Source organism: Duganella sp. AC237, from assembly GCF_979254035.1.
Window position 1 is genome coordinate 2741821 of record NZ_CEEDEW010000003.1, and the last position, 55543, is coordinate 2797363.

General features: G+C 63.9%; 56 protein-coding genes (2 of these 56 running past the window's edge). 35 read left to right on the forward strand and 21 right to left on the reverse strand.

Annotation, left to right across the window (positions count from 1 at the left end):
• The 3 genes from AC0IYS_RS12520 to AC0IYS_RS12530 all read left to right on the forward strand — a co-directional run.
• Window positions 1-1167: the 3' portion of an ATP-binding protein gene (locus AC0IYS_RS12520; protein WP_471705445.1), read on the forward strand. 996 nt of this gene lie to the left of the window's left edge; only the last 1167 of its 2163 coding nucleotides appear in the window; its start codon lies beyond the left edge, outside the window; it ends in the stop codon at window positions 1165-1167.
• Window positions 1168-1333: 166 nt separating this feature from the next.
• The gene (locus tag AC0IYS_RS12525) at window positions 1334-3517 is read left to right on the forward strand and encodes an EAL domain-containing response regulator (protein WP_471705446.1); all 2184 of its coding nucleotides are present in this window, start codon (window positions 1334-1336) and stop codon (window positions 3515-3517) included.
• 25 nt (window positions 3518-3542) lie between these two features.
• Complete coding sequence (locus AC0IYS_RS12530; protein ID WP_471705447.1) at window positions 3543-5324, forward strand: DUF885 domain-containing protein; 1782 nt, start codon at window positions 3543-3545, stop codon at window positions 5322-5324.
• 68 nt (window positions 5325-5392) lie between these two features.
• Here AC0IYS_RS12530 and AC0IYS_RS12535 read toward each other — a convergent pair whose 3' ends face one another.
• Entirely contained in the window at window positions 5393-5902 is a 510-nt protein-coding gene (locus AC0IYS_RS12535) for a CCDC90 family protein (protein ID WP_471705448.1), read from the reverse strand.
• 226 nt (window positions 5903-6128) lie between these two features.
• Here AC0IYS_RS12535 and AC0IYS_RS12540 point away from each other — a divergent pair, with 226 nt between their 5' ends.
• The 8 genes from AC0IYS_RS12540 to AC0IYS_RS12575 all read left to right on the forward strand — a co-directional run bounded on the left by AC0IYS_RS12540 (window position 6129) and on the right by AC0IYS_RS12575 (window position 12045).
• Complete coding sequence (locus AC0IYS_RS12540) at window positions 6129-7004, forward strand: urease accessory protein UreD (protein ID WP_471705449.1); 876 nt, start codon at window positions 6129-6131, stop codon at window positions 7002-7004.
• Window positions 7005-7020: 16 nt separating this feature from the next.
• On the forward strand, window positions 7021-7323 hold the full coding sequence (locus tag AC0IYS_RS12545; protein WP_090321423.1) for an urease subunit gamma: 303 nt from the start codon (window positions 7021-7023) through the stop codon (window positions 7321-7323).
• Between the two features lie 70 nt (window positions 7324-7393).
• Window positions 7394-7720: an urease subunit beta gene (locus AC0IYS_RS12550; protein ID WP_315212619.1), complete on the forward strand. Its 327-nt coding sequence runs from the start codon at window positions 7394-7396 to the stop codon at window positions 7718-7720.
• Between the two features lie 15 nt (window positions 7721-7735).
• Window positions 7736-9442: an urease subunit alpha gene (gene ureC / locus AC0IYS_RS12555; RefSeq protein ID WP_471705450.1), complete on the forward strand. Its 1707-nt coding sequence runs from the start codon at window positions 7736-7738 to the stop codon at window positions 9440-9442.
• A 6-nt stretch (window positions 9443-9448) separates the two neighbouring features.
• Window positions 9449-9970 (forward strand): urease accessory protein UreE, encoded by a 522-nt coding sequence (ureE, locus tag AC0IYS_RS12560; protein ID WP_471705451.1) that lies wholly within the window; start codon window positions 9449-9451, stop codon window positions 9968-9970.
• A gap of 21 nt (window positions 9971-9991) precedes the next feature.
• The gene (locus AC0IYS_RS12565; RefSeq protein ID WP_471705452.1) at window positions 9992-10672 is read left to right on the forward strand and encodes an urease accessory protein UreF; all 681 of its coding nucleotides are present in this window, start codon (window positions 9992-9994) and stop codon (window positions 10670-10672) included.
• 22 nt (window positions 10673-10694) lie between these two features.
• A complete protein-coding gene (ureG, locus tag AC0IYS_RS12570) occupies window positions 10695-11324 on the forward strand; it encodes an urease accessory protein UreG (RefSeq protein WP_471705453.1) in 630 nt (209 codons plus the stop codon).
• A gap of 166 nt (window positions 11325-11490) precedes the next feature.
• Window positions 11491-12045 (forward strand): HupE/UreJ family protein, encoded by a 555-nt coding sequence (locus tag AC0IYS_RS12575; protein ID WP_471705454.1) that lies wholly within the window; start codon window positions 11491-11493, stop codon window positions 12043-12045.
• 2 nt (window positions 12046-12047) lie between these two features.
• Here AC0IYS_RS12575 and AC0IYS_RS12580 read toward each other — a convergent pair whose 3' ends face one another.
• Window positions 12048-12665, reverse strand: a complete 618-nt coding sequence (locus AC0IYS_RS12580; RefSeq protein ID WP_471705455.1) for a 1-acyl-sn-glycerol-3-phosphate acyltransferase — start codon at window positions 12663-12665, stop codon at window positions 12048-12050.
• Between the two features lie 235 nt (window positions 12666-12900).
• Between AC0IYS_RS12580 and AC0IYS_RS12585 the strand changes: the two genes are divergently transcribed.
• Window positions 12901-13863: an MBL fold metallo-hydrolase gene (locus AC0IYS_RS12585; RefSeq protein ID WP_471705456.1), complete on the forward strand. Its 963-nt coding sequence runs from the start codon at window positions 12901-12903 to the stop codon at window positions 13861-13863.
• Between the two features lie 95 nt (window positions 13864-13958).
• Here the strand turns inward: AC0IYS_RS12585 and AC0IYS_RS12590 are convergent, their stop codons facing one another.
• Both AC0IYS_RS12590 and AC0IYS_RS12595 read right to left on the reverse strand, forming a co-directional pair.
• Window positions 13959-15014, reverse strand: coding sequence for an alkene reductase (locus AC0IYS_RS12590; RefSeq protein WP_471705457.1), 1056 nt, complete (start codon window positions 15012-15014; stop codon window positions 13959-13961).
• Window positions 15015-15024: 10 nt separating this feature from the next.
• Window positions 15025-15315, reverse strand: coding sequence for an ArsR/SmtB family transcription factor (locus AC0IYS_RS12595; protein ID WP_090321461.1), 291 nt, complete (start codon window positions 15313-15315; stop codon window positions 15025-15027).
• Between the two features lie 175 nt (window positions 15316-15490).
• Between AC0IYS_RS12595 and AC0IYS_RS12600 the strand changes: the two genes are divergently transcribed.
• The gene (locus AC0IYS_RS12600) at window positions 15491-16567 is read left to right on the forward strand and encodes a hypothetical protein (RefSeq protein ID WP_471705458.1); all 1077 of its coding nucleotides are present in this window, start codon (window positions 15491-15493) and stop codon (window positions 16565-16567) included.
• On the opposite strand, the gene AC0IYS_RS12605 is transcribed toward AC0IYS_RS12600, so the two are convergent.
• A complete protein-coding gene (locus tag AC0IYS_RS12605) occupies window positions 16568-16927 on the reverse strand; it encodes a DUF1304 domain-containing protein (RefSeq protein WP_471705459.1) in 360 nt (119 codons plus the stop codon).
• Window positions 16928-17112: 185 nt separating this feature from the next.
• Between AC0IYS_RS12605 and sugE the strand changes: the two genes are divergently transcribed.
• Complete coding sequence (sugE, locus tag AC0IYS_RS12610; protein WP_315212634.1) at window positions 17113-17430, forward strand: quaternary ammonium compound efflux SMR transporter SugE; 318 nt, start codon at window positions 17113-17115, stop codon at window positions 17428-17430.
• Between the two features lie 19 nt (window positions 17431-17449).
• On the opposite strand, the gene AC0IYS_RS12615 is transcribed toward sugE, so the two are convergent.
• From AC0IYS_RS12615 to AC0IYS_RS12625, 3 genes are all read right to left on the reverse strand, one after another.
• Window positions 17450-18409 carry a M14 family metallopeptidase gene (locus tag AC0IYS_RS12615; RefSeq protein WP_471705460.1) on the reverse strand — a complete coding sequence of 320 codons (960 nt, stop codon included), beginning with the start codon at window positions 18407-18409 and terminating at the stop codon, window positions 17450-17452.
• An 85-nt stretch (window positions 18410-18494) separates the two neighbouring features.
• Window positions 18495-18860 (reverse strand): DP-EP family protein, encoded by a 366-nt coding sequence (locus AC0IYS_RS12620; protein WP_471705461.1) that lies wholly within the window; start codon window positions 18858-18860, stop codon window positions 18495-18497.
• Window positions 18857-22129 carry an nSTAND1 domain-containing NTPase gene (locus AC0IYS_RS12625; protein ID WP_471705462.1) on the reverse strand — a complete coding sequence of 1091 codons (3273 nt, stop codon included), beginning with the start codon at window positions 22127-22129 and terminating at the stop codon, window positions 18857-18859. Before AC0IYS_RS12625 ends, AC0IYS_RS12620 begins: the two co-directional genes overlap by 4 nt.
• Window positions 22130-22353: 224 nt before the next feature.
• On the opposite strand from AC0IYS_RS12625, the gene AC0IYS_RS12630 reads away from it, so the two are divergent.
• The 4 genes from AC0IYS_RS12630 to AC0IYS_RS12645 are packed head-to-tail and all read left to right on the forward strand — an operon-like array spanning window position 22354 to window position 24844.
• Window positions 22354-22677: a hypothetical protein gene (locus AC0IYS_RS12630; RefSeq protein ID WP_471705463.1), complete on the forward strand. Its 324-nt coding sequence runs from the start codon at window positions 22354-22356 to the stop codon at window positions 22675-22677.
• A gap of 34 nt (window positions 22678-22711) precedes the next feature.
• Window positions 22712-23356, forward strand: a complete 645-nt coding sequence (locus AC0IYS_RS12635; RefSeq protein WP_471705464.1) for a DUF1906 domain-containing protein — start codon at window positions 22712-22714, stop codon at window positions 23354-23356.
• Window positions 23356-23646 (forward strand): hypothetical protein, encoded by a 291-nt coding sequence (locus AC0IYS_RS12640; protein WP_471705465.1) that lies wholly within the window; start codon window positions 23356-23358, stop codon window positions 23644-23646. Before AC0IYS_RS12635 ends, AC0IYS_RS12640 begins: the two co-directional genes overlap by 1 nt.
• Before the next feature lie 37 nt (window positions 23647-23683).
• Entirely contained in the window at window positions 23684-24844 is a 1161-nt protein-coding gene (locus tag AC0IYS_RS12645) for an acyltransferase family protein (RefSeq protein ID WP_471705466.1), read from the forward strand.
• Here the strand turns inward: AC0IYS_RS12645 and AC0IYS_RS12650 are convergent.
• From AC0IYS_RS12650 to AC0IYS_RS12660, 3 genes are all read right to left on the reverse strand, one after another.
• Window positions 24841-25305 carry a hypothetical protein gene (locus AC0IYS_RS12650; protein WP_463451386.1) on the reverse strand — a complete coding sequence of 155 codons (465 nt, stop codon included), beginning with the start codon at window positions 25303-25305 and terminating at the stop codon, window positions 24841-24843. The genes AC0IYS_RS12645 and AC0IYS_RS12650 overlap by 4 nt on opposite strands.
• A gap of 75 nt (window positions 25306-25380) precedes the next feature.
• Entirely contained in the window at window positions 25381-26274 is an 894-nt protein-coding gene (locus AC0IYS_RS12655; RefSeq protein WP_471705467.1) for a pirin family protein, read from the reverse strand.
• A gap of 46 nt (window positions 26275-26320) precedes the next feature.
• On the reverse strand, window positions 26321-26920 hold the full coding sequence (locus AC0IYS_RS12660; RefSeq protein WP_471705468.1) for an FMN-dependent NADH-azoreductase: 600 nt from the start codon (window positions 26918-26920) through the stop codon (window positions 26321-26323).
• 137 nt (window positions 26921-27057) lie between these two features.
• Between AC0IYS_RS12660 and AC0IYS_RS12665 the strand changes: the two genes are divergently transcribed.
• Window positions 27058-27960, forward strand: a complete 903-nt coding sequence (locus AC0IYS_RS12665; RefSeq protein ID WP_471705469.1) for a LysR family transcriptional regulator — start codon at window positions 27058-27060, stop codon at window positions 27958-27960.
• A gap of 9 nt (window positions 27961-27969) precedes the next feature.
• On the opposite strand, the gene asd is transcribed toward AC0IYS_RS12665, so the two are convergent.
• The gene (gene asd, locus AC0IYS_RS12670) at window positions 27970-28815 is read right to left on the reverse strand and encodes an archaetidylserine decarboxylase (protein WP_471705470.1); all 846 of its coding nucleotides are present in this window, start codon (window positions 28813-28815) and stop codon (window positions 27970-27972) included.
• 211 nt (window positions 28816-29026) lie between these two features.
• Between asd and AC0IYS_RS12675 the strand changes: the two genes are divergently transcribed.
• The 6 genes from AC0IYS_RS12675 (at window position 29027) to AC0IYS_RS12700 (ending at window position 34293) form a co-directional block, all read left to right on the forward strand.
• Window positions 29027-31312, forward strand: coding sequence for a TonB-dependent receptor plug domain-containing protein (locus AC0IYS_RS12675; protein ID WP_471705471.1), 2286 nt, complete (start codon window positions 29027-29029; stop codon window positions 31310-31312).
• Window positions 31313-31370: 58 nt separating this feature from the next.
• Window positions 31371-32285 (forward strand): LysR family transcriptional regulator, encoded by a 915-nt coding sequence (locus tag AC0IYS_RS12680; protein WP_471705472.1) that lies wholly within the window; start codon window positions 31371-31373, stop codon window positions 32283-32285.
• Between the two features lie 370 nt (window positions 32286-32655).
• The gene (locus AC0IYS_RS12685; protein WP_090321530.1) at window positions 32656-32946 is read left to right on the forward strand and encodes an H-NS histone family protein; all 291 of its coding nucleotides are present in this window, start codon (window positions 32656-32658) and stop codon (window positions 32944-32946) included.
• Between the two features lie 290 nt (window positions 32947-33236).
• Window positions 33237-33851: an LON peptidase substrate-binding domain-containing protein gene (locus AC0IYS_RS12690; RefSeq protein ID WP_471705473.1), complete on the forward strand. Its 615-nt coding sequence runs from the start codon at window positions 33237-33239 to the stop codon at window positions 33849-33851.
• A 104-nt stretch (window positions 33852-33955) separates the two neighbouring features.
• Window positions 33956-34129: an FMN-binding negative transcriptional regulator gene (locus AC0IYS_RS12695; RefSeq protein ID WP_471705474.1), complete on the forward strand. Its 174-nt coding sequence runs from the start codon at window positions 33956-33958 to the stop codon at window positions 34127-34129.
• Window positions 34126-34293: a hypothetical protein gene (locus tag AC0IYS_RS12700; protein WP_471705475.1), complete on the forward strand. Its 168-nt coding sequence runs from the start codon at window positions 34126-34128 to the stop codon at window positions 34291-34293. The genes AC0IYS_RS12695 and AC0IYS_RS12700 overlap by 4 nt, the downstream gene beginning before the upstream one ends.
• Window positions 34294-34303: 10 nt before the next feature.
• Here AC0IYS_RS12700 and AC0IYS_RS12705 read toward each other — a convergent pair whose 3' ends face one another.
• The 3 genes from AC0IYS_RS12705 to trpS are packed head-to-tail and all read right to left on the reverse strand — an operon-like array spanning window position 34304 to window position 36662.
• Window positions 34304-35263: a DMT family transporter gene (locus AC0IYS_RS12705; protein WP_471705476.1), complete on the reverse strand. Its 960-nt coding sequence runs from the start codon at window positions 35261-35263 to the stop codon at window positions 34304-34306.
• 20 nt (window positions 35264-35283) lie between these two features.
• Complete coding sequence (locus tag AC0IYS_RS12710; RefSeq protein WP_471705477.1) at window positions 35284-35565, reverse strand: DUF1294 domain-containing protein; 282 nt, start codon at window positions 35563-35565, stop codon at window positions 35284-35286.
• Window positions 35566-35603: 38 nt separating this feature from the next.
• The gene (gene trpS / locus AC0IYS_RS12715) at window positions 35604-36662 is read right to left on the reverse strand and encodes a tryptophan--tRNA ligase (protein ID WP_471705478.1); all 1059 of its coding nucleotides are present in this window, start codon (window positions 36660-36662) and stop codon (window positions 35604-35606) included.
• Window positions 36663-36916: 254 nt separating this feature from the next.
• Here trpS and AC0IYS_RS12720 point away from each other — a divergent pair, with 254 nt between their 5' ends.
• Window positions 36917-37189 carry a hypothetical protein gene (locus AC0IYS_RS12720; RefSeq protein WP_471705479.1) on the forward strand — a complete coding sequence of 91 codons (273 nt, stop codon included), beginning with the start codon at window positions 36917-36919 and terminating at the stop codon, window positions 37187-37189.
• Between the two features lie 77 nt (window positions 37190-37266).
• Window positions 37267-39201, forward strand: coding sequence for a CocE/NonD family hydrolase (locus AC0IYS_RS12725; protein WP_471705480.1), 1935 nt, complete (start codon window positions 37267-37269; stop codon window positions 39199-39201).
• 21 nt (window positions 39202-39222) lie between these two features.
• Here AC0IYS_RS12725 and AC0IYS_RS12730 read toward each other — a convergent pair whose 3' ends face one another.
• From AC0IYS_RS12730 to AC0IYS_RS12740, 3 genes are all read right to left on the reverse strand, one after another.
• A complete protein-coding gene (locus AC0IYS_RS12730) occupies window positions 39223-40035 on the reverse strand; it encodes a substrate-binding periplasmic protein (RefSeq protein ID WP_471705481.1) in 813 nt (270 codons plus the stop codon).
• On the reverse strand, window positions 40032-41297 hold the full coding sequence (locus AC0IYS_RS12735) for a TCR/Tet family MFS transporter (protein WP_471708853.1): 1266 nt from the start codon (window positions 41295-41297) through the stop codon (window positions 40032-40034). The genes AC0IYS_RS12730 and AC0IYS_RS12735 overlap by 4 nt, the downstream gene beginning before the upstream one ends.
• Window positions 41298-41368: 71 nt before the next feature.
• Complete coding sequence (locus tag AC0IYS_RS12740) at window positions 41369-42028, reverse strand: HD domain-containing protein (protein ID WP_471705482.1); 660 nt, start codon at window positions 42026-42028, stop codon at window positions 41369-41371.
• Between the two features lie 241 nt (window positions 42029-42269).
• Here AC0IYS_RS12740 and AC0IYS_RS12745 point away from each other — a divergent pair, with 241 nt between their 5' ends.
• Window positions 42270-42764, forward strand: coding sequence for a chemotaxis protein CheW (locus tag AC0IYS_RS12745; RefSeq protein WP_471705483.1), 495 nt, complete (start codon window positions 42270-42272; stop codon window positions 42762-42764).
• A gap of 73 nt (window positions 42765-42837) precedes the next feature.
• The gene (locus AC0IYS_RS12750; protein ID WP_471705484.1) at window positions 42838-44466 is read left to right on the forward strand and encodes a methyl-accepting chemotaxis protein; all 1629 of its coding nucleotides are present in this window, start codon (window positions 42838-42840) and stop codon (window positions 44464-44466) included.
• A gap of 41 nt (window positions 44467-44507) precedes the next feature.
• Here the strand turns inward: AC0IYS_RS12750 and AC0IYS_RS12755 are convergent, their stop codons facing one another.
• The 3 genes from AC0IYS_RS12755 to AC0IYS_RS12765 all read right to left on the reverse strand — a co-directional run bounded on the left by AC0IYS_RS12755 (window position 44508) and on the right by AC0IYS_RS12765 (window position 46471).
• Window positions 44508-45107, reverse strand: coding sequence for a reverse transcriptase-like protein (locus AC0IYS_RS12755; RefSeq protein ID WP_471705485.1), 600 nt, complete (start codon window positions 45105-45107; stop codon window positions 44508-44510).
• A gap of 92 nt (window positions 45108-45199) precedes the next feature.
• Window positions 45200-45988 carry a YXWGXW repeat-containing protein gene (locus AC0IYS_RS12760; protein WP_471705486.1) on the reverse strand — a complete coding sequence of 263 codons (789 nt, stop codon included), beginning with the start codon at window positions 45986-45988 and terminating at the stop codon, window positions 45200-45202.
• 255 nt (window positions 45989-46243) lie between these two features.
• Entirely contained in the window at window positions 46244-46471 is a 228-nt protein-coding gene (locus AC0IYS_RS12765) for a hypothetical protein (RefSeq protein WP_471705487.1), read from the reverse strand.
• Between the two features lie 201 nt (window positions 46472-46672).
• Here AC0IYS_RS12765 and AC0IYS_RS12770 point away from each other — a divergent pair, with 201 nt between their 5' ends.
• From AC0IYS_RS12770 to AC0IYS_RS12795, 6 genes are all read left to right on the forward strand, one after another.
• Window positions 46673-49993 (forward strand): penicillin-binding transpeptidase domain-containing protein, encoded by a 3321-nt coding sequence (locus AC0IYS_RS12770; protein WP_471705488.1) that lies wholly within the window; start codon window positions 46673-46675, stop codon window positions 49991-49993.
• A 99-nt stretch (window positions 49994-50092) separates the two neighbouring features.
• Window positions 50093-51436 (forward strand): hypothetical protein, encoded by a 1344-nt coding sequence (locus tag AC0IYS_RS12775; protein ID WP_471705489.1) that lies wholly within the window; start codon window positions 50093-50095, stop codon window positions 51434-51436.
• Between the two features lie 11 nt (window positions 51437-51447).
• On the forward strand, window positions 51448-52035 hold the full coding sequence (locus AC0IYS_RS12780; protein WP_471705490.1) for a hypothetical protein: 588 nt from the start codon (window positions 51448-51450) through the stop codon (window positions 52033-52035).
• Between the two features lie 6 nt (window positions 52036-52041).
• Window positions 52042-53178 carry a hypothetical protein gene (locus tag AC0IYS_RS12785; protein ID WP_471705491.1) on the forward strand — a complete coding sequence of 379 codons (1137 nt, stop codon included), beginning with the start codon at window positions 52042-52044 and terminating at the stop codon, window positions 53176-53178.
• A complete protein-coding gene (locus AC0IYS_RS12790) occupies window positions 53175-54233 on the forward strand; it encodes a hypothetical protein (protein WP_471705492.1) in 1059 nt (352 codons plus the stop codon). Before AC0IYS_RS12785 ends, AC0IYS_RS12790 begins: the two co-directional genes overlap by 4 nt.
• 99 nt (window positions 54234-54332) lie before the next feature.
• Window positions 54333-55543 carry the 5' portion of a hypothetical protein gene (locus AC0IYS_RS12795; RefSeq protein ID WP_471705493.1) on the forward strand. The gene runs 1060 nt beyond the window's last position, so the window shows 1211 of its 2271 coding nt (coding positions 1-1211); its start codon is at window positions 54333-54335; the stop codon falls past the right edge of the window.

The window sequence follows — 55543 nt, forward strand, 5'->3', positions numbered from 1 at the left end:
GGCCATCCGGCGCGGGTGGTGGGCGTCAACTACGACATCACCGGGCACAAAGTGGCGGAGCAGGAGCTGCGCCGGCACCGCATCCACCTGGAGGAGCTGGTTGCCGAGCGCACCAACGCGCTGTCGGTGGCGGTGCGCCAGGCGCAGGCGGCCAACCAGGCCAAGAGCATCTTCCTGGCCAATATGAGCCACGAGCTGCGCACGCCGCTCAATTCCGTGATCGGCTTTTCGCGCCTGATGGCCGATTCGAAGAACATGCTGCCGGAGGAAAAGCGCAACCTGGCGATCATCCACCGCTCCGGCGAGCACCTGCTTACCCTGATCAACGACATCCTGGAGCTGTCCAAGATCGAGGCCGGGCGCGCGGTGCTGCAGACAGAGATCATGAGCATCGACGAGATTCTGCAGGAAGTGATGGACATGGTCAGCATGCGCGCCGGCCAGACCGGCGTCGAGCTGGAACTCGACAGCGCCGGCGTGCCGGCCGGGGCGCGGGTGGACGGCACCAAGCTGCGCCAGGTGCTGCTCAATCTGATGTCGAACGCGGTCAAGTTCACCGGCCAGGGCAAGGTCACCTTGCGGGTGCGCGGCGCCATGCGCAAGGTCGACGGCGCCTGCGAGTGCGAGCTGGCGTTCGCGGTGATCGACGACGGCCCGGGCATCTCGCCGATCGACCAGACCCGCATCTTCGAGCCCTTCGTCCAGGCCGACGGCCCGGGCGCGAAGGAGGGCACCGGCCTGGGACTGGCCATCTCGCGCGAGTTCGTCCAGCTGATGGGCGGCGTGCTGTCGGTGCAGTCGGTGCGCGGCGACGGCGCCACCTTCCAGTTCACGATCAAGGTGCCGGTGGCCGAGGCGCAGGCCGACGAGGACACGCCGGCCTTGGATGCGCCGCAGCGAGGGCGCCGCGTGGTGGTCGCCGACGACGGCGCCGACGCCAACGCGCCGCTGTCGGGCGCCGATCTGGCGCGGCTCGAGCCTGCGCTGCGCCGCCAGCTCAAGGTGGCGCTGCAGGAGCTCAACCTGGCGCGCGTGGCGCTGCTGCTGCGGCCCTTGCCGGCGCAACTGGCCGGCGTGGTCGAGCGCATCGAGCACATGGTGCGGCTGCACCAGTACCCGCAGCTATGCGCTTTGCTCGATGAGGCGGGTAGCGAACTGGAGGCATAGGCCGGACAGGTATATCATAGTAGTTAGTGTATATATTAGTAATATTGATAGTACATGTATTAGTGGGGAGTATTAAGGCAAGTATTCGGGCGATGTCGTGACATGACGATATCGCCGGTATCCTTTTGGCGGACAGCGGCGGCGGAACAAGGCGAGAGAGTTTTACATGCACCGGGATTTATCGGAACAACACACCAAGGGCGAAGTGCTGATCGTGGAGGACACGCCGGCCTCGCTCAAGCTACTCAGCGACCTGCTGACGGAGGCCGGTTATTACGTGCGCCAGGCCCCCAACGGCGAGCTGGCGCTGTGGACCGCCCAATCGCGCCCTCCGGAGCTGATCCTGCTCGACATCCGCATGCCCGGCATCGACGGCTTCGAGGTGTGCCGCCGCCTGAAGGAGTCGCCGCAGCTGTGCAACGTGCCGGTGATCTTCCTGTCGGCGCAGCACGACACCGACGACAAGGTGCGCGGCTTCGCGCTCGGCGCGGTCGATTTCATCGCCAAGCCGTTCCAGGCCGAGGAAATCCTGGCCCGCACCGACGCCCATGTGCGCCTGAGCCGCGCGCAGCACGCGCTGGCGGTCGAACGCTCGCTGCTCGAGCAGCGCGTGGCCGAGCGCACCGAGGAACTGGCCAAGGAGGTCGAGCAGCGCCGCGCCAACGAGGAGTTCCTGCGGCTGGCCAGCCAGGTGTTCGAGGCCACCCAGGACGCCATCGTCGTCACCGACCGCGAGGCGCGCATCGTCGCCACCAATCCCGCCTTCACGCAAATCTCCGGCTACGAGGCGCAGGAGGTGATCGGCAAGAACGTCGTCATGCTGCACGCCGGCGGGCAGGACGCCGCCGCGTTCGACCAGATGCTGCAGTCGGTCATGAACACCGGCCTGTGGTCGGGCGAGATCATGGCGCGCCGCAAGAACGGCGACGTGTATCCGGGCTTGCTGAGCGCCTCCGTGGTGCGCGACGACGCCGGCCAGGTGGTCAACCACGTGGCCGTGTTCATGGATATCACCGAGCGCAAGGCCGAGCAGCACCTGATCGACTTCCTGTCCAACCACGACGCGCTCACCGGCCTGCCCAACCGCCTGCTGGCGCGCCAGCGCTTCGAGCAGACTTTGGGCACGGCGCGCCGCGAGGGCGGCTGCGTGGCCGTCATGTGCCTGGACATGGACCGCTTCAAGAGCATTAACGACTCCTACGGCCACGACGTGGGCGACAAGGCGCTGCAGGTGATCTCGCGCTTCCTGACCGATTGCGTGCGCGATGGCGACACCGTGACCCGCCAGGGCGGCGACGAGTTCCAGATCATCGTCGCCGACGACGCCCAGTTGAGCGCGACGATGCCGATGGCGCAAAAGATCCTGGCCGGCCTGCGCAAGGAGCTGGTGATCGACGGCCAGCAGATCACCGTCACCTCCAGCATCGGCATCGCCGTCAGCCTGACCGACGGCGACAGCTTCGATGAATTGCTGCGTAACGCCGACACGGCGCTGTTCCGCGCCAAGGAGATCGGCCGCGACAACTACGCCTTCTTCACCGAGCGCATGGACGCCGAGATCCGCGACAAGCTGGCGATCCAGAGCCAACTGCGCGGCGCCATCGCCCGCAACGAGTTCGAGGTCCACTACCAGCCGCAAATGTGCCTCAAAAGCGGCGTGATGGCCGGCGCCGAGGCGCTGCTGCGCTGGAACAACGCGGTACTGGGCCGGGTGCCGCCGAACCGCTTCATCCCGCTGGCCGAGGAGTATGGCCTGGTCAATTCGATCGGCGAGTGGGTGCTCGAAAGCGTGTGCGCGCAAATCAAGGTGTGGCAGGACCAGGGGCTGGGCGACATCAAGGTGGCGGTCAACCTGGCCGCCGGGCAGTTCGCCAACGACGCCACCGTGCCGTACGTGGAAAGCACCTTGCGCAAATACGGCATCGCGCCGGCCTGCCTGGGCCTGGAGATCACCGAAGGCACGGTGATGGGCGATCCGAACAAGGCGGTGGCGGCGCTGCGCAAGCTCAAGGACATCGGCGTGAGCATCTCGCTCGACGACTTCGGCACCGGCTATTCCAGCCTCAGTTACCTCAAACGATTCCCGATCGACGTGCTCAAGATCGACAAATCGTTCGTCGACGACGTCACCACCAGCGCCAACGACGCGGCGATTGCGCTGTCGGTGATCTCGCTGGCGCACAACCTGAACATGCGCGTGATCGCCGAGGGTGTGGAGACGCGCGAGCAGGTGCGTTTCCTGACCGAGCGTGGATGCGACGAGATGCAGGGCTATTTTTTCAGTCCGCCGCTCAATGGCGAGGCTTTTACCGCGCTGCTGCGCGAACGACGCAATTTGCTGGACATGTAATCAACCCTTCCCCCACTGGAGCTCTATGGAAAAGAAGTTCGGCGCCGTCATCGCTGGCGCATGCATGGTCTTATCTCTCAACGCGGCCGCAGCCACCACCGCCCAGGCGCCCGCCGCCAAAGCCGGTCACGCCGACGCCCAGTTCAAAAACATCTACACGCAAGAGTGGACCTGGCGCCTGGGTCAGAAGATGGAGGAGGGCGAAGACGACGAAAAGGGCGGCACGACGACACTGCCCCGCATCGATCCGGCCACCCAGCAAAAGCGCCTGGCCTACTGGCAGGACGTGATGAAAAAGCTCGACGGCATCAAGCAGGACAAGCTGTCGGCCGAGGAATTGATCAACTACCAGGTCTACAAGGCGCAGATCGCGGCCCTGATCGACGCCCAGAAATTCCGCGAGTATGAAAAGCCGCTCAACGCCGATACGGCCTTCTGGTCCAACATGGCGGGCGCCGCGCGCAACACGCTGACCAAGGAAAAGGAATACCAGGACTACATCAAGCAGCTGTCGGACGTGCCGCGCTACTTCAACGACCAGATTGTGAACATGCGGGCCGGGATGGCGCGCGGCTTCACGCCGCCGAAGGTCACGCTGATCGGCCGCGACGGCTCCATCACCTCGGTGACCGAAGCCAAGACGCCGCAGGACACGGTGTTCTACCTGCCGTTCAAGGCCATGCCGGCGACCATCCCGGCGGCGCGGCAGGAAGAAATGCGGGCGGAGGGCGTGAAGGCCATCGAAACTTACGTGCTGCCGTCGTACCGCAATCTGCTCAAATTCATGCGCGACGAGTATGTGCCGAAGTCGCGCGAGGACCTGGCGGCGGAGAATCTGCCGGACGGTAAGGCCTATTACCAGTCGAAGATCGTCGAATTCACCACCACCACGATGAGCGCCGACGAGATCCACCAGATCGGCGTGAGCGAAATGGCCAAGATCCGCGCCGAGATGCTCGACGTGATCAAGCAGACCGGCTTCGAGGGCGACCTGCCCGCCTTCCTGCAGTTCCTTCGCACCGATTCGCGCTTCTACGCCAAGACGCCGGAGGAGCTGCTGATGCGCTCCGCATGGGTGGCGAAGAAGTTCGACGCCAAGGTGGGCCAGTACTTCGGCTACCTGCCGCGCCGCCGCTTCGCCGTGATTCCGGTGCCGGACGACCAGGCGCCGTTCTACACGTCGGGGCGCGGTGGGCCTGGCGTTTATCTGGTCAATACCTACAACCTGCCGTCGCGCGCCTTGTACAGCATGCCGGCGCTGACCTTGCACGAATCGGCGCCGGGCCACGCCTTCCAGATGCCGGTGGCGATGGAGCAGAAGGGCCGTCCGGCCTTCCGCAACGCTTATATTTCGGCGTATGGCGAGGGCTGGGCGCTGTATAGCGAGCGGTTGGGCGTTGAGATGGGGATGTACGAAACGCCGTATGAGGTGTTCGGCATGCTCAGTTACCAGGCTTGGAGGGCTTCGCGACTGGTGGTCGATACGGGTATCCACAGCAAGGGCTGGACGCGGAAGCAGGCGCAGGATTATTTGAAGGCTAATACGGCGCTGTCGGAGCACGAGATCGAGACGGAGGTGGACCGGTATATTTCGTGGCCTGGCCAGGCGCTGTCCTACTATCTGGGCGAGATGAGCATCATCAACGCGCGCAAGAAGGCCGAGGCGGCGCTGGGATCGAAGTTCGATATCCGGGCTTTCCACGACACGGTGCTGCAACTGGGTTCGGTGCCGCTGCCGGTGCTGGAAGCGCGGATCGATTTGTTCATCAAGGAAGGTGGCAAGAGTCCTTATCCCAATCTGGATTAGGCATTGTCGACGGCTCTTAGATGGCGGATTACGCTGCGCTAATCCGCCCTACGTGTTTTAGATTTTGGCTAGTTGGCAAACAGCTTGAGTAGGGAGGGCAGCAACTGCGCGATGAAGATCGCGCTGACCACCCACTGGATAATCGAAGTCTTCGCTTCAGCAATATCAGCCTTGGTCGCGGCACGCAATTCTGCAATATCGGCTTTGCTCGCACTCCTTAACTCTGCGATATCAGCTTTGGTGGCGTAGCCTAACTCTGCGATATCAGCCTTGGTGGCGTAGCCTAACTCTGCAATATCAGCCTTGGTCGCGCTCCTTAACTCTGCAAAATCGGCTTTGGTCGCGTGCCTCAACTCTGCAATATCGGCCTTGGTGACGTGCCTCAACTCTGCCAGGTCCGCTTTGGTTGCGCCGTTGGCTACAATCACCGCGACATCAAGTTTGATGGTAGTGAGGTCTGCTTCGATATTTTCGACGCGCTTTTCCATATCCCCGTCATAGGGCGGCTCGCCACCGCCCGCAACTTCGCTGGCTTTCGGTTCATTTCGACGTTTGTCGGGTAAGGGCTGGCTGTTCATTTTCCCGCCTCCGGCTAGATGAGTGTTAGATCCATCTCATCGCAAAAAATTCCCCCCGGTGTTCGAACGTCGATACCAAGCGATTATTCTACCGCTCACCATGCGCACCAACTCGGTGCGATTGAACCAAGTTGGTGCGTTAAGTCCACCTGCCACGGTGTGCTAGTTGGGTTCTGCTGGCACATACCTTGCATACGACAGACATTATTTAGAAAACCCCTAAGTCATGCCTGATTGCACCGCACCTTCCGACCTCGCCGCCTGCGTCGCCCACGCCGCCTGGCAGGCACGTCTCACGCTCGGATTCGCGGACGACGGCGGCACCACGCGGCTGTTCAATAACATCCACTATGGGCCTCTGCGCGTGCAGAAGGCGCTGTACCCCGAAGACGCCAAGGTGTGCCACGCGATCGTGGTTCATCCACCGGGCGGCGTGGTCGGCGGCGACCAGCTCGCGATCGATATCGGCGTCGGCGACCGCGCCCACGCCTTCATCACCACGCCCGGCGCCGCCAAGTGGTACAAGGCCAATGGCAAGGTCTCCCGCCAGACCGTCCACCTGCACCTGAACGAGGGCGCCGCGCTCGAATGGCTGCCACAGGAAACCATCTTTTTTGATACCGCTAACGTGGTGCTGGAACAGCACGTGGAGCTGGCCGCCGGCGCCACCTTCATCGGCTGCGAAATCCTGTGCATGGGCCGTCGCGGTTCCGGCGAGGTATTCAACACCGGTACCGTCACGCAGCGCAGCAGCATCCGCCGCGACGGCAAATTGATCTGGTGGGAGCAGGGCGCGATGGTCGGCGGTCGTCTCGGCAGTCCGCTGGCGCTGAATGGTCACACCGTCTGCGCGACCTTGATCGCCGCCGGAAAACCGCTGCCGGCCGCCGTGCTGGCCGAGCTGCTGTCCAACATCCGCGCCGACATCGCCGCCGACGGCGACCACGCCTTCGGCATCACCCATACCAAGGGCGTGCTGGTGGCGCGTCATCTGGGCGACGACAGCGAAACCGCGCGCCGCCTCATGCTCACCGTGTGGCGCCGGGTGCGCCCGCATCTGCTGGAACGCGAGGCCGTCACGCCGCGCATCTGGCAAACCTGATACTGGAACCCCGAACATGGATCTGACACCAAGAGAAAAAGACAAGCTGCTGATTTTCACCGCCGGCATCGTGGCCGAGCGCCGTCTCGCGCGCGGCCTGAAACTGAATTATCCGGAGGCGATCGCGTTGATCACCTGCGCCATCATGGAGGGCGCGCGCGACGGCAAGTCGGTGGCCCAGCTGATGGCCGACGGCACCCGGATACTGACGCGCGACCAGGTCATGGAAGGGATACCGGAGATGATCCCGGACATCCAGGTGGAAGCCACTTTCCCCGACGGCAGCAAGCTGGTCACCGTGCACAACCCGATACCCTGAACCGCATCATGAATACCCATTTACGTTCCAACCCGAACCACCCCACGACACCTTTTTCAAGGAGATCACTATGATACCCGGTGAATATCTGCTCACGGAGGGCGAGATCGGCCTCAATGAGGGCCGCGAAACCGAGAGCGTGGTGGTGACCAACCAGGGCGACCGGCCGGTGCAGGTCGGCTCGCATTTCCACTTCTTCGAGGTGAACACGGAGCTCAAGTTCGAACGCTGGAAGGCTTACGGACGGCGCCTGAACATCGCCGCCGGCACCGCCGTGCGCTTCGAGCCGGGGCAACAGCGCACCGTCGAACTGGTGAAGCTGGGTGGGGACCAGAAGGTCTACGGCTTCAATGGAAAAGTGATGGGCAAGCTGGATACCAATCCACCGAAAAGCTAATAATAAAAGGCTAACATGGCTACAATCTCGCGCCGCGCCTACTCGGAAATGTTCGGTCCCACCAAAGGGGACCGCGTCCGTCTGGCAGACACCGAACTGTTTATCGAAATCGAGCACGATTACGCCATCTACGGCGAAGAAGTCAAATTTGGCGGCGGCAAAGTGATCCGCGACGGCATGGGTCAGTCGCAGCGCGTGCGTTCCGATCCGTTGGTGATGGACACGGTCATCACCAACGCGATCATCATCGACCACTGGGGCATCGTCAAAGCCGATATCGGCATCAAGGACGGCATGATCGCCGCCATCGGCAAGGCCGGCAACCCGGACATCCAGCCCGGCGTGACGATGATCATCGCCGGCGCCACCGAGATCATCGCCGGCGAAGGCAAAATCGTCACCGCCGGCGGCGTCGACACCCACATCCACTTTATCTGCCCGCAGCAGATCGAGGAAGCCTTGATGAGCGGTGTGACGACGATGATCGGCGGCGGCACCGGGCCGTCGGCCGGCACCTCCGCCACCACCTGCACTCCGGGGCCGTGGCACCTGCATTCGATGCTGGGGGCGGCCGACGCCTTTCCAATGAATCTGGGCTTTCTCGGCAAGGGCAACGTCAGCCTGCCGGAGCCGCTGGAGGAGCAGGTGCGGGCCGGCGCCATCGGCCTCAAACTGCATGAGGACTGGGGCAGCACGCCAGCCGCCATCGACAACTGCCTGAGCGTGGCCGACAAGATGGATATCCAGGTGGCGATCCACAGCGACACGCTCAACGAGGGCGGTTATCTGGCGGATACGATCGCCGCGTTCAAGGACCGCACCATCCACACCTTCCACACGGAAGGAGCGGGCGGCGGCCACGCGCCGGACATCATTGCCGCCGTCGGCGAGGGCAATGTGCTGCCGTCGTCGACCAATCCAACCCGCCCGTTCACGGTCAACACGCTCGACGAACACCTGGACATGCTGATGGTCTGCCACCACCTGGACGCGGCGATCGCCGAGGACGTGGCCTTCGCCGAGTCGCGCATCCGCCGCGAAACCATCGCCGCCGAGGACATCCTGCACGACATCGGCGCCATCTCGATGATGTCGTCGGACTCGCAGGCCATGGGCCGCGTCGGTGAAGTCATCATGCGCACCTGGCAGACGGCGCACAAGATGAAGGTGCAGCGCGGACCGCTGGCGCCGGATTCCTCGCGCAACGACAACTTCCGCGTCAAGCGCTACGTCGCCAAGTACACCATCAATCCGGCCATCACGCACGGCATCGCGCACGCAGTGGGCTCGGTGGAAGTCGGCAAGATCGCCGACCTGGTGCTGTGGAAGCCGGCCTTCTTCGGCGTCAAGCCGTCGACGATACTCAAGGGCGGCATGATCGCCGCCGCGCAGATGGGCGACCCGAACGCGTCGATTCCGACGCCACAACCGGTGCACTACCGGATGATGTTCGGCGCCTTCGGTGGCGGGTTGAAAAAGTCGTTCACCTTCGTCTCGCAGGCGGCGTTCGACGACGGCATAGGCGACAAGCTTAAACTGAATAAAACCCTCATCGTCGCCAAGGACATGCGCGCGCTGCGCAAACACCACATGATCCATAACGGCGCCACGCCGAAGATGGAAGTCGATCCCGAAACCTACGAAGTGCGCGCCGACGGCGAGCTGCTGGTCTGCGAAGCGGCCTCCGAGCTGCCGATGGCGCAGCGTTACTTCCTGTTCTAGACACTTATGCTGACCCTCCATACCAAACTTTCAGCGGCCGACCACGCGGCCGCCAACATCGCCGCGCAGCTGGTGCTGCCCTACGAATTGCGCGAGAAATGCCGCCTGCGCGCCACGCTGGACACCGGCGAGGATGTCGCCGTCTTCACCGTGCGCGGCACGGTGCTGCGCGACGGCGACCTGCTGACCGGCGAGGACAAGCGCGTCGTCAAGGTGGTGGCCGCGCCGGAGCCGACCTACAAGGTCACCTGCGCCGACGCCCACACCTTGCTGCGCTGCGCCTTCCATCTCGGTAACCGCCACACCCAGGCGCAAGTTGGCGACGGCTTCCTGCGCATCCGCGCCGACGCGGTGCTCAAGGAGATGCTGGCCGGCCTGGGCGCCAAGGTCGAGGAGGAGCAGGCCGCCTTCGAGCCGGAATCGGGCGCCTATGGCGGCGGTCACGCGCATCACGACGACGGCGGCCATCATCCGCTGGCGCCGATCCCGCTGCGCCAGAAAATTCACCGCCCCAGCGATCCGAAGTGAGCCGACGGTGAGTCCATTCTGATGCAGGCGTCCGCGTTACTCAATCTGCTGCAATTCGCCAGTCCGGCCCTACCGATCGGCGCGTACAGCTATTCGCAAGGGCTGGAGGCGGCGCTTGAAAACGGCATGGTCACCAACGCCGAGCAGGCGCGCGCCTGGATACTGCGTCACCTGCACGAGGTGGTGGCGCAGTGGGAAGCGCCGGTCGGCTGGCGGCTGATGCAAGCCTGGTCGCGCCGCGACTGGGCGGCGGTCGCCGAGTGGAGCGAGCGTTTTATCGCTTCGCGCGACAGCGCCGAATTCCGCGCCGAGACCATCCAGATGGGGTATTCGCTGACCAAGCTGGTCGCCGAACTGGGTATCGTCGACGCCGAGATGCTGGCGCACCTGCAAGGCGAGCCGGAAGTGGCGTTGCCGACCGCCTTCGCCTGCGCCGTGGCGGCGCTGGAGATCCCCCACGACGCCGCGCTGCTGGCGATGCTGTTCGCGTGGGCCGAGAATCAGGTGCTGGTGTGCGTCAAATCCGTGCCGCTGGGGCAGGTGGCCGGCCAGCGCATGTTGCTCTCGCTGCGAGACGATATCGAGGCGGCGGCGCGTTACGCGCAAACCGTTTCCGACGACGATATGTGCAATTGGGCGCCGGGATTGTCGCTGCTGTCGATGCGGCACGAGGTGCAGTACAGCCGTCTTTATAGATCATAACCAGATAAACAATATAAAACATATGAATACTTCCAATCCTTTACGCGTCGGCATCGGTGGCCCTGTCGGCTCGGGCAAAACCGCCTTGTGCGAAATGCTTTGCAAAGGCATGCGCGACCAGTTCGACATGGCCGTCATCACCAATGACATCTACACCAAGGAGGACATGGAGATCCTGCTGCGCGCCGATGCGTTGCCGGCCGAGCGGCTGATGGGCGTGGAGACCGGCGGCTGTCCGCACACGGCCATCCGCGAGGATGCCTCGATCAATCTGGAGGCGATCGCCCGCATGCAGGCGGATTTTCCGAACCTGGACCTGATACTGGTCGAATCGGGCGGCGACAACCTGGCCGCCACCTTCAGCCCGGAGCTGTCGGATTTGACGATTTACGTGATCGACGTTGCCGGCGGCGAGAAAATTCCACGCAAGGGTGGTCCCGGCATCACCCGCTCCGATCTGCTGATCATCAACAAGACCGATCTGGCCCCGCACGTGGGCGCGGATCTGGATGTGATGGCGCGGGACGCCAAGCAGCAGCGCGGCGCGCGTCCATTCATTTTCACCAATCTGCGCAGCGGCGACGGCGTTGGCGCCGTCATCGATTTCATCCGGGAGCAGGGATTGTTGGGACAAACTCCGCACGCCGCGTAACCAGGCAACGGGAAAACAGCATAACCACAAAGACACGTAGGGCGGATTAGGCGGAACGCCGTAATCCGCCATCTTTGAGCCGCCGACGGCGCATGCATTGGCGGATTACGCTGCGCTAATCCGCCCTACGTGTATCTTCGAAACGCATACTTAAACAGGAGATCGCATGTCTAATAAATCGGTACTCGCCATTGCGCTGGCGCTGGCCAGCACCGCCGCCGCCGCCCACCCTCAAGCTGGCGGCGCGCATATCCACGGTTTCTTCGAAGGCTTCGCCCACCCCTTCACCGGGATCGATCACTTGCTGGCGATGCTTGCCGTCGGCATCTGGAGCGCGCGCCAGTCAAACGCCAAATGGCTGCCGGCGACCTTCATCGGCATGGTACTGGCGGGCGTGCTGACCGGCGTGGCCGGCGTCACGATACCCGGCCTGGAAACCGGCATCGCGTTGACGGTGGCTACGATGGGTGTGTTGATCGCGGTGGCGGCGCGCCTGCCGTCGGCGGTTGGCGTCACGATGGTGGGCGTGTTCGCGGTCTTGCATGGCAACGCGCACGGCCACGAGCTGCCCGCCGCAACCAGCGCCTTTGGCATGTTGGTGGCGACCACGATATTGGTTTATGGCGGGCGGACGCTGGGCCGCATCAGCCCCGCGCTGGCGGTGAAGGTCAGCGGCGCGGTGATCGCCGCCGCCGGCGTGATGCTGGCGGCATCAGTGTAAAGCTACTCGCGCGGCTCGGCGCGGCGCTCGGACAGCACGATCGGCGCCGCGTTTTGCGGATACAGCCCCTTGTGGCCTTCGAAGCCCTTGCGGATGGCGGCCATGTCGGTTTCCTGGTCGCCGGTCAGGACAACATGGTCGACCATGCCCAGTGTCTTGCTCGCGTAATCGAAATACACCAGCACCAGCGGCACCTTGGCCTCCAGCGCCAGGTGATAAAAACCGCTTTTCCAGTTAGGGCGATAGGCGCGCGTGCCCTCGGGCGTGATGCCCATCCAGTAAAAGTCCGCCGCATTCATGCGCGCCGCCTGCGTTTTGATGGTGCCGCTCGGCGTGCCGCGTTCGACCGGCTCGCCGCCGATCGCGCGCAGCCATTTGCCGAACGGTGGCTTGAACAGCGAGTCCTTGGCCAGAAAGCGCAGCGGCAGATTCAGTGCCCATTTGCACAGCAGCCCGATCGGAAAGTCCCAGTTCGACGTGTGCGGATAGATCACCATGATGCCGCGCGGCCCGGGCAGGGGGCGGAACAGCACGCGCCAGCCAACCAGCTTAAGCAAGCGCAACGACAGCCGCTGCGAGAAGGTCGGCAGCGCCGCCGGTTTCAATTCAAAATCGCTCATCCATTCCACCTGTCTTCGTTTTATCTTTTTGTCACTCTTGACAGGCTGGTATGGACCTGGTCAAAAACCGCGCACGCATTCTATATTGGCGACCTCGACGGGGCAAGCGCTTCGGGGATGGCCGCGCGCGGCGTTGGGGTGGGCGGGCGATGCAGATTAGCCACGGGCGCGACGCAAAATTAGTGTATTTGAGGTATTGTAGCGATCCTGATAATTCTCAAAAAAAAGGGCTCCCATGATCTCGACAACATTGACCCAACGTGCCGCCGTCGTCGTGGCCATCGCCGGCGCTTTCGCGGCCGCAACGGCCCAGGCCGCCGCGCCGATGGCCAAGTTCCAGGCACCGGGCTTCTACCGCACCACCCTGGGCGATTTCGAAGTGACCGTGCTGAACGACGGCACCCTGGACCTGCCGGTCAACAAACTGCTCAAGCAGCCGCCGGCCAAGACCGACGCGGCGCTGGCCAAGGTGTTCGAGAAGAGCCCGATTCAAACGTCGGTCAACGGCTTCCTGATCAACACCGGCAGCAAGTTGGTCCTGATCGACACGGGCGCCGCCAGCCTGTTCGGTCCGACGCTGGGGCAGTTGCTGGGCAATCTGAAAGCGTCCGGCTACAAGCCGGAGCAGGTTGACGAGATCTACATCACGCACATGCACAGCGACCACGTCGGCGGTCTGGCCAGCAACGAGCAGCGCGTGTTCCCGAACGCCATCGTGCGCGCGGGCAAGCTCGACGCCGATTACTATCTCAGCCAGGCTAATCTGGACAAGGCGCCGCCGGAAGGCAAGGACGGCTTCCAGGGACCGATGTTGTCAATCAATCCCTACGTCAAGGCCGGCAAGTTCCAGCCGATTGTCGCCAACACGGAGCTGGTACCGGGGATTAAATCCTACTTCAATGGCGGGCACACGGTCGGCCACATCACGTATGTGGTCGAGAGCAAGGGGCAGAAGCTGGTGCTGTTGGGCGACTTGCTGCACGTGCAGGGCGTGCAGTTTGACGATCCGGGCGTCGGCATCCAGTTCGACACCGACAGCACGATCGCCATCGCCGAGCGCAAGGAAGCGTTCGCGGCCGCAGCCAAGGGGGGCTATTTGATCGGCGCCGCGCACCTGTCGTTCCCCGGGCTGGGACACGTGCGCGCGCACGGCAAAGGCTACCAGTACGTGCCGGTCAATTACACCCAGCCACGCTGATCCAATTCACGGGGTCAAGTCTGACATTCGTACACGGACTGGACCTCTGCGCTGTTGAGCTCCTGTCGGAATGTCAGACTTGACCCCCGGCGGGGTTACGCCAAGGCTGGATAGTCGGTGTAACCGACGCCGTCCTGGCCGTAGAACGTCTCCGGCTTCCACTCGTTCAGCGGCGCTTCGGTTTGCAGGCGGCGCGGCAAATCCGGATTCGAGATGAAGGCCTTGCCGAAGGCGACCGCGTCGGCGGTGCCGGCGTCCAGCAACTTCTGCGCGCTTTGCTTGTCCATGCTTTCGTTGGCGATGTAGACGCCGCCGAATTCCTTCTTCAGCAACGGTCCCAGGCTGTCCTCGCCTACCGCTTCGCGCGCGCAGATGAAGGCGATCTTGCGCTTGCCCAGCTCGCGCGCGACGTAGCCAAACGTGGCGGCCGGATCGGAGTCGCCCATGTCGTGCGCGTCGCGGCGCGGCGCCAGGTGCATGCCGACGCGGTCCGCACCCCACACCTCGATGCACGCATCGGTCACTTCCAGCATCAGGCGGGCGCGGTTTTCGATCGAGCCGCCGTAGTTGTCCGTGCGCTGGTTGGTTTTGTCCTGCAGGAACTGGTCGAGCAGGTAGCCGTTGGCGCCGTGGATTTCCACGCCGTCGAAGCCGGCCTTTTTGGCGTTTTCCGCGCCTTTCTTGTAGGCGGCGACGATGCCGGCCAACTCTTCCGTCTCCAGCGCGCGCGGCACCGGGTAGGCGCGCATTGGACGCAGCAGGCTGACGTGGCCTTCGGCCGCGATCGCGCTTGGCGCCACCGGCGCGTCGCCGTTCAGCAGCTCCGGATCGGAGATGCGGCCCACGTGCCACAGTTGCGCGAAGATTACGCCGCCGGCCTTGTGCACGGCCGCCGTCACTTCCTTCCAGCCCTCGACCTGCTCGTCCGACCACAGGCCGGGCGTGTCGGCGTAGCCCACGCCCTGCGGCGTGACCGAGGTGGCCTCGCTCAGGATCAGCCCGGCGCTGGCGCGCTGCTCGTAGTACTTGGCCATCAGCGCGTTCGGCACGCGGGCGCCGCCGATGGCGCGGGCGCGCGTCAGCGGCGCCATGATGATGCGGTTTTTCAGCGTGAGGTCGCCAATGGTGATCGGGTCGAAGAGGTTAGCCATGTCGAATTTCCTATAGTGTCATTTGGTCGATGAAGGCCTGGATGGTGGCTTCGTCGCGTTTAAAGTAGTTCCATTGCCCGACCCGGTGGGACGTGATCAGGCCGGCCTTGAGCAGAATGGACAAGTGGGCCGACACGGTCGATTGCGACAGCGCGGCGCGATGGTCGATCTGGCCCGCGCACACGCCGAACTTGTGCGGGTGCGCCTGATCCGGAAAATATTGCTCCGGGTCCTTCAGCCACGCCAGGATCTGGCGCCGCATCGGGTTGGCGAGGGCTTTGTGTATCGCGTCTATGTCCATCTGAGGTTCACCTGGGTCAAAAAATGAAATCGGCTTATGACGATATATGTATCGTATTTTCCCGATTTCAATATCGGCATCTTACGATATGTAAGAAATTCGTGCTCGCGGCTGGCTTGCGACCGAAAAATCCATTATGTTACTGGAACATTGATCGAATTTTAACGGGGGCTGTATGTCGAGTCATTATCTGGATGTGGCCATCGGCTTGTCGTACACCTTCCTCGCCGTGAGCCTGCTGTGCAGCGCGACGCGCGAGGCGATCGCCTCGCTGTTCCAGACGCGCGCCAAGGTGCTCCTCGACGGCGTGCTGACGATGCTGCACGAGCCCGCCGGCAAACCGCGTCTGCGCGGCATCATCCCATCGATCAAGCGGCTGCTGCGCATCGACACCGGCTTCGGGCTCGACAAGCTGGGCCCCGGTTCGCTGACCGCCGCCGTCATGGAGCATCCGCTGATCCAGGGCATGGCGCAGCAAGGGCGCATGCCGTCGTACATTCCGTCGACCATCTTCGCACGCGCTTTTGTATCGACCTTGACGTCCAAATACGGCAAGACGCAGACGGCGGCGATGCTGCTGGCGCAGGTCGGCAACGAGGGCTTGACCCGCACCTTGCTGGCGATCATGGGGGAGGGCCCGGACGATGTGGCGGCGCTGGAAAACGCCGTGCGCATCTGGTACGAAACGGTGATGGAGCGCATCACCGGCTGGTACAAGCGGCGCTCGCAGCTGGTGCTGTTTTGCGTCGGCCTGTTCTACGCCGCCTCGATGAACATCGACGCCATCGAATTGAGCAAGCGCCTCTGGGGTGACGACCAGGTGGCGGCCGAGCTGGCGCAGCAGGGCGCCGACGGCGTCGCCAGCGGCCGCGTGAAGCCGCCCGCGCCGCCCGTTGCGCCGGCCGCCGACGCGCCTACCGTTACGCCGATGGAGCGGGCCGCCATCGCCAAAAAGGAATGGCAGATGGTGGAAAAGCTGCCGATCGGCTGGCCGTCGGCGCGCTTTGACGCCGCCGCCGGCAAGGGCGTGGCCGCCTTCCTGGGCGCGCTGGCATTCGCGCTGATGGGCTGGATCGTCACCGCCTTCGCCTCGTCGCTGGGCGCGCCGTTCTGGTTCGACGGCATCGGTTGGTTGCTGGCGCTGCGCGGCAGCGGCGCGCGGCCGCAGACCGAGACACCGCCGGTGGTGGTGCAGACCATCGCGTTGCCGAGCATGGCGGTCGCCGTCGTCAAGCCGCCGCTGGGGAGCTGATCAGGCCGCGAAATGCAGCGCCAGTGCGATCACCGCCGGCAGCGTCTGGATCAGCAGGATGCTGCGCTTGACCGTCAGGCCGCCCCATACGCCGGCCACCGCCACGCAGCACAGCCCGAACACTGTGAAGGCCGATGCAATCGCCGGATTCGGATTGACGAAGCCGACCACCAGCGCGGCGACCAGAAAGCCGTTGTAGCAACCCTGGTTGGACATGGCCGGCCGCACGATGTCGGCTTTTTCCTTGCTCAGGCCGAATACCTTGCGTCCGCGCGTGTCGAACAGCGCCGTCTCCAGCAGGACGATATAGATGTGTATCAGTGCCACGACGGCGGTGACGATCTGGGCCAGCAAAAGCATGGTCGCTCCTTTTTTTAGTTAAGAGATGATTATCACCGAGGCAAGGCTTCTATGGACATCATTTTGTTGCAACTGGTATAGTTTCGGCTCACAGCTCCGGCGGGGACGACCCCGCCACCGAAGGAGCGCGGCGTCCGCATCGGCGCTTTCAGGCGGGGACGACCCTGTCGCGAACTGGAGTTGCAATGACCTGGATCATCCTCATCATCGCCGGCCTGCTGGAAGTCACCTGGGCGGTCGGACTCAAATACACGCACGGCTTCACCAAGCTGATGCCGACCTTGTGGACCTTGACCGCGATGCTGGGCAGCATAGGCATGCTGGGCCTGGCGCTGCGCACGCTGCCGCTGGGCACGGCCTACGCGATCTGGACCGGCATCGGCACCGTCGGCACCGTCATCTACGGCATCGTCGCGCTCAACGAGCCGGCCAGCGCGGTGCGGCTGGCGTGCATCGCCATGATCGTCGGCGGCATCATCGGGCTCAAGCTCACCACCACCTGAGATTTGCCGCGCGTCGGCGTCAGAAGCTTGGGTTGGCGCGGGTGAGGTAGTACCACTCGCTGTTGGCGCCGGCCGCGCTGTCGGGGAAGAGGATGCGGCCGTCGAACTCGGCCAGCACCGGCGTGCCGTCCGCGCGCGTGCCGATCTGCTCGTCCTTGCGGACTGGATCGAAGCTCGACCACGCGCGGCTGAAGGTATCGTCCGCGCTGACCTTGTCGTAGACGGCGACCATGCTCAGCGCTTCCATCGCCTCGTCGGCGATCGGCTGCGGCGAGGGCGCGTCGATCAGTCCGAGGAAGGCCAGGGTGTTCATGATGGCGCGGTAGGCCACTTCGGGCGCTTGCGGATCGGTGTGTTCGCCGCATTCGAGCGTCAGTGCGTAGCCGCCGGTGGTGCGCATGTATTCGGTGGTGCCCATGCCGTAGCGCAGAACGGTTTCCAGTTGGCTGTCGCCGCGCAGGCGGCGCTGCACGCCGGCGCCGTAGGTGCGCAGCCAGCCGTCGACGAAGCGGCGCACGCCGAGGCGGCGCGCCATCGCGCGTTCCTGTTGCTCGTGCTGGAAGGGTTCGAGCGGGCCGTCGTTGTTGCGCGGGCCGACCATGACGAAGGGTTCGCCGGAGGCCTTGAACGAGTGCAGGTCGAGCAGCACGTCGTGGCGGGCGAGGAGTGGACACAGCCAGTTGGCGACGCGGTCCTCGAAATCCTGCGGGTTATCGTTGGGGAAGAGATTGCGGTTCAGGTTGCGGTCGCCGAAGCGTTCGCGTTTGGCGTAGGCTAGTGGGTTGGCGATCGGGACGAAGGTGACGGAGCCGTTGCGGATGACGAGGGCGCCGCTGTCGAGTTCCTGCATCACGCGCTGGATGGCCCGGGTGCCGCAGGTTTCGTTGCCGTGGACGGCGCCGGTGACGATCAGGCGCGTGCCCGGGTGCTGGCCGCCGTATTCGGCGGATTTGAATTGCAAGGCATCAGCTCGTTGCATGGCTTGGGCCGCAAAAAATTAAAAAAATAGTCTTCCTTTATTCGCCGTAAAGCTTTACTTCCGGTAGCTTTACGGCGACTCCTAATTAAACCTGAGGCTCGTTTTTGACCTGCGGGTCGTGCATAAATTCTACGCCAGCGGCATTTTTAAAAGTGAGCTTAAAACTGATATCGACCTTTGACGTATTGGCATCGATAAAGGTCAACTGTTTGCCGCTGAGACTAACACTAGGTGCGCTCAGTTGGTCGTTTCCTAATGTCTGGATAATCATCCCCGTAAAGATGATTCCCTCGTGCTCGTCATCATAGATCTGATAATTTATAACAGTATCTTTTTGGGTTACACATGGCATTTCAGGAGCGGTATGTACTTTGTAAGTGCCAGGCTCGTCGCCTGCTTTGACTTTTACCATCACATTTATAAACTGGGTGGATGCATGAATTTTGCTCATGAGTTCGCTTTCTTGGGTGGGTGGGTAGACAAATATTGCAGATATGACACGTCGCGGTATGGCATTGCCTCCAGCTGTTTTTTTGCACCTTCTACCTGATCGTTTTGGTTCAGGCAGGCGTGCACTGCGACCCATGGGGCTAGCAGATGGAAATCGGAACTATCTTTCACTAGCGGACTTAGCAGCGAGCGTGCGGCATCGCAGTGCCGAAGTGCATCTCCATTGGTCCGCATGTGATCGAGATCGGCATTGAGCAATAGTGTATCGATTAGCGCGCGAAGTATCACTTGGTCGGATGGAACGGCCGAATTCAAATGCTGTAATTTTTTAAGTGCTGGTTGCAGCGTAAAGGACGCGGCTTCCGTCTGTTGCTGTTGATGTTGTACGATAGCCTTGCGGTATTGCACCATTGCGACCAGCGTTTGCAGATTCAAGTGTTTGGGCTCAAGTAGGCTCAGCTGGAAAAAATGTCCTTGCAGTTGTTCGAGCCTCGCAAGTTCCTGTGCCGGTCCTTGTGGCTTGGTGTCGGTGTCATACATGCGCAACTCGGCAATGTACAAATTGCGCTGCCACTTACGATTGCTGCTATCCTTCTCGACTATTTTCGTAAACAACGCGTGTGCCTGCCGGGCGTCGTTGTGCGCCGCTGCTAGCTGACCTCGCGCTTTTTTTAGGTCGGATTGGTGGGACCACGTCGATGCAAGTTCATTGAGCCATGTTATGTCATCGGGATAGGCTTCGTGTAGTTGCTGTAACAACGCTAAGCTGCGCGCGTACAGTGATTCAGCCCGCTCCAACTTACCTTGTTGCATTTGCGCGCTTGCCAGCCAAGACAGGCTGTCAGCCAGATCGGCAGTGAGTTGTTTGTCCTTGGGCTTTTGCGCATGAGCGCGGGTTTTCAAGTCCACAGAGAGTGCAAACTCGTTTGCAGCGTTGGCGATGTCGCCGCGCCGCAGGGCTACAGTGCCGAGTGAGTTGTGGGCATAAGATTGTTCGATCCAGTTTTCACTATCTAGCGGTGCTGCTGCCGCTAATTGATTACTGTGGTCGCGGTATTCGCCGAAGTAGCGTTCCGCCTGTTGCCAATCCTTTTGATCAATGTGAATCTGGCCCAGCCAGAAGGCATTCTCACCAGCGCTTTTGCGCAAACCCAGGTCGGTTGGATGGAGTTCCAATTGCCGTTGCAGCATCGCCCGACCAGCCAGCAGGGCCGTGCTGGCGCCTGCCGGGTCGGCGCGCGAAATGCGTACCTCGGAGATCAGTTGCAGCGATTTAGCGCGCTGGGCGACGACGGTGGCGTCATCATTGCTGCGGGCGGTATCCGACAAGTAGGACAGCGCACGCTTGCTAATGCTGTCAAGCAGGTCTAATTTTCCGATTGGACGCAGCTTGTCGACGAATTCGCCAAGCATATAACCCATCAGACTTTCTGCTTCGGCCCGATGCGCTTCGGCCTGGGTTTGTGCAGAGCGAGCGACTAGTCCCAATCCTCCGGCGAGCAAAGCAAGACCTGTCACAACAGCCATGATCGCTAGTCGTAGTCGCTCACCACGTCGCTCTCGTTGCAATGAGTCTGCTATAAATGCCTGTTCTTCCGGGCTGAAACTGAAACCGCTGGTTGTCAGAAGTTGTCGCGCCTGGATGGTCTGAGTTCCAGCCGGGAGCAACATATCGGGCTTGCGACCGCTTTCTTGCCAGCGGTTGGCCTGGGCGCTAATGCGGCTGCGCGTTTGCAGGGCTTGGCGGTGTTCGTCGATCCACGCGACGACACGTGGCCAGCGGCGCAGCAGGGCCTCGTGTGCGATACCGAAGGCTGGTGCTCCGCCGTGCAGATCACTGACAAAGAGGTGGGCGTCGACTAGCGCTTGTACCAGTTTGGTTTCGTCGTCGCCGCTTAATGCCGACCAAGGCACGCGGCGAGAGGTAACGGTTGACTCATCCTCGGTCACGAGAACCAATCGCGACAAGAGCTGGGACAGGGCAGCGATCTCTGATGCCTCCAATGTAGAGATCACTTGCTCGGCGCGCGCGCCGATGGCACCTTCCAGGCCGCCCATGTCGTGATAAGCCTTGTGGCTCAATTCCCCATCGGGACTGCGCTGGCGGTACAGCTCTTGCAGGCAGTATTGCAACAAAGGCAATGTATCAGGTCCGGCCTTGGCCGCGCTTATTAGCAATTCGTCCAGACTTTCCCCATGCCCATCGACCGTGTAGCGCAACTGCGCCACCTGTGCGGGATGGCGGATGATCTGCGCGATGTCCGCGCTGCCTGGCGGCGTCAGGTCGAAGTGGCCTCCACGCAATTTCATGCTCATCAGCGCGGGATAGGCCGTCAGATGTGGGTAGAAATCGTTGCGGCAGGCTAGCACCAACAGCACGCAGCCGGAGCGCGCCAGCTGGTCCAGCACGTTGATGAAGACGGCGCGTTCCTGCTCACTAATATGCGGCAGGCGGAAGATCGCCTCGAAACGGTCGATGAACACCGCCAGCCGGATCGTTGCTGACCTTTTTTGCAACTGTTCGATCAAACCCGGCAAATCCTGCGCCATATATTGCGCGAGAGTGGCGGCGCTGGTGTTTTCAAACAGCAGTCGGTCGTCGATTTCGGCGTCGAGCAGCACGCTGGCGAGCGTTTCCAGCAGCCCCGACTGCCCCATGTCGGCGCAATCGAGCTGCACATGGTCGCTGATCGCGAGTCCAGATTCCGCCGGCGCGGCCCCCGCCTTGAGCGCCGGAATCAATCCAGCTTGGACCAGGGAAGTCTTGCCGGCGCCCGACGGTCCGAGTACCAGCACCATCGAGCAAGCGGCCTGAACCTGAGCCACTACCACCTGCACCAATTGATCGACGCTGAGCTTGCGGCCGAAGAAAATGGCCGCGTGTTGTTCCTCGAAAGCTTCCAGACCCCGGAACGGAGAGGCGTGCGTCCAGCTGCCGTTGCTGACGTCGTCGTCGTAGCTGAGCTCGGCCAGCAGGCGGTAACCACGCTTACGAATAGTTTCAATGTAGCGCGGCTCGGCGGCCGAGTCGTCGAGCGCGCGGCGCAGCTGGGTAATGATTTTGTGGACCGCGTTGTCGCTCGCGGGGGTGTCGCCCCAGCAGGCGTCCAGCAGCGCGTCGGCCGAGACGACGTCGTGCGGGTGCTTGCAGAAATGTAACAAAACATCCATGGCGCGTGGTTCCAGCTGCCGGCTAAGCACGCCAAAACTCAGCGTGTTGGTGGCCGGATCGACGCGCCACTGACCAAAACGGAAGCTTTTACGGTTCACACTAACCTTCTTCGCCCAAAAATAAAAACTTTTAAATCAACGAGTTAGCAGTCCGAAGGTTTCCAGAAGGCCATTTATATAGCTAGTCAGTACAGTTGCTTAAAATCTGTACCTTTAGTGAATATTAACATTAGGCTGGGGAAACTATTAAACATTCTGCTCTCACTGTTGTGTCTTCGCGCAGTCGGTACGCCGGCGCCGCGTCCGTTCCCCATCCGAACGAGGTGCGCGCCGAGCTGCGCCGCATCGCGGTCAGTCGCACCTTTGCCGCGTCGCAGCGCTGCTGCGCGCTTCTGGACCATCTGGTCCGTGATCTTGGTAACCAAAAGTATCAAGGCGGCGATGGGGCGATGCCGGCCGGTGGGCGCTCAACGTCCGGGTCCGGTCTTGGAATGGATCTGGCCGCCGCGGTCCAGTTGGCGCGTTTGCGCAACCGGCTGAGCGATTATTACGAGGTCGAAGGGCAGCAAAATCCGTTGCGTATCCGGGTGCCGGACGACGGTTACCAAGTACGCATCGACATCGCCGAACCGGCTCAAAGTCTATGAATTCAGACATCATCTTGCACCCCAGGGAGGTCCCATGGTTGTTTTAACCGGCGTCAAAGCCCCGTTCGAGCTGACCCAGCATGCGATACCAATTAAGCAACAAGGAATCGATTTTGCGATACGCTATTACAGTCACCACGCCGGCAAGAACTTGTCGCTGGCCGAGGCCAGGGCGCTGACCGACGCCGGCATCCAAATCGGTGTGGTCTGGGAAACGATCGGCGCGCATTTGCATTCGTTCAGCCGCGCGCAGGGTTTGGCGGACGGCGCCGCCGCGTATCTGATGGCGCAATCGGCCATTACGCAGCCGTCGGGCTCGGCCATCTACTTCGAGGTCGACTGTCATCCCACGGCCGAGGATATCGCCGGTCCGATCACCCGCTACTTCGAAGGCGTCAATCAAGCGTTCAACGCCGCGCGGCCGGGCGAGCCGCATTATCAGATCGGCATTTATGGGTCCGCCGCCAGTTGCGAAGCCATCGTCGCCAGCGGCTTGGCGTCGTTGAGCTGGCTCTCGCCATCGGAGGGGACTGCGGCAGATGGCGGTGCCGGCTACGCTGGCTATAACCTCAGGCAACTTTCTTCGAGCGTCTTGCCCGTCGACGACGGCAAGAAAATCCATGTCGATCTGGCCCGTAGCAACGACGGCTTGCCAACCGGTTTATTCAGGGTGCTGTAGTGCCGACCATTCACTTTACCGAATTACCCACGCTGAAGACCGTCAAGCCGTCCAAGACGGTTTTCCTGAATAATACCGGCCAGGACGTGGTGCTCAAGTTCGTCACCGCGCCCGATTTGGTGCTGCCGGCTTACACCATCAGCACCCGCATCAGCGCGGCGATCGACTGCATTTGCCTGGGCGCGACCAATTATTATTCGACGCACAGCCAGAATTACGCGATCGCGGAGGACTGCACCGCCGTGCTGACCTTGAATGATCAGACGCTGGTCATGGTGATCTCGCCGTGACTTTGGGAAAACGGCGCGGCGCTGTAAGATGCGGGGCATGAATCTTCAGCTTACTGCCCGCGACAACGGCCGCAACGCCGGCCTCGATACCTTGCGCGCGCTTGCGATCGTTCTGGTGTTCATGAATCACTACATGATCTTCGTCAGCTTCCGGCCGACCTTCGGCTGGATGAGCGAGATCGGCTGGGCCGGCGTCGACCTGTTCTTCGCGCTGAGCGGCTATTTGATCGGCAACCAGATCCTGTCGGGGATACGGCGCCAGCAGGCCGGGCCCGAGCGGTTCTCGTTGCCGCGTTTTTACGCGCGCCGCTTCCTGCGCACGCTGCCGAATTTTTACTTCGTGCTGGCGCTGTATGCCTTGTGGCCATACTGGCGCGGGGAGAGCGTGCTGCCGCCGCTGTGGAAGTTCATCACCTTCACGCAAAATATCCAGCTGACGCCGGGGACGGCCTTTTCGCACGCATGGTCGCTGTGCGTCGAGGAGCAGTTCTACGTGCTGTTGCCGGCGGTGGCGTTGTTGATAGCGGCTTGCCGCAAGTCCTTGCTGTGGGCTTGGGTGGCGGTGATCGGCACCCTGCTGGCCGGCATGGTGGTGCGCGGTTATTTATGGAACGAGGAAGCCGGCCTCGGCGGCCTCTATTACTACACCAATATCTATTACGCCTCTTGGTGCCGCTTCGATGAGCTGGTGTTCGGCGTGGCGTTGGCACTGGTGAAGAACTACCACGGCGGCGCCTGGAAGGTCATCACGTCGCGCGGCAACTGGGCGCTGGCCGCAGGGGCAGGCGTGCTGGCGCTGACCTGGTCGATCTTGCTGGAAGATCACTACGGCCACGTGATGACGGTGATTGGTTATCCGATGCTGGGGGTGGGCTTCACCTTGTTGCTGATCGCGGCGCTCAGTCCCGGATCGCTGCTGCAGCGCTGTCGCGTGCCGGGCGCGGCCAGCATCGCGCTATGGTCCTACGCGATCTACCTGACGCACAAGCAATTGTGCGTGCTGCTGCGCGTGCCCTTGCGCGGCTATGGCTGGGGGCCGGACACGTGGCAGGCGATCGCCATCATGAGCCTGGCCAGTGTCCTGGTCGGCTGGCTGCTGTTCCTGCTGGTGGAGACACCGTTCATGAAATTACGCGACCGCTTCGTCCCGGGCAATTTCGCCAGGCCGAAGGCGGCCACGGAATCGGTGGCCGCCTAGTTCATCTCGATCACGTCGAACGGCGATTGGGTCGAGCCGAGGAAAGCCATGACGCTGCGGGCGCGCTCGCCCATGTCGTCCTGACGCGTGCCGGCGATGGCCGCGCGCAGACCGGGAATGATTTCGGTGATGTGCGGGCTGTCGTAAGCGTTGACCAGCAGCGCGGCCAGTTCGCTGGCGCGGCCGCGGTTGTTGCGCATGCGCTCTTCCAGCATCGCCAGCAGGGTGCGCTGCATGCGCGGCGTGGGATTGGTGATGTAGCCGAACACCAGCGGCGTGTTGCTGATGGCGTCGCACAGACGGCTCTCGATCTGGTCGGGTTTGACGTCGGAGGCGATGTCGAAATAGGCGCCGTTCCAGCGCGTGCGTTCGTACGGGTGGCCGGGCGGGAAGGAATCGGCCGTCTCGAAGCCGAGGACGTGGCTGAGATAGCGTAACCATTTAAGAATAGTGGGCATCATGGCAGCATTTTAACCCAGCCGCAGACGGGAGGAGGCCGCCCCGGGCAACGCCTGCCCGGCGGCGGTTGTAACGGTTTAGACGTGGGCTTCCTCACCCAGTTTCCCGGCGCGGAAGTCCTCGACGGCGGCGAAGACTTCGGCCTGCGTGTTCATCACGAACGGGCCGTATTGCGCGATCGGCTCGTTCAACGGCTTGCCCGCCACCAGAATAAAGCGGCTGGCGTCGGTCGCATGGATGTTCACGCCATCGGCGCCGGCCGTGTTGGCCAGGATTGCCATTTTGCCCGACGCCACATCCTTGTCGCCCACGCGCACCGAACCGCGATACGCGAAGATGAAGGCGTTGTGGCCTTGCGGCAGCGCCTGGCTGAACGAGGCGCCGGCCGGCAGATCGACATCAATATAGATCGGCTCGGTCACTTCGCGTTGCACGGCGCCATCGACGCCATGGCTGCTACCGGCAATCACTTTCACTTTCGCGCCATTTGCCGTGGTGAAGACGGGTACTTCGTCGCCGTTGAAGTCGCGATACCACGGATCGCGCATCTTGTCCTTGGCGGGCAGGTTCAGCCACAGCTGGAATCCCGACATCATGCCTTCTTCCTGCTCCGGCATTTCCGAGTGGATCACGCCACGGCCGGCGGTCATCCATTGCACGCCGCCGTTGGTCAGCAGCCCTTCGTTGCCGCTGCTGTCCTTGTGGCGCATCCGGCCTTCGAGCATGTAGGTGACGGTTTCGAAGCCGCGATGCGGGTGGCTCGGGAAGCCGGCCAGGTAGTCGCTGGCCTGGTCGCTGCCGAAGTTGTCCAGCATCAGGAACGGGTCGAGGCGGCGCTGCAGGGGCTGGGTCAAGACGCGGTTGATCTTGACGCCGGCGCCGTCGGACACGGCTTGGCCGGTGATGAGGCGTTCCACGGTGCGTTCTTGTTGTACGCGATCGCTTGCAACGTTGTTAAATACCTTGCTCATTGACGCTCTCCTTTACGGACCGCGCCACCCGGCGCGATCGATGAATTTATACCAGTACCGAATTGATGTCGGCATCAGCCAAGGCTTGCGCCTTGGCGACCGCGTCCGGGCCCATGCCCATGCCTTCGGCAAAGAAGAACTGGACGTCGGTCAGGCCGACAAAGCCCAGGAAAGTCTTCAGGTGCGCCAGCTGGACATCGTTCGGACCATCCTTGTGCAGGCCGCCACGCGCCACGGCGACGTAGACTTTTTTGCCGGTCAGCAGGCCGACCGGGCCAGTCGGACCGTACTTGAACGTCACGCCGGCACGGGCGATCGCGTCGAACCACGATTTCAGCTGCACGGTCACGCCGAAGTTGTACATCGGCGAACCGATGACAATGGCGTCGGCCGCTTGCACCTGGGCGATCAGGGCGTCGTCCAAGGCCACGCGGGCGGCTTGCTCGGCGCTGCGTTGGTCGGCCGGGGTGAACAGCGCTTGCAAGGTCGGCTCGTCCAGCACCGGATGCGGGTTGGCCGCCAGATCGCGGCGCACCACGGTCGCGCCGGGATTGCCGGCTTGCAGTTTGGCGACGATGCTGTCGGCCATGCGGGTCGATTCGGAACCGGTGCTGCGGGCGCTGGAGTTGATTTGCAAGATGTTCATGGTGTTGCTCCTGAATGTGGTTGTTGGTTGTTGGTTTGTTTGCTGCGATGGAGTTACTTTAATCGTTTCAAAACTGATGCGGAAGCCGTTAAAATGGATAACATTAGTCCATTGGTGGAACAATCGAGGAGCATAGTGTGGAAATAGATCCTGGCGACCTGCTGTTATTCGCCCGCATCGTCGAATGCGGCAGCTTCAGCCTGGCGGCCGAGCGGGTGCAGTTGCCGAAGTCGACGGTGTCACGCCGGATTTCGTTGCTGGAAGCGCATCTGGGCGAGCGCCTGCTTCAGCGCACCACGCGCAAGCTGGTGCTGACCGAGTTTGGCGCCAGCCTGCTGGAGCACGCGCGCAAGGTTGCCGACGAGACCGAGGCGGCCGGTGCGCTGGCGCAGCACCGTCAAGGCGCGCCGAGCGGCTTGCTGCGGGTATCGATGCCGGCGGATTTCGCCAACGTCGGCGTCAGCGAAATGCTGGCGCAATTCATGCACCGCTATCCGGCCATCTCGCTGGAGCTCGACTTGTCGCCGCGCCGGGTGGACCTGGTGGCCGAGAATTTCGACTTGGCGATCCGCATGGGCAATCTGCCGGACGATGCCTCGCTGGCCGCGCGTCGCATCACCTTCAGTTCGCTGGCGCTGTATGCCTCGCCGCGCTACACCAGCGTGCGCGGGCTGCCCGAGCATCCGGACGATTTATTTAAACACGATTTATTGAGTTTGCCGCCGATGGCCAACGGCCTGATCCGGTGGACGCTGCTGCGCGCCAAGGTGCGCTGGGAGCGCGAGCTGCCGGTCAGGTTGCTGGGCAACTCGCCGGAGATGATCGTGCGCATGGTCAGCAACGGGGTGGGCATCGGCGTCTCGACCGAGGCGATCGCGGCGCCGTTTTTGAAAGCGGGGACGTTGGTGCGGGTGTTGCCGGAATGGTCGTTCCCCGAGGTGACGGGGTGGGCGGTGTTCCCGGGCCGGCGCTTGATGCCGGCCAAGACCCGGGTGTTTCTGGATATGCTGGAGGAGGCGTTCGACCGGCAGCTACCCTGATAGCGCCAATTACTTCAAATTGGCCATCATCTCGCCCAGCTTGACCGGACCGGCCGGCTGCCACGCGGGATTGAAGCTCATTGTGTCCTTCGGGAACAGCATGACCACGGTCGATCCCAGCAGGAATCGGCCCAGTTCATCGCCTTTTTTCAGCAAAATGTTCTGATCGTCGTACTTCCACTCGCAAATCTGCGGCGCGCGCGGTGGGTTGACGACGCCGTGCCAGACCGTGGCCATGCTGCCGACGATGGTGGCGCCGACCAGGGTCATGACGAACGGGCCGTTGGCGGTGTCGAACACGCACACGACGCGCTCGTTGCGGGCGAACAAGCCCGGAATGCCGCGCGCGGTGGTCGGATTCACCGAGAACAGCTCGCCCGGGACGTAGATCATGCGCGTCAGCTTGCCGTCGCACGGCATGTGGATGCGGTGGTAGTCGCGCGGGCTCAGATACAGGTTGGCGAAGCTGCCGTGCTGGAACTTGGCGGCCAGCGCGGCGTCGCCGCCGACCAGCGCGGTGGTGCTGAATTTGTGGCCTTTGGCCTGGAAGATCTGGTCGTCGTCGATCGCGCCGAACTGGCTGATGCGGCCGTCGACCGGACAGATGAAGTCGGCGTCGGCAAGCGGGCGGGCGTCCGGGCGCAGCGCGCGGGTGAAAAACTCGTTGAAGCTGGCATAGCTGGCAATGTCCGGGTTAAGCGCTTCGCCCATGTTGACGTCGTATTTGCCGACGAACCAGCGGATCAGGCGTGTGGTCATGGCGCCGCCCTTGGCCCCCGCCACGCGGCCGGCGAAGTTGGTCAACGCTCCCTTGGGAAGCAGGTATTGCGGCAGAACGGCAAGGCGGTCGGACACGATGGGATCCATACAAAAAAATAGCAATCGAGCATTATAGCGCCACCATCGGCGCGATCAGCCTATTCCTGCCAATTCGGACCTATTCATTTTTTCACTATTTATGTTTATGAAATTTCGCTAAACGTTCACAAGTTATCTTGGGTTAAGGAAACTTTTGGCCAAACCAAGGCATAATACCCGCTCCCCTCAGTCTCCCGATCGCCAATTTATGATGCCTGCCCGCCAACTCCGTTTGACGCAGACCGCTGCGGCCGTCCTATCCTTATGTCTCGCCGCCGGCGCCCATGCCGACATCGTGTCCTCCGCCGCCGAAAGCAGTGACGCGCCAGTCGCGGCCGACGGCAAGCCGGCGGCCGTTCAAGCCACCACCGTGCCGATGCAGACGGTGCGCATCAAAGGCAGCGCCGCCAGCTACGACGCGCGCCGCGATGATACCGCTAGCAAGATCGTCGTCGGCAGCGAGGAGATTCAGAAATATGGCGACACCTCGGTCAACGACGTCCTCAAGCGGCTGCCCGGGATCACCATCGGCGGCGCGGCGGGGCGCTCGGGCGGCGAAATCCGCATGCGCGGCCTCGGCGCGGGCTACACCCAGATCCTGATCAACGGCGAACGCGCGCCGGCCGGCTTTTCCATCGACAATCTGGCGCCCGACGTGATCGAGCGCATCGAGGTCCTGCGCGCGGCCAGCGCCGAGTTCAGCACGCAATCGATCGCCGGCACCATCAACATCGTGCTGAAGAAGAACGTCAAGCTGGATCAGCACGTGCTCAAAATCAGCGGCGCCAAGGGCAGTAAATTCAGCTCGCCGAGCGCCAGCATCCAGATGTCCGGCAAGGACGACAACATGTCCTACTCGGTTGGCGCCAATGCGTGGCGCTATATGTACAACCGCCTGACGCCGTCAATCGAGACCGGCACCGATGCCGCCGGCCTGCCGAACGTGGACCGGTCCGCCACCTGGCAGGACCAGGGCCGCTCGGACGGCATGAATTTGTCGCCGCGCATCAATTGGACCTTGGCCGGCGGCGACACGCTGACCTCGCAGACCTTCATCAATCTGAACAAGTTCGACAGCAACAGCCACGGCCGCACCACGGTGAACCTGGCCGGCGACGAAGGTCCGAACTACGACCGCATCGACAACACCTTCAGCAGCCACAACGGCTACGGCCGCACCGATCTGAACTGGGTGCACAAGATGGCCGAGGGCGCCAAGCTGGACATGAAGGTCGGCGTGTCCAGGAACCGCAACACCGGCATGTCGCTGCAACTGGGCGGCAACCGCGACGGATCGCCGAACCTGTACCGCACCGTGGCGTCGCACAGCGGCGAAACGGGATTCAGCACGCAGGGCAAGTACTCGACGCCGCTGACCTTCGGCACGCAGGCCGAGGGATCGGACGAAGCGCCGACCGAGCACGCGCTGGCGCTGGGCTGGGACGCCGGCGTTGTCGACCGCGACGATACCCGCATCCAGCGCGAGCTGCCGATCGCGGGCAGTCTGCCGCCCGACAACAACGACGAGGATTTTTCCGCCCGGGCCACCCGGCTGGCTTTCTACGGGCAAGACGAATGGAACGTCACGCCGCAATGGTCGATTTACACCGGCGTGCGCTGGGAAGGGTTGCAGACGGAGATCGAGGGCGCCAATCTCGAGCGCGTCACCCAGCGCTCGAGCGTGCTCAGTCCGTTGTTCCAGACGCTGTTCAAGCTGCCGAACAAAAAGGACCAGGTGCGCCTGGCGCTGACCCGCACCTACAAGGCGCCGACGACGGCCAACCTGGTGCCGCGTCGCTTCACCTCGGCCAACAACAGCCGCCTGGACCCGGACCGCCGCGGCAATCCGCGCCTGACGCCGGAAGTGGCGCTGGGCATCGACGCCTCGTTCGAGCACTATTGGGGCGACGGCGGCATGCTGAGCGCGAGCGCGTCGGTCCGCCGCATCGAGGATTATATGCACCAGGGCCTGGTCCAGGAGGGCGACCGCTGGGTGTCGACCATGATCAACGACGGCCGCGCCGAAACGCGCGGCATCGAGCTGGAGGTCAAGTTCCCGTTGCGCGCGGTGATGGACAAAGCCCCGGGAATCGATCTGCGCGCCAGCATCAGCCGAAACTGGTCGGAGGTGGACAGCGTGCCCGGTCCGGACAACCGCCTGGACCAGCAGGTGCCGCTGAGCGCCACGCTCGGCGTCGACTACAAGAGCCCGGACGGCATGCTCAGCACCGGCAGCAGCCTGAGCTTCCGCAACGGCGGCCTGGCGCGCCTGAGCGAAACGCAGAGCGCCTACAACTCGGTGCGGCGCGACCTCGACGTCTATGCCCTCGTCAAGCTGGACGCGCAAAACAGTTTGCGCTTTGCCGTGTCCAATTTGCTGGCGCAGGACTACACGACCGAAAGCGTGTATGCCGACGCCCGCGGCACGCTCAACCGCGCGTCGGTGGCCGACGGCGAGACCCAGTTCCGGGTGACGGTGGAGCGGCGCTTCTGATCGGGGCGCCGGGGCCGGTGGTATGATTCTTCGCTGAACTTCAGGCGCGGAAACACCGATGAAAATCCCCAAGAGCACGCTGGAACAATGGCAGGTGTTGCAAGCGATCGTCGAATGCGGCGGCTACGCGCAGGCGGCCGAGGCCTTGCACCGCAGCCAGTCGTCGATCAGTTACATGGTGGCCAAACTGCAGGAGCAGCTGGGCGTGGAACTGCTCGAAATCGACGGCCGCCGCGCCCGCCTCACGCCCAATGGCAAGGCGCTGCTGAACAAGGCGCGCGAGCTGCTCGGCGGCGCCTTTCAGCTCGAGCAACTAGCCGCCAGCCTGGCCGAGGGCTGGGAGCCGCAGGTGAGCATCGCCGTCGACAGCCTGTTTCCGGTCCAACTGCTGGTGCAGGTGCTGCGCGAGTTCGAGCCGTGGGCCCGGCACACGCGCGTCAACCTGGAAGAAACCGTCCTGTCCGGCTCCGAAGACGCGCTGGTGGAAAAGCGCGTCGACATCGCCATCGCCAGCCGCATTCCGGTCGGCTTCCTCGGCGATGCCTTGATGGATATCGAGTTTGTCGCCGTCGCCCATCCCTGTCACCCCCTGCACATGCTCGGCCGCGAGCTGGAGATGGACGACCTGACCCGCAACCTGCAAATCGTGGTGCGCGATTCGGGCACCTTGAATCCGCGCGACCACGGCTGGCTCAACACGGATCAGCGCTGGAGCGTGACCACTCCGCAAACCCGCATGGAGATGATCTGCAACGGTATCGGCTTCGGCTGGCTGGCCGACCACAAAATCCAGGCGCAGCTGGCGCAAGGCCAGCTCAAACCGCTGCCGCTGCGGGTGGGGCAGCGCCGCAAGCTGTCGTTGTCGCTGATTGTCGCCAATCCCGAGGCGGCCGGTCCGGCCGCGTGCAGGCTCGCCAATCTGATACGCAAGGTGGTGGCCGAAGGCATCGAATCACGTCCCCTGTGCGCATGAGCGTGGCGTGAACATTTAATCGGGCAAGCGCTCGGTCACCATTCCTTGCCGGTTTATTCCCACTGCCGTATTTGGCCGCATTCACGCCGGATTACCATTGTCCGGACTCGGGCAATGGTAATGACGGCGGCATGCCGTCACTATTCTTTATTACTGGACTGTCGATCCGGTTATCCGCCGGGACGCGTGATATCGGTCGCGTTTCGATTGCGCAGTTGTGGAAATTATTCATTTTTATCGTTATATTGGTATTTCTCACGCATATGTCTGGAGAATTAAGGCAAAGTTATGGTAAATTGCGTTTTATAAAATTCTCACACATTCTCACATGTGGTTTTTTAGTAACTAACCTGCCGATAAGAGGAACAAGATGACGACTTACCAAGAATACAAAGCCAAGATCGCCGAGCTCGAAAACCTGGCGGAAACCGCTCGCAAAAACGAAATCGCCAAGGCGAAAGAGCAAGTCACCGCCATCATGCGCGAGTATGGTCTGACCGTGGCCGATCTGGGCGCTGTGACCAAGGTCAAGCCGATCAAAACCCGCGCGCCAGTACCAACCAAATACCGTGACGACGCCACCGGCCAGACCTGGACCGGCCGCGGGCGCGCGCCAAAATGGCTCGAAGGCAAAGACAAAAATCAGTATCTGATTAAGTAATTCGTCGGAAGCCGGTGTTTGTGGTTTATCCCCGATAAACCCGCACCGGCTTTTGTTTTCGGATACCCCCGACTGGCATAAGGGATGCCATTGCGGCGCCGCACGAATACTCAGCCGTCGTCACCAGCCATGTTTCGCCGTCGTCACTCGATCGCCGGCCCCCGAAAACAACCATCGCCACCCGCGCGCGCGTTGCTTTTGTGATGAAAGTAGCGCTGGTTTCTCCGGTCTTTCACGCTTCCCACAAGTCATGCCTGCCGACCCCGGCTGTTTCGTGAGATGATAATGGCATGTCGTCAATTCCCTTATTCCCGCTGAATACAATCCTGTTTCCGGATGGACATTTGCCATTGCAAGTGTTCGAAGTGCGCTATCTCGATATGATCAAGCGCTGCATCGCCCGTGGCGAAGAGTTCGGCGTCGTTTCGCTGGTCGAGGGAACCGAAATCCGGGTGCCGGACAAGCAGGAGACCTTGTCCGATGCCGGCACGATGGCGCGCATCGTCGACTGGACCGCGCCGTTGCCGGGACTGCTGCAAATATCGTGCATCGGCACCACGCGCTTCCAGGTCAAGTCGGCCGAGCAGCTCAAGCACGGCTTGTGGATGGCGGAAGTCGACACCGTCGCCGAGGACATGGTGGTGCCCGTGCCCACCGAGCAGCAGGATGTCGCCAACGCGCTTGGCGCGCTGATCCGCTCGCTGCAAAAGAAACAGATATCGACCGCCAAGATGCCGCTGGCGCCGCCGTACCGGCTCGACGAAGCCGGCTGGGTCGCCAATCGCTGGTGCGAGCTGCTGCGGCTCGATCTGGAGGAGAAGCAGCGCTTGCTGCTGCAGGAAAACCCGGTGCTGCGGCTGGAGCTGATCCAGGACGTGTTGAGCGAGAACGGCCTGCTGGACTGATTCGGTCGCCGATGGCTCCATCGCCCGGTGCGGGTCTGGATCTGTCGGCACCGCGCCGCCGCTGCTACACTCGGGCATTGTCCATCCGCCCAGCCAGCCACGCCATGTATTTGCCCGCCGCCTTTGCCGAAGACCGCCTTGAAGTCCGCCACGGCTTGATGCGCGCCTATCCGCTCGCCACCCTCATCCTGGCCGACGCCGACGGCGTCACCGCCGACCTGATTCCCTTCCGTGGAAACCGTCCGATGCCCCGGCCGATTTTTTGGCCGCGAACATGAAGGCCATCGTCGGTATCGAGATAGCCATCGACAGTTTGATCGGCAAATGGAAAGTCAGCCAGAATCGCGGCGAGCCGGATCGGCGCGGCGTGGTGGAGGGATTGCGGAAGCGCTCGGATGGCGCGATGGCGTCGTTGGTCGCCGAGCGCATCGCCAAGGCCTGAGCCACCCGGGCTAGCCGGCGTGGGCCCCGCTGGCGTCGTCCAGCGCGTGGATGCGCACCGACCACATGACGCCGACGGCCAGCAGCACCATCGCCGCGACCTCCAGCCCGCGCGGCGGCTGCTGCTTGTAGATAAACCCGTACAACAGCGCGAACAGCGTCTCGAACAGGATCAACTGGCCCGACAACGTCAGCGGCACCTTGCGGCTGGCGACATTCCACAGGTGGTTGCCGATCACCGACGCCCCCAGCGCGAGCAGTCCGTTGACGATCCAGAACAGCGTCCAGTCGCGCCCACTGGCCACCGCGCCGGCGCCGGTGACGTCGGCATGGAACACGGCCAGCATCGGCAGCGCGATGACCAGCGCGATCAAGCCGCTCGATACGCCATACAGCGCCGACCACTCGCCGCTGCTGAAATGCGGATTGCGCTTCAGGTAGCGCGCGTTGTCGACCGAATACCAGGTCCAGCATAGCAGCGCGCCGACCGCGCACAATACGCCGAGCAGCTTGTCGGCCAGCGGCGCGCCGTGGCCGGGGTCGTGGGTGAAGACGTCGAGGTTGATGCAGGCGATGCCCGCCGCCACCAGCAGCAAGGGCAGCATCAGCTGCTTGAGCGGCACCGCGCCGTGATCCTTTTGTCCCATCAGGGTGACCGATATCGGCAGCACGCCGATGATCAGCGAGGTCGCCGACACGCCGGCCAGCTGCACGCCCAGCGCGAGCAGCATGTAGTAGACGATGTTACCGGCCAATGCGTGCTTGATCATCGCGATGACATCGCCGCGATCGAGGCGGCGCAGCAGCGCGGGCAGGCGTGGCAGCATCAGCCCGGCGGCGATGACGCCGTAGGCGATGTAGCGCCCGCAGGCCATTTCCAGCGCGGTGAAGGACGTCAGGAACGCCGGCACGATGAACACCATGCCCCACATCGCCCCGGCCAGCAGACCGCATAAGACGCCTTGCCACATCGCTTGGCTCCTTTTGTTCGTCAGTAGAGAGTGCAGAGCCACCAGGCGGCGGCCACGTTGACGGCGACGCTGCACGAGAAGGCGATCTGGAACGAGGTCTTGGCGGTTTTATGGCGCAGCCAGCGCTGCGCCAGCAGGCCGCCCGGCCAGCCGCAGGCCAGCCCCAGTAGCAGCAAGGTGCGCTCCGATATGCGGCGGCGCCGTTCGACCGCGGCCGATTTATCGGCGGCATAGACGATGAAGCACACCACGCTGGCGACGCCGTACACCGACGCCAGCCAAAGCAACAGCATCGGCAGCATGGGAGGCGCGAAGGACGCGCCGTCCGGCGTCACCGGGATCAGAAGTAGCGCAGGCCGAGGGCGGCCTTGACTTCATCGGCGGTCTGCGCGGCCACTTCGCGCGCGCGCATCGTGCCTTCCTTCAGCATCTGCATAATGTAGCCGTGGTCCTTGGCCAGTTCCTCGCGGCGCGCGCGGATCGGCGCCAGCATCTCCTGCAGCACCACTTCCAGGCGCTTCTTGACGATCGAGTCACCCAGGCCGCCACGCACGTAGTGGGCTTTCATTTCCTCGAGCTTGTCCTTTTCGGGATCGAAGGCGTCCAGGTAGATGAAGGCGACGTTGCCCTCCAGGTGGCCCGGATCTTCGACGCGCAGGTGCAGCGGATCGGTATATACCTTTTTGACGGCGGCGGTGATCTCGGCGGCGGTGGCGCCCAGGTTGATCGTGTTACCCAGCGATTTGCTCATCTTCGCCTTGCCGTCGGTGCCCGGCAGGCGGCCGATCTCCGGCACCAGCGCTTTGCACTCGACCAGGATGTCCTTGTTGGCGATGCGGTTAAAGCGGCGCACGATTTCGTTGGTCTGTTCGATCATCGGTATCTGGTCTTCGCCGACCGGCACGATGGAGGCCTTGAACGCCGAGATGTCGGCCGCCTGCGAGGCCGGGTAGGTCAGGAAGCCGGCCGGGATGTCGCGCTCGAAGCCGCGCAGCGCGATCTCGGTCTTGACGGTCGGGTTGCGTTCGAGGCGCGCCACGGTGACCATGTTCAGGTAGTAGAAGGTCAGTTCGGCCAGTTCCGGGATCTGCGACTGGATCAGGATCGTCGATTTGGTTGGGTCGATGCCGACCGCCAGGTAGTCCAGCGCCACTTCCACCACGTTGCGGTGCACCTTGTTGGTGTCGTCCATGTTGTCGGTCAGCGCCTGGGCGTCGGCCAGCATGATGAACTGCTTGTAGTCGTGCTGGTAGGCGACGCGGTTGCGCAGGCTGCCGACGAAGTGGCCCAGGTGCAGGGGGCCGGTCGGGCGGTCGCCGGTCAGGATCACGGTGGGACCCTTGGCGGCGGTGGCGGCTGGCGCCGAGGCGATAACTTGGGACTGGTCAGGCAGACTCATCAGAGGGTTCCTTTACGTTGCCCCCTCCGGCGCGACGAATAAAAAACGCCACCAGAAGAGGGCGGCGTTGATAAAAATATCACATCACTATGGGTAGACAGTGGCCGCGTGCTAGGAGCGGCGCCAAGTCAGGCGGGCATGAGGTGTGGTGGAAAAAATCATGCGCGTATGGTTGCAGTTCGGCGGCGGTCTGTCAAGGTCCGGCCGGGAACCAAACGTGGGCGGGGCTGGTCTAAATAAGAAAGGGGAATAATATGGCGAACAACTTCAATTCGGTTGAGTTTATGGACACGTTAATTGAGGGGGGCTTCCCAGACAAGCAAGCGAAGGCGCTGGCATCGGCGATGTTTCAGCTAATCGACAGCCATCTCGTCACCAAGAGCTATCTGGACATGAAGCTCACCGAGTTGCGCGCCGAATTTCGCGCCGAGCTGGCCCAGCTCAAGTCAGAGTTAATGCTATGGATGTTCACCATCCTCGTTATACAAACTGGCGCAACGGCTTTGCTGTTCAAATTCCTGCACTGAAGGCTGTTTCATTGCGGAATCCGCATTCCATCAGGTAGTATTGCCCATCTTGCAAGGCAATCCCTTTTGGAGTCTCCATGCGTCGTCCCGTCGTTGCCGTATTGTCCGCGTTGTTGTCCTCTTTGATCATTCCCGCCGCTGTGGCGCAAACAGCGCCCATGGCGCCCGATATCCCGTCCAAATTCGAGGCCGACATCCCCGGCGCGGACTACGTCAAGCGCGACGTCATGATCCCGATGCGCGACGGCGTTAAACTCCACACCGTCATCGTCATCCCCAAGGGCGCGCAGCACGCGCCCATCGTCCTGACCCGCACCCCGTACAACGCCAGCGGCCGCGCCCAGCGCAACATCAGCCCCAGTATCGCGGCCACCGTCGGCCAGGGCGACGAAGTGATTGTGGGCGCCGGCTACATCCGCGTGTTCCAGGACGTGCGCGGCAAGTACGGTTCCGAAGGCGACTACGTCATGACGCGCCCCCTCAAAGGCCCGCTCAACGACACCCGCACCGACCACTCAACCGATGCCTGGGACACCATCGAGTGGCTGGTCAAGAACATCCCCGAGACCAACGGCAAGGTCGGCATGATCGGCTCCTCGTACGAAGGCTTCACCGTGCTGATGGCGCTGGCCGATCCGCATCCCGCGCTGAAGGTTGCCGTGCCGATGAGCCCCATGGTCGACGGCTGGCGCGGCGACGATTGGTTCCACAACGGCGCCTTCCGCATGCCGAGCGTGGGTTACATCGCCAGCCAGACCAGCGCCAAGGGCCGCGGCAATGCGCTCGCCACCGGCGTCTATGACGATTATGAAGGCATGCTGCGCGCCGGCTCGGCGGCCGATTACGCGAAACAGTTCGGCCTCGATAAACTGAACTACACCCGCAAGCTGTTCGAGCACCCGGCCTACGACAGCTACTGGCAGCACCAGGCGCTGGACAAGATCCTCGCCAAGCGCGCGCTCAAGGTGCCGACGATGACGGTGGTCGGCTACTGGGACCAGGAGGACATCTACGGCGCCTACGCCACCTACGCGGCGGTCGAACCGCAGGACAAGGCGAACAACAAGAACTTCCTGGTGGTGGGGCCGTGGCGCCACAGCGGCGTCAATTACGAGGGTTCGAGCCTGGGCGCGCTCAAGTTCACCGGCGACACCGCGCTGGAATTCCGCCGCGACGTCATGCAGCCGTTCCTGGATCAATACCTGAAGGATGGCGCGCCGGCCGCCGACACGCCGCCGGTGCTGTTCTACCAGACCGGAATTAATCGCTGGCAGCGCCTGCAGCAATGGCCGCTGGCCTGCGCCGAAGGCTGCGCGGCGCCGCTCAAACCGATCTATCTGAAGCCGGATTTCAAACTGGGCTTCGAAGCGCCGCAGGGCGCGGGCGGCGACAAGACAGGCGCCTACGACGAATATGTCTCCGACCCGGCCAAGCCGGTGCCGTTCGTCGCGCGTCCAGTGCGCATGGGCGATGCGAACGTTTGGCGTCCATGGCTGGTCAGCGACCAGCGCGGCGTTTCCGACCGCACCGATGTCCTGAGCTACGTCACCGAACCGCTCAAGGCGCCGCTGCGGATCGCCGGCGCGGCGATGGTCAACCTGTTCGCTTCGACCACCGGCACCGACGCCGACTGGGTGGTCAAGCTGATCGACGTCTACCCGGACGAGGTGCCGTCGCAGCCGGAGCTGGGCGGCTACCAGCTGGGCATCGCCATGGACATCTTCCGTGGCCGCTACCGCAACAGCCTGGAAAACCCGTCGCCGATCACCGCCAACGCGGTCGAAAAGTACCGCTTCGCGCTACCGAACGCCAACCACGTCTTCCTGCCGGGCCACCGGGTGATGGTGCAGATCCAATCGAGCTGGTTCCCGCTGTACGACCGCAATCCGCAAACCTATGTTCCGAACATCTTCCACGCCAAGGCGGGCGACTACAAAAAGGCGACACTGAAGGTGTACCACGCCGGCGCGCAAGCCAGCGCGATCGAGCTGCCGGTGGTGCAGGAGAAGTAAGCGCGGGCAACGCGCCCCGCGCTAGCGCGGACGCACGTTGCCGTTCAATAGCTCCGCGCTGAAGTAGCGCAGGTAGGTATCCATCACCTGGCTGGACTTGGCCATCTTCTCCAGCGCCTCGTGCAGCTTGCGCTGGTCGTCCTTGTCCAATGCGCGCGAGATGTAGGCGCCGCTGTGTTTCCATGGCAGTTCCGGGATCGCCTCCACCCGCAGCCGCTGCTCCATGCCTTGCACGCGCGGTTCGCCGCGGATGGCGCCGGCGATCAGCGTTGGCCCCAGGATGGTCAGGTCGACCGCGCCCGCGTGCAGCAGCCGCGCCACCGCCGTTGTATCGACCTCGCTGAACAAACGTCCCTGCTTGCCCAGTTCCGTGACCAGCGCGGTGTATTCCTCGCCGTAGTCGAAACCGCGCACCACGGCCACCCGCAGCTCGCGCCGTGCCAGCAGCTCGCGGGCGCTGGCGATGGGCGCGCGGTCGCCGACGATGGAGATGAGCATGGGGCGGTTGTTAATCATCGGGACGAAGGTGCCAAGCTTGTCGCGTTCCGGGGTGCGCGTCGCCGGCAGCAGGATGTCGGCCTGGCCGACCCGGTACAGCGCCACCAGGCGCGCGCGCGGCACCACGGTGAAGACGAATTTGCAGCCGCTTTTGCGCGACATCTCGCGCAGCAGATCGGGGAAGATGCCTTTGATCTCCGGCCCCTCGACGATCACGCCCGAGCCGCTGGCCGAAACGGGAACGGCGATATCGCGCGAGCAGCCGGCGGCCGCGTGCGGCGGCAGCAGCGCAGGCAACAGCACGGCCAACGTGGCCGCGAGCAAACGCCTCGTCATGATTTGCTCTCCATGCGGTGACTGCCGAAGTAGCGACGCGCCACCACGATCGCCGCCGCCTGCATCGCCGCGCAGACGAAGAAGGTGGTGCCGATGCGCCAGTCGCCGGCCGCCAGGTGGCTGACTTTGCCGAGGATGGCGGCGCCGATCAGCGGCATGAAGATCACGCCGATGCTGCTGATCGACTGCAGGGATCCCATCAACTCGCCCTGTTGGTCGTGCGGCGTTTGTTTGGAGATGATGGCCTGCAGCGCCGGGCCGACGGCGAACGCCAGCACATTACACAGGATCAGCACATACATCATCCAGCCGTGGGTGGCCAGGCCGTACAGCAGATAGGTCACGCAGCCCGAGGTCAGTCCCAGCAACGACAGGCGGATTTCGCCCAGGCGTTTGATCAACACCCCCAGCAGGCCGGCCTGCACCACGGCGGCGGTGACGCCGACGCAGAACAGCGCCGCGCCGTTCTGGCCCGGCGTCCAGCCGAAGCGGAAGGTGGTGTACAGCACCCAGGTGGTCTGCAGCATCATCTGGGCGCAGGTGACCAGCGCGAAGGTGACGATCAGGCCGCGGATGTCCCGGCGGCGCGCCAGCTTGACCAGCGCGGTGAAGGGATTGATCTTGGCGATGCTGAACGGCGCGCGGCGCGACGGCGGCAGCGACTCGGGCACGGCGAAGTAGCCGTAGGCGAAATTGGCCGCCGACAGCGCGGCGGCGACGTAGAACGGCAGGTGCAGGTCGACGCTGCCCAGCAGGCCGCCCAGCATCGGCCCGCAGATGAACCCCAGGCCGAACGCGGCGCCGACCTTGCCGAAGCTTTTGGCGCGGTTGTCCGGCGTCGAGATGTCGGAGGCGTAGGCCGACGCCACCGACATGCTGGCCGACGACATGCCGCCGATGACGCGGCCGATGAACAGGCAGGCCAGGTTGGGCGCCCACGCCGTGGCCAGGAAGTTGACGCACATGCCGGCCATCGAATACAGCAGCACGGGACGGCGTCCGACACGGTCGCTGAAGGCGCCCAGCATCGGCATGAAGACAAACTGCATCAGGCCGAAGGTGGCGCTCAGGATGCCGAACCAGTAGGACTGGTCGTCGCGCGAGCCGGTGAATTCGCCCACCAGCAGCGGCAGCACCGGCACGATCAGGCCGATGCCCAGCATGTCGATGAAAACGCAAATGAGGACGAAGTTCAGATTGCCCGGCGCCGGCGGCGTCGCGGCGGTGGGCGCGGCGGGCGCCGCCGAGTCAGGGTAGGTCATAAGCATGGGACGACGCGAAGTCGGGGCGCAAAGTCATGAAGCATGGTCACGAAAGAGGGGGGAACGCAAGGTCAGGGCGCCGCCGGACTGGCGGCCCATTCGGCGATGAAGTTGTCGCGGAAGGCCGTCAGCTCGTTCAGGCGCGTTTGCGCCAGGCGGCGGCCGGCGGCGGTCTGCATCTTGCCGGGCAGGGTGGCCAGCTTGGTGTCGATGTGGTCCAGCGCATAGGCTTTTTCATCGAGCTCGCGGTGCAGCGCCATCGGGTCGTCGGCGTGCGCCAGCGCGGTGCCCATGCGGCCGGCCGTATAAAACAGCCGCGCCAGGCCGACCGCGCCAAGGGCGTCGAGGCGGTCGGCGTCCTGCACGATCTTCGCTTCGATGGTCTCGGGGCGGATGCCGGCCGAAAAGCTGTGGCTCTCGATGGTGTGGGCGACGGCTGCCAGTTTATTCGGCGGGAAGTCGAGTTCCGCCAACTGGCGGCTCGCCAGCAGCGCCGCCTTGCGCGAGGCCAGGTGGCGTTCCGGATCGTTCTTGGGCAGGTTGACCAGGTCGTGCAGGTAGCAGCCGGCCAGCACGATCAGCGGATCGGCCTCGGGATAATCGTCCAGCAGCAGGGTGGCGTTGCGCCAGACGCGGTGCAGGTGGTTGGTGTCGTGCGCTCCATCGGCCCCCTGGGCGGCGCTGGCCAGAGCGACCAGGCGCGGGTGCCAGCTGTTCAGCAAGCTATTCATCGTTCTCCCGTGACGTATCAGACGATTGATTTTTTAATCATACAGCCTGCCGCCATGGTTGTGCAGCCGAACGGGGTCCAGGACAAAAATTGTTTGCTTGCTAAGTAGTCACCATACTTATAAGAAATCTAATTTTGAAAAAGCAACTGTCTTATTTGTTGCTTTGCCGCATTTTGTTGCTGCTATAAATCTTGACTTGAGGTAACATTGGGGCAATAAATTTAGCAATGAAGGAACCCAAATGTCCAGCAACGTCAGCGAATTGCGCGCCAACATCACCGCCAGCGAGTATCTGGCTTTTACTCTTGGTCAAGAAGAGTACGGCATCGATATACAAAAAGTCAGCGAAATCCGCAGCTACGAGACACCCACGCGCATCGCCAATGCGCCGGAATTCGTCAAGGGCGTCGTCAACCTGCGCGGCATCATCGTGCCGATCGTCGACATGCGCATCAAGTTCAACCTCGGCACCCCGACCTATGATCAATTCACCGTCGTCATCATCCTGAACATCGGCCACCGCGTGGTGGGCATGGTGGTGGACCGCGTCTCCGACGTGACTACGCTGCTGCCGGAACAAATCAAGCCGGCGCCGGAAATCGGCTCGGCGCTCAACACCGACCATATCGTCGGCCTGGGCACCTTGGATGAGCGCATGCTGATCCTGGTCGATATCGACAAGCTGATGTCGAGCGCCGACATGGGCCTGATCGAAAACACCGCGCTGGCCGCGTAATCGATCTTCCTCAACGCGGGCACGCCCGATGCTGACCCAATTCGCACGATAGTTTTGATCAAAAGGGACAAGAATGAACATGTTGGAAAACATCAGCATCGGCAAACGACTGGCGTTTGGCTTCACCGTTATCCTGGCGTTCGCGATGCTGATCACCGGCATCAGCGTCTGGCGCCTGCAGGGCGTGGCCTCGGCCACCGCCGACATGATGCAGGTGCCGCTGGCCAAGGAGCGCATGATCGGCGATTGGTCGAGCAATATTGATAGCGCTATCCGACGCACCACCGCGATCGCGCGCAGCACCGACACCACGCTCGGTCCATATTTCGCTGACGAAGCCAAGGCGTCGTCGGCCAAGTCGAGCGATTACCAGAAGAAGATCGAGGCCTTGATCGTCGACGCCGACGAGAAGGAACTGTTCGCGCGCATCGGCGAGCAGCGCAAGATCTACCTGTCCTCGCGCGAGAAGCTGACCAAGTTGAAGGCGGCCGGCGAGCTTGAGGAATCCAACAAGGTCTTCGAGACCGTGTTCCGTCCCTGCACCGTCGCTTATCAGGCGCTGGTCGCCGATCTGTTGAAGATGCAGCGCGCGAAGATCGACGCCACCGCCGCCCACATCGACGCCGTCGCCGCCAGCAGCCGCAATTTGCTGTACGTGCTGGCCGCGCTGGTGCTGACCTTCGGCGTGGTGTGCGCATGGCTGCTGACGACCGGTATCACCCGTCCGCTGCGCGAAGCGGTGGTGGCGGCGCGGCGTGTCGCCAGCGGCGACCTGACCGGCCATATCGACGCCAGCGCCAAGGACGAAACCGGCCAGCTGCTGGCCGCGCTGAAGGAAATGAACGCCAGCCTGCTGGGCATCGTCACCGAGGTGCGCAGCGGCACCGACCATATCACCACCTCTTCGAGCGAGATCGCCGCCGGCAACCAGGACCTGTCGCGCCGCACCGAGCAGCAGGCCGGCGCGCTGGAGGAAACCGCGTCGTCGATGGAGGAGCTGACGTCGACCGTCAAGCACAACGCCGACAACGCCCGCCAGGCCAACCAGTTGGCCGCGTCGGCCGCGCAGGTCGCCGTCAAGGGCGGCGCCGTGGTGGCCGAGGTGGTCGGCACCATGGATTCGATCAACGAGTCGTCCAAGCGCATCGTCGACATCATTTCGGTCATCGACGGCATAGCCTTCCAGACCAATATCCTGGCCTTGAACGCGGCTGTCGAAGCGGCGCGCGCCGGCGAGCAGGGACGCGGCTTCGCCGTGGTGGCGTCGGAAGTGCGCAACCTGGCGCAGCGTTCGGCGTCGGCCGCCAAGGAGATCAAGGCGCTGATCGGCGACTCGGTCGACAAGGTCAACCAGGGTAGCCGCCTGGTGGCCAACGCCGGCGTGACGATGGAGGAAATCGTCAGCAGCGTGCACCGCGTCAGCGACATCATCTCCGAGATCACCGCCGCCAGCACCGAGCAAAGCGCCGGCATCAACGAAGTCAATCAGGCGATCGGCTCGATGGACGCGGTCACGCAGCAGAACGCCGCGCTGGTCGAGGAAGCGGCGGCCGCCGCCGAATCGATGCAACAGCAGGCGGCGGCGCTGGCGCAAATCGTCAGCGTATTCAAGGTCAACGACTCGGCAAGGCCGTACCAGCCGATCAAGGCCACCGCCCCCGCGCGTCGTCTAAACCCCGTAGGGCGGATTAGCGCAGCGTAATCCGCCAATGCATGCGCCACACCGGCGCATACATCGGCCGATCACAGCGCGCCGGCTATGGCCAACTGCGACAACCGGTCCGCGTCCCCATTCCGGTGACGCGGCACCCACAGCAAGCTCACAGCTCCCAGTGGCCCCAATAAATCCATCACGCGCATCCGGTGCGCCTCCAGCCCCTTGGCGCCGTGTCCGGCGGCAATCGCCTCCACGCTGAGATTGACGTCGTCGACCACCACCCGGCTATCGCCGTACACCACCAAATCCGTCGCGCCCAATCGCAGCGCCGCCTCCAGCAGCGCGGTCAGCGCCAGGTACTCCGCCTCGCCGCTATTGCCATGACCCGCACGGCGGCTGATCTCCAAGCGTTCCCCCGCAGGCCCGCATAGCAGCGCGCCGATACCGATCTGTCCCGGATTGGGATGCGCCGAACCGTCGAACCACCCGCGCCAGGCATCGCCCGCCGGCTGCATGCGCGCCAGGCGGTGCGCCTCTTTCTGCGCCTTCTCCCGCGTCCTGGCGGCGCGCAGCGATTCGTCGCGCTGGCGCGCCTGCGCCCGTTCGTCCAGCAAACGAGGCAAACCCGCCACGCCCGCGACCCCGGTCAACACCTGGCGCAGCGCGTCGGCTTCCGTCAACCGCATCCGCGCCGCCAAACGACGAGCGGCCACGCGCTCGCCCTTGTAGGCGGCCGTGGCCAGCTGTTCAAAGCCGGTTTCGCTCATCGGCGCGTCGATCAGTCGCGACGCGGATTGTCGGGACGGTGGTCGAAGCGGTTCGGTACCCCGTCGCCATCGCGGTCGCGGTCATACCGGTTCGGCACCCCATCGCGATCGCGGTCGCCGCGGCCGCCGTTGCGGTAATCGTTGCGGTGGTCGCCCCGATGGTCCCCACGGTAGTCGCGGTTGTCATGACGGTCGTAGCGGTTCGGGATGCCGTCATGATCGCGGTCGCCGTTCGGACCGCGCTCCCAGCGGCCGTCCTGTCGTTCCCAGCGGCCGCCATGTTCGATCCAGCGTGGCTGGGCGTAGACGTAACCGGGGCGGGCGCCGACCCAATTACCGCCCACCCAGATATGGCGGTTGCCGCGCCAGTCCCAATAACCTGGCGTCCAGACATAGCCGGCGCGCGGCGGCGGCACGACTTCATAGCGCGGCGGTGGCGGTGCGACGGTGATGTAATCGACCTGCACCGGACGCGAGTCCACGGTGACCCAGCCGCCCTGGTCGAGGCGCCAGCCGCCATTGTCGCGTATCCATTCGGCGCGGCGGTATTGCGCGCCACGGCGTTCGGCTTCCCAGCGGCCGGCGGCCCACACGTGGCGATGACCGTCCCAGTTCCAGTAACCGGGCGCCCACACATAACCGCGCCGGGCGACCGGAACGCTTTCGAAGCGCGGTGGCGGCGGGGCGTCCCCGATGACGATGCTCAGGCCGACCTGCGCGGACGCGGTGGCGGGAGCGAAAGCGGCTGCGCTCAGCGCGAGCATGGCGGCGGCAAAAATAGTGTGCGAGCGTTTGATCATGATGTTCTCCTGGGCTGCGTCGATTGCGTGCGTCGATTGCGGCGCATGGACGAACTATATCAAGCGTCGATGGCGGGGGCGCCGAATGATGCAACTTTTTACATATGACACAAAGATCCGGAGACGATTTGTACGCTGGCGGACGGATAGGACGTGTGCGTGGGGAGGGGCGGTGCGCGGGGGGCGTGGAGTTGGCCGGCTTCGCCTGTTACGCGTCGGTGGGAATGCGCGTACAGGCGAAGGGGTGGCGCGAGTTCAAATCTTGGTCGACGTGGTGACGTCGGCGGCAAGCTTGGTGTTGTTTTCGTCGATGAGCATTTGCTGTTTTTGCTCTGGGGTCAAGCGCTTGGCGCTGACGACGACCACTTGCATTTCCTGTGCCGCCACTGGCTCTTGCACCGGAGGTTGCAACGCATAGTCGGCGGCGAAGACCAGGCCAAGGGTGATGATGAAAACGGCTTCGAAGTTTTTCAGGACGTTCATTTTGCTTCCTTTCGGTGGTTAAAAGTGTGTTTCGATGTGCTCACTTTATGCAAAGCGCCGTCAAGGCGCCATGGGATTGCGACGAGCCGCGTTTTTCGCGGCGCGAACTGCGAATAGGCGCGATGAGCCCGTTGAGGCCGCCAGTTTTCGCCGGCCCTCCGCTAAGGCTGGGGAGAGACCGTCCACCAGCGCGAGGGCCATATGCCGCCATTCATCAGCACTTTTCTGCAAGCTTGGGCCGAGCGCCACCGCGCGCGCCGCCGGCGGGCCAACCTGCGCGCCGGCGCCCGTGGCGACTCGGCCAACCAGAACCGCCCGGCGCTAAAGCTGATCCGTTCCGATGCCGATACCGCTCCCACTGGTCCCAAGCCCGGGACGCGCCGCGCCGTCTGGATCGTGGTCGCCGCCGCCGGCATCGCCACCGGTGGCGGCGCGGTGATCGCCGGCCACGCGCGGCATTTGGCGGCCGCCACCGCCAGCACGCCGGAGGCGGCCAACAACGTACGCGCCGCCAACGCCTATCAATCCGTCCTTCCCGGAATCGCCTTCACCGTGCCGTCGCAGCCGGGCATCGCCACCAGCCTTCACCCGGGTGGCGTGTTGCTGGTGGCTGCGGGCATGCAAGCCGCGCCGGCGGTGCGGGTGGACTTGTGCAGCCAGCTGCGCGACCCCACCGGGAAAGACGGGCGGCTGCTGCCGCTGCGGATCGGTTACAGCTTCGACGACGTCAAGCGCTGGGTCGCGCGCAATCAGGAGGCCGACGTGCACATCGCGCTGCGCAACGTGCTGCTGGTGTCCGACGGCGGCGCGGGCGCGAACGCGATGCCGGAAGTGCAAATCGAGGGCACCGCGCGCGCCGACTTCACCGATCCCCTCGGCGAACCGCTGCAACTGAAATGGAACAGCCGCCGGACCGACGTGCGCTGGCTGAGCGACGCCAGTCTGGGCCAGGTCGAACAGGGCGCCAGCGGCCAGGTCGCGCTGCGCCAGCAAGGCTGGCTGCTGTGGGGCGCGGCGTCGGCCTTGCGCATCGAACGGCGGGCCAACGTCCTGTGTCCGCAGGCCGGCGAACTGCTGGTGCAGATGTACCGGCCGGCGGCTGATACTGCCGCCGGCGCGGATTCCGCGCTGGTGACTGCGTTCCCGGCACGCGGCAAGGCGGTCGGCGCGTATCTGGCGGCAGGGCGCTATCAGGTGCCCGCATCGGCGCCCGGCGCGCTGGAAGACCAGGCGCTGTTCCTGGCGCTGCAGGAGCATGGGCTGGTGCGGCTGAACGCCGCCGGCACCATCGAACTGGCGCCGCGCGACCTGCCGCAATGGCTCGCCGCCGACGCGCCCGCGCGCGCAGCGGAGCTGTCGGATTGGAAGCAAGTCAAAGCCGATGCGGCCACCACCAAATTATTCAAGCGCCTCTACCACCAGGCCGATGGCGCCTACGTCCGCCAGCAAATCGACATCTACAATAGCGAGCGCCGGCTGCTGGCCTGGCGTGTCAAGGCGCCCGCAGGCATGGCGCTGGACTGGAACGCCAGCGTGGCCGGGCCGTCGGGCGCCGGCGGCGCCCCCGTGATGGTGGCCGTCACGAGCCAGATGCCGGTCGCCGCCTCGCGCCTGTTCGCGTCGCTGCCGCAGGGCTGGCAGCCGTGGACCCGTGTCGCCCGCTGGCCGCAGGCGGGCGAGACGCCCGGCGGCAGGCCGCTGCTGCGTCTGACGCTGGCGCTGCCGCGTCCCGCGACCGGCGGCGAAGTGCTGCGGATGATGGTGGCGGGGCGGGTGGAAGGCGGCGTCTCCGGCGCCAGCGTGCAAACGGCGGCCGCCTGCACCGGCCGCGCGTGCGCGGCCAAGGGCGACGTGCAGGAACTGACGCTGGCACTGCAAGCCGGCGCCCGCAACGTGTCGCTCGAGCTGCGGCCGCTCGATTTCAACGCGCCGGAAGACCAGAAATACCGCCACCTGCGCGTCGCCGGCGGCCGGGTTGGCTGGCAGGCGCTCGCTTTGAACGACCGCGCAGCCGGTCCTTCCCAAGCCGCGGCGCCAGCGCCAGTCACGCTGGAGGACCGCAACGGCACGCCGCTGTGGAATGACGGTGCGCCAACGCAGCCAGCCATCGATGCCGGGCTGGCGCCGCTGCTGGGCGTCGGTCCGGAACACGCCAACAGCGTCGCCGGCATGCTGGCGCGGCTGCCGTCGGCGGGCGCACAGGTGGCCGCCAGGCTCGCGCTCGACCTGCCGTTGCAGGCGCTGGGCCAGCGCATCCTCGATTGCGTCGGCATGCGCCAGGGGCGCTGGGATGGCAAGGGTTGCGTCGGCGGCCAGGCCGCACCCGAAGGCCGTCACGCGGGACTTGTGATCCTCGATACCGAAACCGGTGACGTGTTGGCAGCCGCCGGTGCCGGCGCGGGAGAGCTTAACAGCGGCAACTGGGCCGAGGTGCGCGATTTCGACCGCACCAGCCCAGCGCGCAGCCCCCTGCGCCTGCCTGCTTTGCAGCACGACGGCGGCGCCCATCAGAGTCCGGGTTCCACCTTCAAGGTCGTCAGCGCGCTTGGACTGGAGATGGCCGCCAGGACCGATCCGCAGATCGATGCGCTGTTGGGCGGCATGCCGCTGCCCGCCATCAACCGCCTGGCATCGCAACGGGGCTTCGGCTTCCAGACCGACGCCGCCACCTATCCGCTCAATCCCAAGTTGGCGCACATCACCAACTATCGCGAACAAAGCCTGGACCGGCGCGCGCAGGAGGGACGTCTGGGACTGGCTCAGGCGCTCACCTACAGCCTCAATACCTGGTTCGCCTGGTCCGGCGAATTGAGCGACCGTAGCCTGTTCGGCCGTGCCGACGGCGGTGCGCCCGACTTGCAGGCGCTGGACGCGGACGCCCTCGATAGCGTGCGGCCGATCGTGGCGGCCGCGCACCGCCTCGGCTTCGAGCAGGCCATGCGCCTGGATGGCGGGTTGCTGCCGGCGGATTTCAACTGGCGTAGCTGGGATGCGCTGCAAGCCACGCCGGCCCACATCGACACCATCCACACCCGCCACGAGCTGCGGCAGATGGCGATCGGCCTGCGCATGCAGGTGACGCCGCTGCAAATGGCACTGGCGTCGGCGGCGGTCGGGCAGGGCAAGGTGGTGGCGCCGCGCATGTTGCTGTCGCTCGATGGCACGGATAGCACGGTGCCGGCCATGAAGCCGGTCGGCGTCCGCCTGGACCGCATCAAGGCCGGCATGAAGGGCGTGGTCGATGTCGGCACCGGCGCCGGCGCCTTCGGCGGCGCGGCGCTGGCCGGCGTGCGTCCAGGCTTGTACGGTAAAACCGGCACCGCGCCCACCGGCGACGACACCGCCACCGTCTGGTTCACCGGCTGGCTGGAACCGGGCAGCCTGCCCGGGCAGACCCACCGGCTGGCGATGGCGGCTTTCGTCAGTCACTCCAACGTCACCGGCGGCGCGCACGCGGCGCCGGTGGTCGCGGCGCTGCTGTCCACGCTGGCGGGGCAGAAGCGGGAACAGAAGGGGAAATAGGTTTGTAAACGGGATAATGAAAGTGCTCCGACTATGGCATCATTTACAAGCGTGAGCCATAGCGCCCATTTTTGTTTTTCCATTAATTTACAGGACCTTATGCGGTTGCCAGGAACCCGGTATCAGGAGCACGGCTGGGAACAAGTGCGCAAGCTGTTGGGGCACTGCTCGCTGCAGGCGTTCCGGCAAATTGAGATGCACCAGATGCTCGACCCAAGTCCGCACGCGGAGCTGCTCGACAGCTATACCGAGGCGGTGGCGGCGGCCCTGCACGCGGGCGCGCGGTCGGCCCGTGGCGAGGCGGAAGGCAATAGCTATGGCGAAAGCGTCTACGAGCTGGCGCTCGGTTTGTTGTATGAACTGCAGGCGCATCCCGGCTTCTGGCAAGCCTTCGTGGCCACCGTAGCCGTCGAACACGCGCGCAGCGGCGCATTCTGGCTCGACGCGGCGGCCGATGGCGTGATGCGCAAAAAGGTCAACGACATGTACGCCGGCCTGCGCGACAAGGTCGATGCCGACAATTACATTGTCACCACGGGGCGCGACTGCTCGCCCAACAAAATCTATACCTACCGGATGCTGGACACGGTCTATCGCGAGATCGCCACCGTGTTCGCCGCCTGGCAGGAAAATGACGCACAGGTGGGCGCGATACTGGGCCGCACGCTGGAAGGCAGCCCTATCGAAGTGCGGCAGATGAAGTCCATCGGCGGCTGCAAGGCCGAGTGGATCATCCGCTGGAGCGAATCGCTGGAGCGCTTCGGCGGCTCTCCCGGTCCGCTGCATACCCGCTCCAAGCGTTTCGCCAGCCTGAAAAACAGTCCGGATAAAATCGCGGCGATGCTGGCCGAAATCGGCGATTATGAGGAACTGTCGTCGAATATGGACCGTGTCGACGACTGGCAGGGCGAGGCCGGCGAGGCGGCGGCATGGCTGGAAGACTACTGGCGCGTGGTCGGCGAATCGGAGCGGCTGGAGGCGCAGGGCGGGGTATTCGACGACGATCGCACACTGGCCGCTCCCGCGCCGGACGGATACGCGGCGGAAGAGGAGGGCGGGGACGCCAGTCCGGTGGGTGACGATGGCGGCTCGCCGATCCCCGAACCGGCCGTTCCGGCGGCGGAGCAAGCGGCTGAGCAGGAGGCGGCCGGCGCGCTTTCCCTGCCCCCCCGCTACATGGCATTGGCGCGGGCTGCGCAGCAAACCGGTAGCTGGATGCTGCGCGTTCTGTGCGACGAGTCGCTGCCGATACGCCTGGCCGTGTACCACAAGCTGCTGGGCGCCGCCGACGATACCTATCCGGATGCCTGGTTGGACCCGGCCACCGGCGAACTACCGACATTGCAGCAGTTGGCCGCGCTGGACCGGATTTCGATGCCGACGCTGCGCAAGCGCCGCAACGAAGCGATCGACAAGCTGCATGCCGCCGGTGCGGTGAAATGAAGGAGAACGAATTGAATTCAGCACAAGATAAGCAGGACGCCAAGGCGCTGGAGGCGCGGCTGCGCGAACGCGCGCTGCTGGCCCGCGCCGTACCTGACGACCGGCTGATGCTGGCCGACCCCACGCTGCTGGCGGCGCTCGATGGCAGCCGGGCGCTGACGCCGAACGAGCGTCAGGCGCTGGCTAACTCGCCGCTGACGCTGCGCCGCTTCCGTCAACTGTCGCTGGAACGCCGCGCGGCGGTCGCCCCGGCGGCCAACGACGCGCAGTGGAGCGGCAGCACCGGCATGCTGCGCGCGGCCTCCAGCGCCGCGGCGCTGGAGGTGCTGGTCACCGACGACAATTACTGGACGCTGCACTTTCTCCCGCAAGACGGCGGCTGGCAGGTCATTCTGTCGCTATCGGCCCAGGCGCCTTTCGCCGCGCGGCTATTGAGCGAACAGCCGCAGTTGCGTGTGATCGACGGCGGCGGCGCCATCGTGCTGCAAGGCCGGCTCGATGCCGACGGCGAGTGCGAACGCGCCTGGCCGTTCGACACCGCCCCGGCGCCGCATTTTCAGATGTACGGCGCCGGTTTCGCCGTCGAGCCGGTCGCTTAACCGATCATGGGTTTTTTTTCGCGCCGCCGCAAACAGTCCACCGATACCGATGGACTGGGCGTGAGCCTGATCGCGCTGCGGCTCGACGACGGCGACGCCGCGCCGGCCGACAGCACGGTCGTGGTCTTCGATGCGGCCCGCCATGCGCGGCGCGCGGCGCCGGGCAAGGTGGCGTGCGAGCACGGCGAATCGGTGTTCTGTTTCCATCCCGGACCCTACACGGTGGACCTGGTGCCATTCGCCGCAGCGCCCGAGTTGGGCCTGCGTTTGCGTTTTGTGGTCGACGCGGCCAATCCGCGCGTGTCGCAGCAGCGCTTCGACCTGTATTTGTACAGCGAGACATCGGGGCGTTTGCAACTGGCGGGCTTCGGCGCCTCGGTGGAGGCGGCGTTGCAGGCGGAGTTGGCGCAGGGCGCGCTGGATCTGCCGCCTTGCACCTCGCTCGACGAATGGCATGCGTTCCGCGCCGGGCTGAATCAGCTGATGTACACACGCTACGGCGTGACCGTCGACGACTGCGTGCCGGTCGATCTGGGTGAACAAGTCGATTTCGCCGACATACTCAAAGCCCGCGCCATACGCGCGGCCGAAGCGGAGCGCCTTGCCGCCATCGAGGCGTCGGTTGCGGCTATCGATTCTTCGGCGCACGTCGAGTTCCATATGCTGGCAGAGCCGGCGTCCGGCATGCCTTCCGCGCCGGCCGCCGCGCCACCACAGCAGTCGCTGCCTGTCGCGCAGAACGATGCGCAAGCCTTACGACGACTGTTCCTGGAATTGCCCGCCGTGAGCCGCGAGCTGCGATTGCTGCAACTGCCCGAAGGCCTGCCGGTCTTCGAACGGCAGCAGGCGTTGCTGCTGCGCCTGGGGATGGCGAGCCTGAACGTCACCACCATGCCGGCCCTGGCCTGGGCCGCGCCGGACCAGCCGCTGGCCGAAGACGACCAGAATCGCCGCAGCCGCCACACGCTGGTCGCCCGCGACGCGCTGGATGAAGCCTGGTCGCTGCTGGCGCGCCTTCAACTGGCGGGCGACGAACATTGGCCGCAACTGCTGGACGAAGCGGACCGCATCTGCGCCAACCTGGAAACCGGCCTGTCGCTGCGCCGCGCGCCGCACGCGCAACGGGTGGAGCCATCGCTATGAACATCCTGTCCATCACCGCCGCGCCAACCATCGCCGAATGCCGCAGCATCCTGGCGGACGGCCGCGTGCTTACCATCACCGCCAGCCGCCGTCCCCGCGCCAACCGCGCCGAGGTCAAATGCAGCGTCCCGGGCGCGCCGGCGGTCGCCGAGCGTATGCGGGAGGTGGTCCGCCTGGCGCGGCATACCGAAGTGCGTTTCGATAGCCGCGACCAGGTGGTCCTCAGCATGGATATCGCGCCTGGCGACGGGGAGCGCGACTGGGAATTGGCGGCCGTGCTGGCCGACCGCTCCGTGCGCGGCCTGTTCCAGCCTGCGGCGGGCGTGCAAACAGTCGCCCATGGCTGGTCCGACAGTTGGCACCTTGGCCGACTGGGCGGCCGTGCCGATGGCGGCGCCGCGTCTGTCGGCAGCATGCAAGTCACACACCTGGGCGCTTTGACCGGCCACGCCGACCCGTCGGCGGCCGTGTCGACGGTGCGCGCCTGGTTCCCGCTGCACAGCGGGGGCGTCAACGATGAACTGGCATGGGTCGAGGTCAGCGTGTTCCCGATCGACGCGGACCCTGTGCCCGTCGATGCATCGGCCAACGCCACGCATACCGCCGCCGCCAACAGCGAAGAAGACAGCATCGCCGCACCGGGACTGGACCTGGGCGCGCAGCAGGACATCCGCCAGACGCTGGCCGGCGCGCGCCACTTCGACGGCAAAGGGCTGGGCCGCTGGCGCAGCGTGGTGCGTTTCGGCCAGCCGCGCTTCCAGGGCGGATCGTACCAACTGGCGCTGGTGATGGCCGACCGCTTGGCGCGCGGCCGGGAATTCGTGCCGCGCGGGCGCATCATCGCCACCGGCTGCTCGAGCGCGTGGCACGCAGGCCGCGTGGACACCGTCGAGGGACGCGAACCGAAACTGGAGTTGATACTCAGTCAAGTCAACGCGGGCGACCGGGTGCTGCTGCCCAAGGCCTGGGAGGACGCGCTGCTACCCGGATTCAGGGCCGATTTGCGCCAAAAAGGCGCGAGTTTGGCCTGTATAGACCGCATCGGCATGATTTAAGCTGGGACTGAATCGTGCGCAAGAATGAAACCGGCTTGCCCTGCTAAAATCGGCGGATGACAGGGTGGCACGGAAGATGAATCGAAGAAGGAGTCTGACATGTTCCAAATGTTTGGTTTTGGCGGCGTTAAATGCCCGCGTTGCGAGCACAAAAACGATGACCAGTCGGGCTACTGCAAGCATTGCGGTTTGACCCTGGGCGCGCCGCGCAACGAGCCGGTCCTGCGCGACAACCGCTGGATTCCCGGCGACGACGAGCTGGCGGTCTATTTCGGCGTCAGCGCCTTGTCGGGCATCTTCACCAAAACGCTGCGCGTGCCGGCGACCTCGCGCGCCTACATCCTGCAAGCCGACAAGGCGACCGAAGTGCCGCAGGGTGAATACGAGATCGAAGGCTTCTTCACCCGCCTCAATCACCTTTTGCGCAACCAGAACGCCGAAATCCTCATCACCCGCAGCGCGCCGTTGCCGGTGGAGTTTTCGTTCAGCGACCTGCAAACGGCCGAACACCTGAAGATATCGGCGCGCTTCACCGTCGCCATCCGCATCGAGAACGTGCCGGCCTTCGCGCAGCACTTCATGACCGTGCCCGGCGTCGTCAGCACCTTGCACCTGCACGAATTGCTGTCGCCATCGGTGCGCCAGCTGGCGGCCGAATTTGTCGGCGGCCGTTCGATGCGCGACATGGCGCAGAACGCCGATCTGCGCCTGCAACTGGACGAACGGCTGCAGGCCGCCCTCAAACTGCGGCTTGCCGGCTTCGGCCTGGCGGTGGAGCGGGTCGAAACGGCGGCGCTGCGCCACGATAAATTCGACCATAACCGCGAGCGCATCGGCACACTGTGGCTGGTGGCCGACGAGCGCCACGTGCAGCTCGAACATGTCAAGCAGCTCGACCAGATTTACGACGAGGAGGAATGGCAGGCCATCTGGCGCGAGGAGCAGAAGATGCGCTCCGACTTCCGCCGCGCGGAGCTGCGCCAGGACGCCAGCGTCAACAAGGCCGAGCTGACGTTGAAGGAAAGCGAGCGGATACAGTCGCTGCGGGCGCGCGAGGTGGAGCTTTACAGCCGCGTCATGGAATCGAAAACCCGCAAGGTGGCGCTGGACAAGGGCGCCGGCACCATTTTGGCCGACCTGGAGCACGAACTGGCGAAGGGCAAGTCGCACCGCGCCGGCGAGCAGGCCGACTGGGAGCACGTGCGCCAGCTGGCGCAAATCAAGATGCGCACCGAACTCGAAGTGCTGCAGCAGACCGCCGCCGAGCAGCGCCAGTTGGCGCAGCAGCGGCTATCGCACCAGTTGCGCCA

Coding starts and splice junctions, on each gene's coding strand:
- AC0IYS_RS12525 (WP_471705446.1), top strand. CDS start 1,334: ATGCACCGGGATTTATCGGAACAACACACCAAGGGCGAAGTGCTGATC.
- AC0IYS_RS12530 (WP_471705447.1), top strand. CDS start 3,543: ATGGAAAAGAAGTTCGGCGCCGTCATCGCTGGCGCATGCATGGTCTTA.
- AC0IYS_RS12535 (WP_471705448.1), bottom strand. CDS start 5,902: ATGAACAGCCAGCCCTTACCCGACAAACGTCGAAATGAACCGAAAGCC.
- AC0IYS_RS12540 (WP_471705449.1), top strand. CDS start 6,129: ATGCCTGATTGCACCGCACCTTCCGACCTCGCCGCCTGCGTCGCCCAC.
- AC0IYS_RS12545 (WP_090321423.1), top strand. CDS start 7,021: ATGGATCTGACACCAAGAGAAAAAGACAAGCTGCTGATTTTCACCGCC.
- AC0IYS_RS12550 (WP_315212619.1), top strand. CDS start 7,394: ATGATACCCGGTGAATATCTGCTCACGGAGGGCGAGATCGGCCTCAAT.
- ureC (WP_471705450.1), top strand. CDS start 7,736: ATGGCTACAATCTCGCGCCGCGCCTACTCGGAAATGTTCGGTCCCACC.
- ureE (WP_471705451.1), top strand. CDS start 9,449: ATGCTGACCCTCCATACCAAACTTTCAGCGGCCGACCACGCGGCCGCC.
- AC0IYS_RS12565 (WP_471705452.1), top strand. CDS start 9,992: ATGCAGGCGTCCGCGTTACTCAATCTGCTGCAATTCGCCAGTCCGGCC.
- ureG (WP_471705453.1), top strand. CDS start 10,695: ATGAATACTTCCAATCCTTTACGCGTCGGCATCGGTGGCCCTGTCGGC.
- AC0IYS_RS12575 (WP_471705454.1), top strand. CDS start 11,491: ATGTCTAATAAATCGGTACTCGCCATTGCGCTGGCGCTGGCCAGCACC.
- AC0IYS_RS12580 (WP_471705455.1), bottom strand. CDS start 12,665: ATGAGCGATTTTGAATTGAAACCGGCGGCGCTGCCGACCTTCTCGCAG.
- AC0IYS_RS12585 (WP_471705456.1), top strand. CDS start 12,901: ATGATCTCGACAACATTGACCCAACGTGCCGCCGTCGTCGTGGCCATC.
- AC0IYS_RS12590 (WP_471705457.1), bottom strand. CDS start 15,014: ATGGCTAACCTCTTCGACCCGATCACCATTGGCGACCTCACGCTGAAA.
- AC0IYS_RS12595 (WP_090321461.1), bottom strand. CDS start 15,315: ATGGACATAGACGCGATACACAAAGCCCTCGCCAACCCGATGCGGCGC.
- AC0IYS_RS12600 (WP_471705458.1), top strand. CDS start 15,491: ATGTCGAGTCATTATCTGGATGTGGCCATCGGCTTGTCGTACACCTTC.
- AC0IYS_RS12605 (WP_471705459.1), bottom strand. CDS start 16,927: ATGCTTTTGCTGGCCCAGATCGTCACCGCCGTCGTGGCACTGATACAC.
- sugE (WP_315212634.1), top strand. CDS start 17,113: ATGACCTGGATCATCCTCATCATCGCCGGCCTGCTGGAAGTCACCTGG.
- AC0IYS_RS12615 (WP_471705460.1), bottom strand. CDS start 18,409: ATGCAACGAGCTGATGCCTTGCAATTCAAATCCGCCGAATACGGCGGC.
- AC0IYS_RS12620 (WP_471705461.1), bottom strand. CDS start 18,860: ATGAGCAAAATTCATGCATCCACCCAGTTTATAAATGTGATGGTAAAA.
- AC0IYS_RS12635 (WP_471705464.1), top strand. CDS start 22,712: ATGGTTGTTTTAACCGGCGTCAAAGCCCCGTTCGAGCTGACCCAGCAT.
- AC0IYS_RS12645 (WP_471705466.1), top strand. CDS start 23,684: ATGAATCTTCAGCTTACTGCCCGCGACAACGGCCGCAACGCCGGCCTC.
- AC0IYS_RS12650 (WP_463451386.1), bottom strand. CDS start 25,305: ATGATGCCCACTATTCTTAAATGGTTACGCTATCTCAGCCACGTCCTC.
- AC0IYS_RS12655 (WP_471705467.1), bottom strand. CDS start 26,274: ATGAGCAAGGTATTTAACAACGTTGCAAGCGATCGCGTACAACAAGAA.
- AC0IYS_RS12660 (WP_471705468.1), bottom strand. CDS start 26,920: ATGAACATCTTGCAAATCAACTCCAGCGCCCGCAGCACCGGTTCCGAA.
- AC0IYS_RS12675 (WP_471705471.1), top strand. CDS start 29,027: ATGATGCCTGCCCGCCAACTCCGTTTGACGCAGACCGCTGCGGCCGTC.
- AC0IYS_RS12680 (WP_471705472.1), top strand. CDS start 31,371: ATGAAAATCCCCAAGAGCACGCTGGAACAATGGCAGGTGTTGCAAGCG.
- AC0IYS_RS12685 (WP_090321530.1), top strand. CDS start 32,656: ATGACGACTTACCAAGAATACAAAGCCAAGATCGCCGAGCTCGAAAAC.
- AC0IYS_RS12690 (WP_471705473.1), top strand. CDS start 33,237: ATGTCGTCAATTCCCTTATTCCCGCTGAATACAATCCTGTTTCCGGAT.
- AC0IYS_RS12695 (WP_471705474.1), top strand. CDS start 33,956: ATGTATTTGCCCGCCGCCTTTGCCGAAGACCGCCTTGAAGTCCGCCAC.
- AC0IYS_RS12700 (WP_471705475.1), top strand. CDS start 34,126: ATGAAGGCCATCGTCGGTATCGAGATAGCCATCGACAGTTTGATCGGC.
- AC0IYS_RS12705 (WP_471705476.1), bottom strand. CDS start 35,263: ATGTGGCAAGGCGTCTTATGCGGTCTGCTGGCCGGGGCGATGTGGGGC.
- AC0IYS_RS12710 (WP_471705477.1), bottom strand. CDS start 35,565: ATGCTGCCGATGCTGTTGCTTTGGCTGGCGTCGGTGTACGGCGTCGCC.
- trpS (WP_471705478.1), bottom strand. CDS start 36,662: ATGAGTCTGCCTGACCAGTCCCAAGTTATCGCCTCGGCGCCAGCCGCC.
- AC0IYS_RS12720 (WP_471705479.1), top strand. CDS start 36,917: ATGGCGAACAACTTCAATTCGGTTGAGTTTATGGACACGTTAATTGAG.
- AC0IYS_RS12725 (WP_471705480.1), top strand. CDS start 37,267: ATGCGTCGTCCCGTCGTTGCCGTATTGTCCGCGTTGTTGTCCTCTTTG.
- AC0IYS_RS12730 (WP_471705481.1), bottom strand. CDS start 40,035: ATGACGAGGCGTTTGCTCGCGGCCACGTTGGCCGTGCTGTTGCCTGCG.
- AC0IYS_RS12735 (WP_471708853.1), bottom strand. CDS start 41,297: ATGACCTACCCTGACTCGGCGGCGCCCGCCGCGCCCACCGCCGCGACG.
- AC0IYS_RS12740 (WP_471705482.1), bottom strand. CDS start 42,028: ATGAATAGCTTGCTGAACAGCTGGCACCCGCGCCTGGTCGCTCTGGCC.
- AC0IYS_RS12745 (WP_471705483.1), top strand. CDS start 42,270: ATGTCCAGCAACGTCAGCGAATTGCGCGCCAACATCACCGCCAGCGAG.
- AC0IYS_RS12750 (WP_471705484.1), top strand. CDS start 42,838: ATGAACATGTTGGAAAACATCAGCATCGGCAAACGACTGGCGTTTGGC.
- AC0IYS_RS12755 (WP_471705485.1), bottom strand. CDS start 45,107: ATGCGGTTGACGGAAGCCGACGCGCTGCGCCAGGTGTTGACCGGGGTC.
- AC0IYS_RS12760 (WP_471705486.1), bottom strand. CDS start 45,988: ATGATCAAACGCTCGCACACTATTTTTGCCGCCGCCATGCTCGCGCTG.
- AC0IYS_RS12765 (WP_471705487.1), bottom strand. CDS start 46,471: ATGAACGTCCTGAAAAACTTCGAAGCCGTTTTCATCATCACCCTTGGC.
- AC0IYS_RS12770 (WP_471705488.1), top strand. CDS start 46,673: ATGCCGCCATTCATCAGCACTTTTCTGCAAGCTTGGGCCGAGCGCCAC.
- AC0IYS_RS12775 (WP_471705489.1), top strand. CDS start 50,093: ATGCGGTTGCCAGGAACCCGGTATCAGGAGCACGGCTGGGAACAAGTG.
- AC0IYS_RS12785 (WP_471705491.1), top strand. CDS start 52,042: ATGGGTTTTTTTTCGCGCCGCCGCAAACAGTCCACCGATACCGATGGA.
- AC0IYS_RS12790 (WP_471705492.1), top strand. CDS start 53,175: ATGAACATCCTGTCCATCACCGCCGCGCCAACCATCGCCGAATGCCGC.